The sequence below is a fragment of the Variovorax soli genome, assembly GCF_031454625.1.
In the GTDB taxonomy this organism is placed as follows: domain Bacteria; phylum Pseudomonadota; class Gammaproteobacteria; order Burkholderiales; family Burkholderiaceae_C; genus Variovorax; species Variovorax soli_A.
Genome location: NZ_JAVDRF010000013.1, coordinates 112060 through 167544, shown reverse-complemented (window position 1 = coordinate 167544; position 55485 = coordinate 112060). Strand labels below are relative to the sequence as shown.

General features: G+C 66.8%; 57 protein-coding genes (2 of these 57 cut by a window edge). 24 read left to right on the top strand and 33 right to left on the bottom strand.

Annotated features, from left to right (window positions below; translation table 11 throughout):
* From J2739_RS24205 to J2739_RS24165, 9 genes are all read right to left on the bottom strand, one after another.
* On the bottom strand, positions 1-127 hold the beginning of the coding sequence (locus J2739_RS24205; RefSeq protein ID WP_309906448.1) for a TadE/TadG family type IV pilus assembly protein. The gene continues 1136 nt to the left of window position 1, outside the view; 127 of the gene's 1263 nt are visible here — the first part of the coding sequence; the start codon lies at positions 125-127; its stop codon lies beyond the left edge, outside the window.
* 33 nt (positions 128-160) lie between these two features.
* On the bottom strand, positions 161-334 hold the full coding sequence (locus tag J2739_RS24200) for a Flp family type IVb pilin (protein ID WP_309906447.1): 174 nt from the start codon (positions 332-334) through the stop codon (positions 161-163).
* 107 nt (positions 335-441) lie between these two features.
* Positions 442-645 carry a Flp family type IVb pilin gene (locus J2739_RS24195; RefSeq protein ID WP_309906445.1) on the bottom strand — a complete coding sequence of 68 codons (204 nt, stop codon included), beginning with the start codon at positions 643-645 and terminating at the stop codon, positions 442-444.
* A gap of 86 nt (positions 646-731) precedes the next feature.
* A complete protein-coding gene (locus J2739_RS24190; RefSeq protein ID WP_309906443.1) occupies positions 732-935 on the bottom strand; it encodes a Flp family type IVb pilin in 204 nt (67 codons plus the stop codon).
* A 134-nt stretch (positions 936-1069) separates the two neighbouring features.
* A complete protein-coding gene (locus J2739_RS24185) occupies positions 1070-1351 on the bottom strand; it encodes a hypothetical protein (protein WP_309906441.1) in 282 nt (93 codons plus the stop codon).
* A gap of 15 nt (positions 1352-1366) precedes the next feature.
* Positions 1367-2824: a type II and III secretion system protein family protein gene (locus J2739_RS24180; RefSeq protein ID WP_309906481.1), complete on the bottom strand. Its 1458-nt coding sequence runs from the start codon at positions 2822-2824 to the stop codon at positions 1367-1369.
* A gap of 84 nt (positions 2825-2908) precedes the next feature.
* The gene (gene cpaB / locus J2739_RS24175) at positions 2909-3757 is read right to left on the bottom strand and encodes a Flp pilus assembly protein CpaB (protein WP_309906439.1); all 849 of its coding nucleotides are present in this window, start codon (positions 3755-3757) and stop codon (positions 2909-2911) included.
* 42 nt (positions 3758-3799) lie between these two features.
* Positions 3800-4384, bottom strand: coding sequence for an A24 family peptidase (locus tag J2739_RS24170; RefSeq protein WP_309906437.1), 585 nt, complete (start codon positions 4382-4384; stop codon positions 3800-3802).
* Between the two features lie 49 nt (positions 4385-4433).
* The gene (locus J2739_RS24165) at positions 4434-4580 is read right to left on the bottom strand and encodes a hypothetical protein (RefSeq protein WP_309906435.1); all 147 of its coding nucleotides are present in this window, start codon (positions 4578-4580) and stop codon (positions 4434-4436) included.
* 369 nt (positions 4581-4949) lie between these two features.
* Between J2739_RS24165 and J2739_RS24160 the strand changes: the two genes are divergently transcribed.
* The 5 genes from J2739_RS24160 to J2739_RS24140 all read left to right on the top strand — a co-directional run bounded on the left by J2739_RS24160 (position 4950) and on the right by J2739_RS24140 (position 10272).
* Positions 4950-5747, top strand: coding sequence for an IclR family transcriptional regulator (locus tag J2739_RS24160; protein ID WP_309906433.1), 798 nt, complete (start codon positions 4950-4952; stop codon positions 5745-5747).
* Entirely contained in the window at positions 5744-6736 is a 993-nt protein-coding gene (locus tag J2739_RS24155) for a tripartite tricarboxylate transporter substrate binding protein (RefSeq protein WP_309906430.1), read from the top strand. The genes J2739_RS24160 and J2739_RS24155 overlap by 4 nt, the downstream gene beginning before the upstream one ends.
* A gap of 28 nt (positions 6737-6764) precedes the next feature.
* Entirely contained in the window at positions 6765-8210 is a 1446-nt protein-coding gene (gene sauS, locus J2739_RS24150) for an acylating sulfoacetaldehyde dehydrogenase (RefSeq protein ID WP_309906429.1), read from the top strand.
* Complete coding sequence (locus J2739_RS24145; protein WP_309906427.1) at positions 8207-9721, top strand: AMP-binding protein; 1515 nt, start codon at positions 8207-8209, stop codon at positions 9719-9721. The genes sauS and J2739_RS24145 overlap by 4 nt, the downstream gene beginning before the upstream one ends.
* Before the next feature lie 173 nt (positions 9722-9894).
* Positions 9895-10272 carry a helicase SNF2 gene (locus J2739_RS24140; RefSeq protein WP_309906424.1) on the top strand — a complete coding sequence of 126 codons (378 nt, stop codon included), beginning with the start codon at positions 9895-9897 and terminating at the stop codon, positions 10270-10272.
* Positions 10273-10350: 78 nt separating this feature from the next.
* Here J2739_RS24140 and J2739_RS24135 read toward each other — a convergent pair whose 3' ends face one another.
* Entirely contained in the window at positions 10351-11853 is a 1503-nt protein-coding gene (locus tag J2739_RS24135; RefSeq protein ID WP_309906422.1) for an FAD-binding oxidoreductase, read from the bottom strand.
* 195 nt (positions 11854-12048) lie between these two features.
* Positions 12049-12837 (bottom strand): IclR family transcriptional regulator, encoded by a 789-nt coding sequence (locus J2739_RS24130; protein ID WP_309906420.1) that lies wholly within the window; start codon positions 12835-12837, stop codon positions 12049-12051.
* A 138-nt stretch (positions 12838-12975) separates the two neighbouring features.
* Between J2739_RS24130 and J2739_RS24125 the strand changes: the two genes are divergently transcribed.
* From J2739_RS24125 to J2739_RS24115, 3 genes are all read left to right on the top strand, one after another.
* On the top strand, positions 12976-14625 hold the full coding sequence (locus tag J2739_RS24125; RefSeq protein WP_309906418.1) for a GMC family oxidoreductase: 1650 nt from the start codon (positions 12976-12978) through the stop codon (positions 14623-14625).
* 31 nt (positions 14626-14656) lie between these two features.
* Positions 14657-15985, top strand: coding sequence for an MFS transporter (locus J2739_RS24120; protein ID WP_309906416.1), 1329 nt, complete (start codon positions 14657-14659; stop codon positions 15983-15985).
* Positions 15986-16885: 900 nt separating this feature from the next.
* Positions 16886-17599, top strand: a complete 714-nt coding sequence (locus J2739_RS24115) for a glutathione binding-like protein (protein WP_309906414.1) — start codon at positions 16886-16888, stop codon at positions 17597-17599.
* 43 nt (positions 17600-17642) lie between these two features.
* On the opposite strand, the gene J2739_RS24110 is transcribed toward J2739_RS24115, so the two are convergent.
* Both J2739_RS24110 and J2739_RS24105 read right to left on the bottom strand, forming a co-directional pair.
* Positions 17643-18053, bottom strand: a complete 411-nt coding sequence (locus tag J2739_RS24110) for a hypothetical protein (RefSeq protein ID WP_309906413.1) — start codon at positions 18051-18053, stop codon at positions 17643-17645.
* Between the two features lie 14 nt (positions 18054-18067).
* Complete coding sequence (locus J2739_RS24105; RefSeq protein WP_309906411.1) at positions 18068-18901, bottom strand: alpha/beta fold hydrolase; 834 nt, start codon at positions 18899-18901, stop codon at positions 18068-18070.
* A 227-nt stretch (positions 18902-19128) separates the two neighbouring features.
* Here J2739_RS24105 and J2739_RS24100 point away from each other — a divergent pair, with 227 nt between their 5' ends.
* Positions 19129-20163, top strand: a complete 1035-nt coding sequence (locus J2739_RS24100; protein WP_309906408.1) for a LysR family transcriptional regulator — start codon at positions 19129-19131, stop codon at positions 20161-20163.
* Here the strand turns inward: J2739_RS24100 and J2739_RS24095 are convergent.
* From J2739_RS24095 to pdxR, 4 genes are all read right to left on the bottom strand, one after another.
* Positions 20066-20962 (bottom strand): ABC transporter permease subunit, encoded by an 897-nt coding sequence (locus J2739_RS24095; RefSeq protein WP_309906406.1) that lies wholly within the window; start codon positions 20960-20962, stop codon positions 20066-20068. The genes J2739_RS24100 and J2739_RS24095 overlap by 98 nt on opposite strands.
* Complete coding sequence (locus J2739_RS24090; RefSeq protein WP_309906405.1) at positions 20955-21743, bottom strand: taurine ABC transporter ATP-binding protein; 789 nt, start codon at positions 21741-21743, stop codon at positions 20955-20957. The genes J2739_RS24095 and J2739_RS24090 overlap by 8 nt, the downstream gene beginning before the upstream one ends.
* 15 nt (positions 21744-21758) lie before the next feature.
* Positions 21759-22775: a taurine ABC transporter substrate-binding protein gene (gene tauA, locus J2739_RS24085; protein WP_309906403.1), complete on the bottom strand. Its 1017-nt coding sequence runs from the start codon at positions 22773-22775 to the stop codon at positions 21759-21761.
* A 617-nt stretch (positions 22776-23392) separates the two neighbouring features.
* A complete protein-coding gene (gene pdxR / locus J2739_RS24080) occupies positions 23393-24928 on the bottom strand; it encodes a MocR-like pyridoxine biosynthesis transcription factor PdxR (protein WP_309906401.1) in 1536 nt (511 codons plus the stop codon).
* A gap of 120 nt (positions 24929-25048) precedes the next feature.
* On the opposite strand from pdxR, the gene J2739_RS24075 reads away from it, so the two are divergent.
* The 3 genes from J2739_RS24075 to J2739_RS24065 all read left to right on the top strand — a co-directional run bounded on the left by J2739_RS24075 (position 25049) and on the right by J2739_RS24065 (position 27599).
* Positions 25049-25456 (top strand): nuclear transport factor 2 family protein, encoded by a 408-nt coding sequence (locus J2739_RS24075; RefSeq protein WP_309906399.1) that lies wholly within the window; start codon positions 25049-25051, stop codon positions 25454-25456.
* Positions 25457-25475: 19 nt separating this feature from the next.
* On the top strand, positions 25476-26924 hold the full coding sequence (locus J2739_RS24070) for an NAD(P)/FAD-dependent oxidoreductase (protein WP_309906396.1): 1449 nt from the start codon (positions 25476-25478) through the stop codon (positions 26922-26924).
* A 312-nt stretch (positions 26925-27236) separates the two neighbouring features.
* The gene (locus J2739_RS24065; RefSeq protein ID WP_309906394.1) at positions 27237-27599 is read left to right on the top strand and encodes a hypothetical protein; all 363 of its coding nucleotides are present in this window, start codon (positions 27237-27239) and stop codon (positions 27597-27599) included.
* A 20-nt stretch (positions 27600-27619) separates the two neighbouring features.
* On the opposite strand, the gene J2739_RS24060 is transcribed toward J2739_RS24065, so the two are convergent.
* The gene (locus tag J2739_RS24060; RefSeq protein ID WP_309906392.1) at positions 27620-28441 is read right to left on the bottom strand and encodes a septal ring lytic transglycosylase RlpA family protein; all 822 of its coding nucleotides are present in this window, start codon (positions 28439-28441) and stop codon (positions 27620-27622) included.
* Positions 28442-28597: 156 nt separating this feature from the next.
* Between J2739_RS24060 and J2739_RS24055 the strand changes: the two genes are divergently transcribed.
* The gene (locus J2739_RS24055) at positions 28598-29230 is read left to right on the top strand and encodes a class I SAM-dependent methyltransferase (protein WP_309906390.1); all 633 of its coding nucleotides are present in this window, start codon (positions 28598-28600) and stop codon (positions 29228-29230) included.
* 100 nt (positions 29231-29330) lie between these two features.
* Here the strand turns inward: J2739_RS24055 and J2739_RS24050 are convergent, their stop codons facing one another.
* The 8 genes from J2739_RS24050 to J2739_RS24015 form a co-directional block, all read right to left on the bottom strand.
* On the bottom strand, positions 29331-29558 hold the full coding sequence (locus tag J2739_RS24050; RefSeq protein ID WP_309906388.1) for a helix-turn-helix domain-containing protein: 228 nt from the start codon (positions 29556-29558) through the stop codon (positions 29331-29333).
* Between the two features lie 37 nt (positions 29559-29595).
* The gene (locus J2739_RS24045) at positions 29596-29835 is read right to left on the bottom strand and encodes a hypothetical protein (protein ID WP_309906387.1); all 240 of its coding nucleotides are present in this window, start codon (positions 29833-29835) and stop codon (positions 29596-29598) included.
* A 358-nt stretch (positions 29836-30193) separates the two neighbouring features.
* On the bottom strand, positions 30194-31348 hold the full coding sequence (locus J2739_RS24040) for an SAVED domain-containing protein (protein ID WP_309906385.1): 1155 nt from the start codon (positions 31346-31348) through the stop codon (positions 30194-30196).
* Positions 31320-31823: a Mov34/MPN/PAD-1 family protein gene (locus J2739_RS24035; protein WP_309906383.1), complete on the bottom strand. Its 504-nt coding sequence runs from the start codon at positions 31821-31823 to the stop codon at positions 31320-31322. Before J2739_RS24035 ends, J2739_RS24040 begins: the two co-directional genes overlap by 29 nt.
* Complete coding sequence (locus J2739_RS24030) at positions 31820-33556, bottom strand: ThiF family adenylyltransferase (RefSeq protein WP_309906381.1); 1737 nt, start codon at positions 33554-33556, stop codon at positions 31820-31822. Before J2739_RS24030 ends, J2739_RS24035 begins: the two co-directional genes overlap by 4 nt.
* Positions 33553-34566 (bottom strand): nucleotidyltransferase domain-containing protein, encoded by a 1014-nt coding sequence (locus J2739_RS24025; protein WP_309906379.1) that lies wholly within the window; start codon positions 34564-34566, stop codon positions 33553-33555. Before J2739_RS24025 ends, J2739_RS24030 begins: the two co-directional genes overlap by 4 nt.
* Positions 34567-34880: 314 nt before the next feature.
* On the bottom strand, positions 34881-34985 hold the full coding sequence (locus tag J2739_RS24020) for an excalibur calcium-binding domain-containing protein (protein WP_309906480.1): 105 nt from the start codon (positions 34983-34985) through the stop codon (positions 34881-34883).
* A 204-nt stretch (positions 34986-35189) separates the two neighbouring features.
* Complete coding sequence (locus J2739_RS24015) at positions 35190-36044, bottom strand: restriction endonuclease (protein ID WP_309906376.1); 855 nt, start codon at positions 36042-36044, stop codon at positions 35190-35192.
* Between the two features lie 231 nt (positions 36045-36275).
* Between J2739_RS24015 and J2739_RS24010 the strand changes: the two genes are divergently transcribed.
* Positions 36276-37121: a class I SAM-dependent methyltransferase gene (locus tag J2739_RS24010; RefSeq protein WP_309906374.1), complete on the top strand. Its 846-nt coding sequence runs from the start codon at positions 36276-36278 to the stop codon at positions 37119-37121.
* Positions 37122-37283: 162 nt separating this feature from the next.
* Here J2739_RS24010 and J2739_RS24005 read toward each other — a convergent pair whose 3' ends face one another.
* From J2739_RS24005 to J2739_RS23990, 4 genes are read right to left on the bottom strand one after another with little or no spacing between them, the layout of a single operon-like run.
* Positions 37284-37937, bottom strand: coding sequence for a Crp/Fnr family transcriptional regulator (locus J2739_RS24005; protein ID WP_309906372.1), 654 nt, complete (start codon positions 37935-37937; stop codon positions 37284-37286).
* 48 nt (positions 37938-37985) lie between these two features.
* On the bottom strand, positions 37986-38591 hold the full coding sequence (locus J2739_RS24000; protein WP_309906370.1) for a hypothetical protein: 606 nt from the start codon (positions 38589-38591) through the stop codon (positions 37986-37988).
* 11 nt (positions 38592-38602) lie between these two features.
* The gene (locus tag J2739_RS23995) at positions 38603-39070 is read right to left on the bottom strand and encodes a hemerythrin domain-containing protein (RefSeq protein ID WP_309906368.1); all 468 of its coding nucleotides are present in this window, start codon (positions 39068-39070) and stop codon (positions 38603-38605) included.
* A gap of 17 nt (positions 39071-39087) precedes the next feature.
* Positions 39088-39552 (bottom strand): hypothetical protein, encoded by a 465-nt coding sequence (locus tag J2739_RS23990; protein ID WP_309906366.1) that lies wholly within the window; start codon positions 39550-39552, stop codon positions 39088-39090.
* 582 nt (positions 39553-40134) lie between these two features.
* On the opposite strand from J2739_RS23990, the gene J2739_RS23985 reads away from it, so the two are divergent.
* The 6 genes from J2739_RS23985 to J2739_RS23960 all read left to right on the top strand — a co-directional run bounded on the left by J2739_RS23985 (position 40135) and on the right by J2739_RS23960 (position 46775).
* Positions 40135-40473 (top strand): PepSY domain-containing protein, encoded by a 339-nt coding sequence (locus J2739_RS23985; RefSeq protein WP_405053940.1) that lies wholly within the window; start codon positions 40135-40137, stop codon positions 40471-40473.
* Between the two features lie 41 nt (positions 40474-40514).
* The gene (locus J2739_RS23980) at positions 40515-40982 is read left to right on the top strand and encodes a DUF2271 domain-containing protein (protein ID WP_309906361.1); all 468 of its coding nucleotides are present in this window, start codon (positions 40515-40517) and stop codon (positions 40980-40982) included.
* A 15-nt stretch (positions 40983-40997) separates the two neighbouring features.
* On the top strand, positions 40998-43211 hold the full coding sequence (locus J2739_RS23975) for a PepSY domain-containing protein (protein WP_309906360.1): 2214 nt from the start codon (positions 40998-41000) through the stop codon (positions 43209-43211).
* Complete coding sequence (locus J2739_RS23970; protein WP_309906358.1) at positions 43192-44160, top strand: FAD:protein FMN transferase; 969 nt, start codon at positions 43192-43194, stop codon at positions 44158-44160. The genes J2739_RS23975 and J2739_RS23970 overlap by 20 nt, the downstream gene beginning before the upstream one ends.
* 156 nt (positions 44161-44316) lie before the next feature.
* Positions 44317-46335 carry an arsenical pump-driving ATPase gene (gene arsA, locus J2739_RS23965; RefSeq protein WP_309906355.1) on the top strand — a complete coding sequence of 673 codons (2019 nt, stop codon included), beginning with the start codon at positions 44317-44319 and terminating at the stop codon, positions 46333-46335.
* A gap of 29 nt (positions 46336-46364) precedes the next feature.
* Positions 46365-46775, top strand: coding sequence for a DUF302 domain-containing protein (locus tag J2739_RS23960; RefSeq protein WP_309906353.1), 411 nt, complete (start codon positions 46365-46367; stop codon positions 46773-46775).
* Between the two features lie 186 nt (positions 46776-46961).
* Here J2739_RS23960 and J2739_RS23955 read toward each other — a convergent pair whose 3' ends face one another.
* Both J2739_RS23955 and J2739_RS23950 read right to left on the bottom strand, forming a co-directional pair.
* Positions 46962-47174 carry a hypothetical protein gene (locus J2739_RS23955; protein WP_309906351.1) on the bottom strand — a complete coding sequence of 71 codons (213 nt, stop codon included), beginning with the start codon at positions 47172-47174 and terminating at the stop codon, positions 46962-46964.
* A gap of 212 nt (positions 47175-47386) precedes the next feature.
* Positions 47387-50182 (bottom strand): ATP-binding protein, encoded by a 2796-nt coding sequence (locus J2739_RS23950; protein WP_309906349.1) that lies wholly within the window; start codon positions 50180-50182, stop codon positions 47387-47389.
* 58 nt (positions 50183-50240) lie between these two features.
* On the opposite strand from J2739_RS23950, the gene J2739_RS23945 reads away from it, so the two are divergent.
* Complete coding sequence (locus J2739_RS23945; protein ID WP_309906347.1) at positions 50241-50453, top strand: hypothetical protein; 213 nt, start codon at positions 50241-50243, stop codon at positions 50451-50453.
* Here J2739_RS23945 and J2739_RS23940 read toward each other — a convergent pair.
* The gene (locus J2739_RS23940; protein ID WP_309906345.1) at positions 50411-51133 is read right to left on the bottom strand and encodes a hypothetical protein; all 723 of its coding nucleotides are present in this window, start codon (positions 51131-51133) and stop codon (positions 50411-50413) included. The genes J2739_RS23945 and J2739_RS23940 overlap by 43 nt on opposite strands.
* Positions 51134-51231: 98 nt before the next feature.
* On the opposite strand from J2739_RS23940, the gene J2739_RS23935 reads away from it, so the two are divergent.
* From J2739_RS23935 to J2739_RS23925, 3 genes are all read left to right on the top strand, one after another.
* Positions 51232-53532 carry an NADP-dependent malic enzyme gene (locus tag J2739_RS23935; RefSeq protein WP_309906343.1) on the top strand — a complete coding sequence of 767 codons (2301 nt, stop codon included), beginning with the start codon at positions 51232-51234 and terminating at the stop codon, positions 53530-53532.
* Between the two features lie 165 nt (positions 53533-53697).
* Positions 53698-54729 carry an ABC transporter substrate-binding protein gene (locus J2739_RS23930; RefSeq protein ID WP_309906341.1) on the top strand — a complete coding sequence of 344 codons (1032 nt, stop codon included), beginning with the start codon at positions 53698-53700 and terminating at the stop codon, positions 54727-54729.
* Positions 54729-55485 carry the 5' portion of an ABC transporter ATP-binding protein gene (locus tag J2739_RS23925; protein WP_309906339.1) on the top strand. 68 nt of this gene lie beyond the right edge of the window, so 757 of the gene's 825 nt are visible here — the first part of the coding sequence; it begins with the start codon at positions 54729-54731; the stop codon falls past the right edge of the window. The genes J2739_RS23930 and J2739_RS23925 overlap by 1 nt, the downstream gene beginning before the upstream one ends.

Sequence of the window (55485 nt, the reverse complement as noted above, 5' to 3'; positions counted from 1 at the left end):
TCTTGACGACGAACAGGTGCCCGAAATCCAGCGCGATGCCCATGAAGCCGAGGAGGAACAGCAGGACCAGCGCCGTCGTGACGAGCACGGCGCCTTTCTGTCGGCGATGACTGGTGAGCTTGCGCATGAGCGAACCTCCGGGCCGGTCGTGGGGATGAAGTCAGACGCAGGTGCCCGTCAGGCAGCCCGCGAATCGCGTGATGAAGTTGGAGAAGCCGGTTCTGATCAGCTGCGGCTGGAGCGCGAGCACCAGCGCGATGGCGACGAGGGCGAGGATCAGCGCGTATTCGATGATCAGGGCGCCTTTCCGGTCGCGCAGCAAGTCGGTGGGCATGGGCTTCTCCTTCGGAAGGACCTGGGCGTATTCGCGCTCACAGAGAGGGGGCGTCCGGGAGACGGGGTCGGAGCTCATGGGCATGACGTCCGTCTCCTGGCGCTTTCTCAAACGCAGTTGGCCGTGGTCAGGCAGGTATTGACGCGTGCGATGAAGGTGTTGAAGGCACCGCCGCCGAGCGCCTGCAGGGCGATCACCAGGGCGATCGACACCACCGCGATGATCAGCGCGTACTCGACGACCTGAGCGCCGTCCTCTTCCTTCGCGAAGGGGCGCAGGAAGTTGTTGATGAGAAGAAGAAGGTAGTCCATGAATGCACCTCGAGAATGAGTGAAGGGGTTCCTCCGGCAACAGCGGGTTCGCGCTCTTCGTCACGATGCCCGCCGCTGGAGCTCTTTCAAACGCAATTGGCCGTGGTCAGGCAGGTATTGACGCGTGCGATGAAGGTGTTGAAGGCCCCGCCGCCGAGCGCCTTCAAGGCAATCACCAGCGCGATCGAAACGACCGCGATGATCAGCGCGTACTCGACGACCTGGGCGCCGTCCTCTTCCTTGGCGAAGGAACGCAGGAAGTTGTTGATCAGAAGAAGAAAGTAGTTCATGAATGCACCTCAAAAAAGATTGAATGAAAAATGGAAGTGATCTGGGGCGAGAGGCCCATCAGGTTGAGCATGGGTCGTCGTTGTTGAGCTCCTTTCCGCGCGAGGTTTGAAACAGGGTTGTGAAGTAGCCAGTGCTAGCGTCCGCCGCCGCTTCCGATGGCACCGCCGATGTTGATGACGTTCACCACCGGAGGCGGCTCCTTGAAGCTCTCGTGGTAGCGGATGAGCGAGTCATGCGCCGCCCGGCCGTCCAGGCCCAGTCCCGTGTCCGTGGTCTTGCCGGCGTCCGGATGGATGGTCATCTTTCGCTTCGCATCGCGCACTGCGTCACCGAAGCGCGCGTCGTAGTTCGGCGTAGGGGTCTGGCATCCCGCGGTCAGCAGGGCGAGAAGGATGGCCAGGGTCTGTGTTTTCATGGTCTGCACTCCTTGTCACTTGAATTCCGGCGGCGGCGCATCGGCCGGCGGCGTCGCGCTCTCCAGCGCTCCGTTGAGATAAACCTCGGCCCGACTCGGCACCACGTGGTTGTCCGTGGGCAGTCGCGGCGACTCGGGGAGCGGCTTCACGAGCCGCGGCGTGATCACGAACAGCAGTTCGGTCTGGTCGCTCTGGAATTCGGTGCTGCGCGCGAGCGCCCCCACCACCGGCACCTCGCCGAGTCCCGGGAAGCGCTTGACCGACTCGTTCACGTTGTTCTTGATCAGCCCGGCGATCACGAAGCTTTGTCCGTCGTTGAGCTGCACCGTCGTGTCGGCCCGGCGCACGATCATCGAAGGAAGAACCGAGGTGACGCCGCCGACGGTGGTGAATGGCGAACCTGTCTGGGACAGGTCCGACACCTCGGAAATCATCTTCAGATGGATCCGGTCGCCGCTCAGGACCGTGGGTGTGAACTTCACGCCGATGCCGAATTCCTTTTCCTCCAGCGTGATGGTCGACCCCGTGCCCGTGTTGTTCTGCGCCACCGGGATGAAGATCTTGCCGCCCGAGAGAAAGCTCGCCTGCTGGCCGCTGATGGCCATCACGTTCGGTTCGGCCAGGACGCGCACGATGCCGTCGTCTTTTTGCCCGTCGAGGGTCAACCGGGCACGTCCCACCCGCAATGCGTCGATCAGCCCATTGCCGCCGCTCAGGAAGTTCGATAGCAGCGTGTAGGTGGTATTGCCGCCGCTGTAGCTCTTCGCGTAGCGCAGGCTCCCGCCCAGCTTGTCGAGCAGCGTCTTGCTCACCTCGGCGATCTTGACCTCGAGCATCACCTGCTGCGCCGCGGTCGTGCGCATCAGGTTCACGACCTTCTTGCCATCGCCATACGAGGCCGCGATGGTCATGATCTCGTCGAGGCGGACCGGATCGCTGACCTCGCCGCTGAGCACCAGCGTGTTCTCGGCGCCGCGCACCTTGACGCGCGTTTCGCCGGGCATCAGCTCGTCGAGCTTGGCCTGCAGCGCGCCCGGGTCGACGGTGACGACGATGTCCTTGATGAAGCAGACGCCCTCCGCGTTCTGCATGATCACGTTCATCGAGCCCGCGCGCTTGCCGCGGAAGAACAGGTCGGTGGGACTCAGCAGCATGACTTCCATGTCGGCGATGCCGTCGCTGGTCTGTGCGCCCGGGGCCATGGCAGGCGCCGGGGCCGCCATCGTCATGCCGGGCATGCCGGGCATGGCGGCCGCGGGCCGCGGCGATGGCGGCTGGCCGCTCACGAGGATGCGGGTCACGCGGGACTTGAGGGGAATCACGGTCGACTTGCCGAGCGTGACGGTCGCCGGCGTGTCGACCTCCACGCGGGAGCAGCGCTTGTGATCCGTGAACTGGGCCGATGCCATCGCCGGAGCGGTGGCCGATGCGGCCACGGGCGGTGTCTGGGCCCATGTACCGGCTGTCGTCATCGACAGCGCCAGCGTGCACAGGGTCGGAAGGATCGCGCGGGGGCGGCGTGGTTTGGACACGGTGTATTCCTTGAGTAGATGCGCTCAGAAGCAGCTGAGCACGCGGTTGGCGTTCTGCACGACCTCGACGCACTGCGAGGGCTGAGCCGGCATGGCCATCGGCCTGGCGCGGGGGATGGAGGGCTTGCTCTCGGCCGCGACCTTCATGACCACGGGTGTCGGGATGTCCTTCGTGCCGAACAGCTGGTTCTTGGTGATGCCGGCGGTCGCGACCGTCTGGTTGTCGACCTGGTTGCGCAGCACCAGCGAGAGGGTGCCGACGCTGCGGGCGAGATCGAGCTTCTCGGAATCCTCGAGGCTGAGTTCGAGCGTGACTGCACTCACCACCTTGGGCTTGGTGTCGTCGCGTCCCGCCTCCTGCGCAACCGCCAGCACCAGCACGCGCTCGAGCACGGTCTTGCTGATCTGCCGGCTTTCTTCGCCCTTTTCCTTGTCCTGCTGGGCGTTGACCATCACGTCCACGTAGTTGCCGGGCAGCGCAAAGCCCGCGACGCCGACGACGTCGTTGACGCGCACCGTCATGGCGCGCTTCCCCGACGTGATGACCGCCGAAAGTCCGCCCTGCGTGCCCTTGGGGGCAAGCTTGCCTTCGAGCACCGCTTCGCCCCGCAGCAGGCCGACCTTGGCGACCCGGTCCTGCAGGTCCTGGACCGTCGCGAAGGTTCCTGGGGGCAGCGAGCCGCTCGGCCAGTCGACCACGGACAGCATCTGCGCATTGAGGCGGCTGCCGAGCTCGATGTCGACGTTCGCGACCACCACCTTGTTGGACGCGATGCTCCCCTGGCGCGCCACCCAGCCGGCCGCATACACCGCGGCGGCCAGGCCGGTCAGCAGTGCCAGAACCAGAAGACCCATTGCCTTGATATTTCTCATTTCATGCCCCAATGAATTGACGAACGCAGTTGACCCATCGACCTAGGCGTAACCCAATTGCCGTCCCAGCACATAAGCGACCGTTCCGACGCTGATGCAGACGCCATAGGGGAGTTTTCCGACCGACTGGGCAGCCCCGACTTCAGCGTCCGGCCGCGCACCGACCATGGCCGAAAGCACCATGCCGTGCACCGCGTCCTTCGTGTTTCGCAGCATGCGTCGCACCTTTCCCCTGAGAAGTGCAAATCCGAATGCCGCAATCCCGCCGACGATGAAAGTGAAGAGGACCGCCTGGAGTGTTTCGTCGACGCCCAGGAACGCACCGACCATCGCCATCAGCTTCACGTCGCCGGCACCCATCACGCCCAGGACATAGGGCGGCAACATGATCAGGAAGCCGAGCAACAGCCCTCCCGAAGCCGCCAGGCAAGCGGAGCCCGGAGACACGGCCACGAGGGTCTTGTAGATCACCGCGAATGCTGCGCCGCCGAAGGTCAGCCAGTTGGGAATCCGGTAGGTGCGGTAGTCGGTGACCGCCGCAATGAGGAGCAGTGCGAACAGCACCGCCGTGCGCGGGTCGAGCACCAGCATGGCGATGAGCTCGAGAAATGCCTGAAATTCCTGCATGACAGCCTTGTTGATGTGTTGTCGAATCAGAGGAGCCGGAGGCCCGGCCTCATGCGTTCTTGTCCCAGGCCAGGAGCAGCAACATGCAGACGGTGAGGATCAGCAACCCGACCAGCGCGTACTCCATGAAAGAGCCACCTGCTTCGCTTCTGAGCAGCTGGATCCACGGCGGCGACAGGGATTCGAAGATCTGCATGTACTTCTCCAAGCAATGCCTCGGCAGGGAATCGGTCCGGCCCGCCTTGCCGGTCGGACTGCTTCTGCCTTGGGATCGAATGTAGATATGCAAACAAAGGTCTACATGAGCGCTCTGTCCTCATTTGCGCGGGACAGAGCACCCCCGGAAGGCATGACAAACCAACTACTTAAGTACTCATTTCGAAGCGAGGACCCGGAAGTGGCGTGGTTTTGCCTCCGGGGCTGGGCTTCGGAAGGGTGAGATCGGGATCGAGACTGGCCGAGCGCCTCATGGCGAGCCCGGTTGACACGCTCATCCCCGGCGCCTAGAGTTGTTCCATATGCATGAACGTTGTTCTGTTATTTAGAACATCACCCAAGACACCTCATGGACTCCACGCTCGCCAAGGGCCTCGCTGCCATCGAATGGATGGTTCGCCAGCAGCGCGACTGCCGCGTGACCGACCTGGCCCACGCCTTCGGCATGGCGCGCAGCAATGCGCATCGCACGCTGCAGACGCTGGTGGACTGCGGCTGGGCGGTGCAGGACCCGGCGACCAGCGCCTACCGCCCGAGCCTGCGCCTGTTCGAGCTCGGCGCGCTGGTGGCCGAGGTGGCGGACATCGGCGCGCTGCTGCGCCCGCACCTGGCAGCGCTGGCACAAGCCACGGGCGAAACCATCCACCTGGCGGCGCTCGACGGCGCCGAGATCGTCTACCTCGACAAGTTCGACAGCCCGCTGCCGGTGGCCGCCTACTCGCGCGTCGGCGGCCGGGCGGCAGCCTATTGCGTGGCCTCGGGCAAGGCGCTGCTGGCCGCGGCGCAGCCCGACACGGCCGCCCTGCGGGCGCGGCTCGGCACGCTCGTCGCGTACACGCCCAACAGCATCACCGACTTCGATGCGCTCCACGCCGAACTCGAGCGCACCCGCGCGCGCGGCTACGCCGAGAACCGCGAGGAATGGCGACTCGGCGTCTGCGGGCTGGGCGTGCCGGTCTTCAATGCGCGGGGCGAAGCGGTCGCCGCACTGGGCATGAGCGTGCCCTCGATCCGCTTCGCGCGCACCCAGGCACGCGGGCTCGCGGAGCAGGTCATGACCTGCGCGCGCGATGCCAGCGCCACGTTGGGCTACCGGACAGAGCCGGGGCCGATGACCACCACCCCGAGAAAAAGGAGACTGGAATGATTCGCTTCGCCCCCTGGCTGCGCACCGCCGTCCTCACGGCGGCCGCGCTCGCCGCGCCTTTCGCCACGCAGGCGCAGGGCAGCAACGGCTCCGATTACCCGAACAAGCCGATCAAGCTGATCGTCCCCTACCCGCCCGGCGGCGGCACCGACGTGATCGCGCGCATCGTGCAGGAGCGCTTCCAGGCCCAGCTGGGCCAGCCGGTGGTGATCGACAACCGCGGCGGCGCGGCCGGCTCGATCGGGACCGAGCTCGCGGCCAAGTCGGCACCGGACGGCTACACGGTGCTGTTCACGCTCTCCTCGCACACCATCAACCCGGCGATCTACGCCAAGCTGGGCTTCGACACGCAGAAGGACTTCGAGCCGGTCGCGATGGTGGCCTCGCTGCCGCAGATCCTGGTGGCCAACACCAGCTTCCCGGCCAACAATGTGGCCGAGCTGGTGGCGCTGGCCAAGGCCAAGCCGGGCTCGCTCTCCTTCGCCACCGTGGGCAACGGCTCGCCCGGCCACCTGGCCGGCGAGCTGTTCAAGCTGCGCACCGGCACCCAGATGACGCACGTGCCCTACCGCGGCGGCGGCCCTGCCGTGACCGACGTGATGGGCGGCCAGGTGCCGCTGCTGTGGGTGTCCATTCCCGCGGCGGCGCAGTTCGTCAAGTCCGGCAGGCTGAAGGCGCTGGCGGTCTCCACCACCAAGCGCAGCGCCGCCTTCCCCGACGTGCCGACCATGCAGGAGGCGGGCATCCCTGACTTCGAGGTCGACTCCTGGTACGCGATGTTCGTGCCGACGAAGACGCCGAAGGCCGCCATCGAGAAGCTCAACCGCGTGGTCAATGCCGTCGTGCGCGAGCCGGAGATCCGCGACAAGCTGCTCGCCCAGGGCAGCGAAGGCGTGGGCGGCACGCCGGAAGCGCTCGGCAAGGTGGTGTCGACCGAGCTCGTCCGCTGGAGCAAGCTCGCCAAGGAAGCCAACATTCGCGTGGACTGAAGCCCGCGCACACAGAGACCTCACGCACATGGCAAACAACGCATCTCCCGAAGCCACCGGACCCATCGCCGAACTCGTGGCCCGTGCGCGGGCGGCCCAGCGCATCTACGACAGCTGGTCGCAGGAACAGGTGGACATGGCGGTGGCCGCGGCGGGCTGGGCCATCATCGAACCGAAGCGCAACCGCGAGCTGGCCGAGCTGGCGGTGGCCGACACGGGCATCGGCAACGTCGAGGACAAGGTCGCCAAGAACCACCGCAAGACCTTCGGCCTGCTGCGCGACCTGCGCGGCGCGCGCTCGGTGGGCGTGATCTCCGACGACCCCGCGCGCGGCATCGTCGAGATTGCCCGGCCGGTGGGCGTGGTGTGCGCGATCACGCCCTCGACCAACCCGGGCGCGACGCCGGCCAACAAGATCATCAACGCGCTCAAGGGGCGCAACGCGGTGATCGTCGCGCCCTCGCCCAAGGGCTGGTCGACGGCGGCGCGGCTGATCGCGTTCATCCATGCGCAGTTCGACCGCATTGGCGCGCCGCGCGACCTGGTGCAGCTGCTGCCCTCCCCCGTCACCAAGCTGGCCACCGCCGAGCTGATGCGGCTGTCCGACCTGGTGGTGGCGACCGGCTCGCAGGCCAACGTGTGCGCGGCCTATGCGAGCGGCACACCGGCCTTCGGCGTGGGCGCGGGCAACGTGGCCGGCATCGTCGACGAAACGGCCGACGCCGGCGCCGCGGCCGAACGCATCGTGCTGTCGAAGACCTTCGACAACGCGACGAGCTGCTCGTCGGAGAACAGCCTGGTCGTCGTCGATGCGATGCGCGCACCCTTGATCGCCGCCCTCGAGGCACGCGGCGCCGTGATGCTCGATGCGGCGCAGAAGAAGGCCTTGCAATCCCTGATGTGGCCGGAGGGCAAGCTCTCCGCCGCGGTGATCGGCAAGTCCGCGCGCGAGATCGCCGAGCGCGCGGCGGCGCAGGACGCTGCAGGCCGCGCCGGCTGGCTGGCGATCGCCGAGCGCAACCCGCGCATCCTGATGGTGGCGGAGGACGGCGTGGGCCGCGAGCATCCCTACTCGGGCGAGAAGCTGAGCCCCGTGCTCGCGATCTATGCCGCGCGCGATTTCGCCGAGGCCGCTTCCATCGTCGAGCGCATCTATGCCTACGAGGGCGCGGGGCATTCGGTGGGGCTGCACAGCGCCGTGCCGGAGCGCGCGATGCGGCTGGGGCTGTCGCTGCCGGTGTCGCGCGTGATCGTCGACCAGGCGCATTGCATCGCCACCGGTGGCAGCTTCAACAACGGGTTGCCCTTCTCGCTGTCGATGGGCTGCGGCACCTGGGGCAGGAACAACTTCTCCGACAACATGAACTACCGGCACTACCTCAACATCACGCGCGTGTCGCGGCCGATCCCGGAGCGCGTGCCGAGCCAGGAGGAGATCTTCGGCGAGTTCTTCGCCAGGCACGGTGCCGAGTGACGGCGCTGACCGTTCATTCGCTGATCGAGTCGCAGGCCGCGCAGCGGCCGCAGGCGATCTATGCGCTGTCCACCGAGGGCGGTTCGCCCCTGCGCTATGCCGAACTGGCGCGCGGATGCCGCAGCGTCGCGGCCGTGCTGCGCCAGCACGGCGCGAGGCGCGGCGACACCGTCTCGCTGGTCATGCCCAATGGCCTGCAGACCTTGCGCGTGCTGCTGGGCGCCATGCACGCCGGCCTGTGCGTGAACCCGGTCAACCTGTTGTCGCAGCCCGAGCAGATGCGCTACGTGCTCGCGCATTCCGACTGCCGGCTGGTCTGCGTCGCGCCTGAGTGGGAAGCGCGCGTGCGTGCGATGCTGGCCGATCTCGACCGCGCCGTCGCGCTGCTGGTGGTGGCGCCCGATGCGTCGGCTTTGCCCGGCGAGAGCGAGGCGCCCGCGATCGCCGAGGCGCCGCCCCCCTCGCCCGAAGACCCGGCCCTGCTGATGTACACCTCCGGCACCACCGGCATGCCCAAGGGCGTGATGCTGAGCCAGCGCAGCCTCGCGGCCAATGCGAATGCGATCAGCGCCGAGCACGGCCTGGGCCCGGACGACCGCGTGCTCGCGGTGCTGCCGCTCTATCACATCAACGCCTTCGCCGTGACCATGCTGGCGCCGCTGGCGCATGGCGGCAGCCTGGCGATGCCGCCGAAGTTCTCGGCCGGGCGCTTCTGGGAACAAGCCGCGCAGGCGCAGTGCAGCTGGATCAACGTGGTCCCGACCATGATCTCCTACCTGCTCGAAGGCGGGAAGCCGCCGGCGGCGCAAACCGCCGGCATCCGCTTCTGCCGCTCCGCTTCGGCCGCGCTGCCGCCCGAGCACCATCGCGCCTTCGAGCAGATGTTCGGCATCGGCATTGTCGAGACCATGGGGCTCACCGAGACCGCGGCGCCCTCCTTCTCCAATCCCATGGATCCCGCGAAGCGCAAGCTGGGCTCGGTCGGCCGCGCCTCGGGTTGCGAGGCGCGGGTGATCGATGCCCAGCTGTCCGAGGTGCCCGACGGCACCACCGGCCAGCTCGCGATCCGCGGACCGAACGTGATGCTCGGCTACTACAAGAACGAGGAAGCAACGCGCGCCAGCTTCACGCCGGACGGATGGCTGCGCACCGGCGATCTCGGGCATCGCGATGCCGACGGTTTCTTCTTCGTCACCGGCCGCATCAAGGAGCTGATCATCAAGGGCGGCGAGAACATCGCGCCGCGCGAGATCGACGAGGCGCTGCTCGCGCACCCCGACGTGCGCGACGCCGCCGCGGTGGGCGTGCCCGACCGCCACTACGGCCAGGAGATCGGGGTCTGCGTGATCCTGCGCGAGGGCAGCACCTGCACCGAGGAAGCGCTGCGCGCGTACTGCGCGGGCGCGCTCGGGCGCTACAAGGCGCCGGGCCACTACCGCTTCGTGGAGGAACTGCCGCGCGGGCCCTCGGGGAAGGTCCAGCGGCTCAAGCTGCTGCCGCTGTTCGAATAGAAAGAGATCTGGGTGTGGCGAGCGGGCTCGCGAATACATGTGAGTTCAAAAGTCAGCGCCGGTCGAAACATCGCCGATACACGCACGCGCTGCAATAGCGACACCCGCTTCGAAAGGCGGGGCCGACGATCCACTGACCGACTCGACATCCACGCTATTCGAAAGGACCCGACATGAAGACCTCGAACATCATTGCCGCCGCCGCTCTCTCGCTGCTCGCCGCTGCCGGCGCACAGGCCGAAACCTACGATGGCGTGCACGCGCCGGTCTCGGCCAACAGCCGCGCCGACGTGCACGCGCAAGCCATGGTCGCGGCGCGCAGCGAGAACCCCTACGCGGAAGCCGTCTCGTCGCGCGTCACGCCCACGATGACCGCCTCGACCGGGCGCACCGCCGTGCGCAAAGGCGCGGTCGCGGCCGCGCACAGCGCCAATCCCTATGCCGAAGGCTATGGGCAAGGCGTGGCGCACATGACGACCGGAACCGTTGATCGCGCCTCGGTCCGCACGCAGGCCCGCGCCGCTGCCCGGGGCGATCAGCTGCCGCTGTGAGCAAAGCCGGCCCGTCGCGTCTCAGGAGTCGGACGCCCTTCGCGCAGGGACGTCCGACTCCCCCGCACCGGCCTGCGATCACGCAACCCGGACGGACAGCGCATGCCGGAACACGTTGCGCGGGTCCCAGCGCGCCTTCACCCGCTGCAGGCGTGGGTAGCCCGCCTGGTAGTACAGCGTGTGCCACGGCACGCCCGAGTTGTTGGAGGCCGGGTCCGCGAGGTCCGTGTCGGGGTGGTTGATGAAGGCGCCGTCGCAGGCCTCGCCCGGGATCGGCACGCCGCCGCTGCCGGCGAACAGATCGGCATAGAAGGCGCGAACCCACGCCAGGTTCGCCGCCTCTTCGCCCGGCTCGAGCCAGCCCGTGCTGCAGGCCATGTCGAGGATCGACTCGCGCTGAGCCGCGGCGGTCGCGTCGGCCGCGACAGTGTTGATCCGCCCGCCATAGCTCGCGAACCCCAGCATGCCGCCCATCACGTCGAGATCGCTGCGGGTGAGGTGCGCGTAGGCTATGCCGATCTGGCGATCGTCGAGACGCTTCTTGAGCAGCGCATCCTTCACCTTCACGCTCACGCCGCCCGGCGGCATGCCGAAGAGATCGGGAAAGGGATCGAGCGCGAACGCCAGCCAGGACATGCGCGCCAACTCGCGCTCGCCGGGCGCGAGCAGCCCTTCGCTGAGCGCGGCCACGAGCTCGTCCACCTGCCGGCCGGCGTCGCCATCGGCCGTGCTGACGCCGCGCAGGACGATCTTGCCGAACTGCCGGCGATGGACCTCCAGCAGCGTCCAGAGCGAGGCGTAGGCCGAATCGGCGTTGCTGTTGCGCTCGCACCAGGTGCCATGGTTGCGCAGCAGCCGCAGGAACGAGGAGGCATCGATGTCGCGCCAGTCCCACTCGGCCTTGAAGGTGGTGATCGACTCCGGCGCGCGCGGCAGCAGCCTCGCGGGCTCGTCGCCGAAGGCGCCGGGCGCGCGGAACCAGTAGCGGGTGACCACGCCGAAGTTGCCGGCGCCGCCGCCGGTGTGCGCCCACCAGAGCTCACGGTGAGGGTCGGAGAGCTCGCGCGTCGCGATCACCGGGACCGCCTTGCCGCCCGCGTCCACCGTGACCACTTCGACCGCGTAGAGGTAGTCCACGGCGAGTCCGAGCTGGCGGCACAGAAAGCCGAAGGCGCCGCCGGGCACGTGGCCGCCCATGCCGATGCCCGGGTACTCGCCGAGGGGCAGCACCACGCCCCAGTTGTCGAAGAGCGCCTTGAAGGTCTCACCCACCGTGGCCCCGGCCTCCACGGCCACGGCGCTTCGTTCGGGATCGTGGTAGATGCGCTTCATCGGGGAGACGTCGATGATGACGCGCACCTCGGGATCGCAGACGAAGCCCTCGAGGCAGTGGCCGCCGCTGGTGACGGCGAGGCGCAGGCCTTCTCCGACCGCGTCTTCGACCGCGGAGATCACCTGCTCGGTGGAGTGGACGAGGCGGACATGGTCAGGGGCGGCGGCGAAGCGCTTGTTGAAGCGCTTGTCGAGCACGGCGAGGTAGCGCGGGTCGCCGGGGGTGATCTTGAGGGACTCCATCGACATCGTTTGCTCCGAAGATCGGCATGCCCCGGCACCGAATGGCGCCCGAGTCATTGAAAGCTGAGATGAATCCTGGAAGCGACCTCCACATGCGGTCGCCGAAGGCCGAGGCCAACACAGCGTACACCATGGAGCGAGCGACGAGGCCGTGCCTCGGGCGTCGTCACTGCGGGCAAGCGATGCGCGAGAGTGTCATCGTCAGAGCAGCTTGCCCATTCTCTTGGCCGCCTCCCTCAACGCCCCGATCCGCTTCACCGCGTCCTCCATCGTCATCCGCGCCGTCGGCGCATGCACCGCCATCGCCGCACGCGGCCGCCCCGCCGCATCGAACACCGGCACCGCCACCGCCACCAGCCCGGCGATGAATTCCTCTCGATCGGTCGAGTAGCCGCGCTTCGCGATCGCCTCGCACTCGGCGCGCAGCTTGTCCGCATCGGTGATGGTGTTGGGCGTCATGCGCGTCAGCGTGATCTGCGCGATCACGGCGTCGCGGTCCTTCTTCTCCATCTGTGCCAGGAACAGCTTGCCGCTCGCCGTGCAATGCAGCGGCACGTGCGCGCCGACGTCCAGCGTCAGCCGCAGCGGCCATTGCGCCTCGACGCGATCGAGGTACAGCACCTGCACGCCGTCCAGGGTCGTGAAGTTGCAGGTCTCGCCCACCTGGCGCACCAGCTCCGACAGCACCTCGTGCCGCAGCCCGCGCACCACGCCGTGGTTGAGCGTGTCGAAGGCGAGCTGCCGCAGCGCCGGCCCGACGCTGAACACGCGCTCGTCCACGTCGCGCGCCAGGAAGCCGGTCGCCAGCAGCTGCGTGCAGATGCGGTGCGCCGTGCCCTTGGGCAGCGACAGCTGCGCCGCGAGCTCGGCCAGCGACAGCGCGCGGCCCTCGCTCGCCAGCAGCGCGAGGAGGCGCAGGCTGCGCTCCGCCGACGAACCGGTGGCAGGCTCATCGGCCTCGGGCGCGGGCGCCGCGGGGCGCTTCTTCAAGACAACAGCAGGGGCAGCAGCAGATGTGCGCACAGGACGCGTCATACGGGTAAACCTCTAAAGTGGAACGTTGCGTTCCGAAAAACTATCGCCTAGCATCGAACGACCGAAGCGATTGTTCCATCCCCCGGAGCCTGCATGCCCGTTGAAGAAGAGTTCGATTACATCGTCGTGGGCGCAGGCTCGGCCGGCTGCGTGCTGGCCGGACGGCTCAGCGAAGACCCTGCGACGCGGGTGCTGCTGCTGGAGGCCGGGCCGGCCGACAACTCGCTGTGGATCCACCTGCCCATCGGCTACGGCAAGACGATGTGGAGCCCCACCTACAACTGGCGCTTCGAGACCGATCCCGATCCAAACATGAACGGCCGCCGCATCTACTGGCCGCGCGGCAAGACGCTGGGCGGTTCCAGCGCCATCAACGGCCTGATCTACATCCGCGGCCAACGCGAGGACTACGACCACTGGGCGGCGCTGGGCAACGCGGGCTGGGGCTACGACGACGTGCTGCCCTACTTCATCCGGTCCGAAGGCAATCAGCGCGGCGCCGATGCCTTCCACGGCGCGGACGGTCCGCTCAAGGTGTCGGACATCGGCGCGAAGCACGAGCTGATCGAGGCCTTCATCGAAGGCGCACAGCAGATCGGCCCGTTGAGCGTGAAGCGCACCGAAGACTTCAACGGCGCGGAGCAAGCGGGCGCCGGCTACTACCAGCTCACGACGCACCAGGGCTGGCGCTGCAGCACGGCCAAGGCCTACCTCGATCCGGCGAAGGGCCGAAGCAACCTGCGCATCGCGACGCAGGCGTTGGCCACGGGCCTGGTGTTCGAAGGCCGCCGCGCGGCCGGCGTGCGCTACACGCAGGGCGGCGCGGCGAAGACCGCGCGCTGCCGCGCCGAGGTGCTGCTCTGCGCGGGCGCGATCCAGTCGCCGCAGCTCCTCCAGCTCTCGGGCATCGGCCCGCGCGCCGTGCTGGAGCAGCGCGGCGTTCCGATGGTCCACGAGCTGCCCGGCGTCGGCGAGAACCTGCAGGACCACCTGCAGATCCGCCTCGGCTACGAATGCGCCAAGCCCATCACCACCAACGACCAGCTCAACTCCTGGTTCGGCCAGGCAAAGATGGGCCTCGAATGGCTGCTGCACCGCACCGGCCCGCTGGCGGTGGGCATCAACCAGGGCGGCTGCTTCATGCGCGCGCTGGCTGATGCGAACGGGCAGCCCGTGGCGGCCACGCCCGACATCCAGTTCCACGTCGCCACGCTGTCGGCCGACATGGCCGGCGGCAAGGTGCACCCGTGGTCGGGCTTCACGCTGTCGATCTGCCAGCTGCGCCCCGAGTCGCGCGGGCATATCCGCATCCGCTCGCGCGACCCGGCCGAGCCGCCGGAGATGCAGCCCAACTACCTCGCGACCGAGCTCGACCGCGCGACCGCGGTGGCCGGCGTGAAGGCGGCGCGCGCCATTGCCGCCGCGCCGGCGATGCGGCCCTACGTCAAGCGCGAGATCAAGCCGGGGCCGGACGCGACGAGCGATGCCGACCTGCTGGAGTTCTGCCGCAACAACGGCGCCACCATCTTCCACCCCACGGGCACCTGCCGCATGGGCAGCGATCCGCTCGCGGTGGTCGATGCGCGCCTGCGCGTGCATGGCATCGGCGGGCTGCGCGTGGTCGACTGCTCGGCCATGCCGACGCTGGTCTCGGGCAACACCAATGCGCCGGCCGTGATGATGGCCGAAAAGGCCGTCGACCTGATTCGCGAGGACGCCACCGCCGGCGCCCTCGCACGCTGAGTTCCACAACGAAGTTCATCGGAGACATCACATGAGTGCAACGGACGAGAAAGCGATTCGACGGGTCGTGGCCTCCGCGCTGGTGGGCGCCAGCATCGAGTGGTACGACTTCTTCCTCTACGGCGTGGTGGCCGGCATCGTGTTCAACAAGCTCTACTTTCCGGGCAGCGACCCGGTGGTGTCGACGCTGCTGGCCTACACCACCTTCGCCGTCGGCTTCGTCACGCGCCCGCTGGGCGGCGTGATCTTCGGCCACTTCGGCGACAAGATCGGCCGCAAGAGCATGCTGATCCTCACGCTGATGATCATGGGCCTGGCCACCTTCCTGATCGGGCTGGTGCCGACCTATGCCCAGATCGGCGTCGCCGCGCCCGTGCTGCTCCTGCTGCTGCGCGTGGCGCAGGGCATCGGCCTCGGCGGCGAATGGGGCGGCGCGGTGCTGATGGCCTACGAGTACGCGCCGAAGGAGAAGCGCGGCTTCTACGCCTCGCTGCCGCAGATCGGCCTGGCGATCGGGCTGTGCCTGGCCTCGGGCGTGGTGGCGCTGCTGTCCTTCCTGCTGACCGATGCGCAGTTCCTGGCCTGGGGCTGGCGCGTGGCCTTTCTGCTGTCGGGCGTGATGGTGGCGGTGGGCATGTACATCCGCCTGCATGTGCAGGAGACGCCGGAGTTCGCGGCGGTGAAGGCACGCAACGCCGAGCTGCGCATCCCCTTCACCGACATGCTCAGGCGCTACCCGGGCAATGTGCTCAAGGGCATGGGCGCGCGCTATATCGACGGGGTGTTCTTCAACATCTTCGGCGTGTTCTCGATCAACTACCTGACCAGCACGCTCAAGATAAACCGCACCGAGGCGCTGCTGGGCGTGATGGCGGCGGCGGTGGTGATGATCTTCACCATCCCCTTCTTCGGGCGCTTGTCGGACCGGCTGGGGCGGCCCCGGGTCTACATGTGGGGCTCGCTGATCACCGCCGTCGCCGCTTTCCCCGGCTTCTGGCTGATGACGCACAGCGGCGGCAACGTGCTGCTGGTCTGGCTCGCGATCATCGTGCCCTTCGGCATCCTCTACGCCGCGGTGTACGGGCCGGAGGCCGCGCTCTTCTGCGACCTCTTCGACGCCAAGGTGCGCTACACCGGCATCTCCTTCGTCTACCAGTTCTCGGGCATCTTCGCCTCGGGCATCACGCCCATCGTCGCGACCGCGCTGCTCAGATCGGGCGGGGGCGAGCCGTGGCAGATCTGCCTGTACGTGCTGTTCGCGGGGGTGGTGTCGGCGCTTTGTGCTTGGCTGATCGGGCGCTCGGGGGCGGTGGGACATGTGGAGGGGCGGTCGTTCAGTGTGGGAGGGGCGGGGCGGTGAGTCTTGTTCTTGCCCTTGCGCATGGTTTGAGGCCGGAGCCGGGATGTCGCCCCGGCGGGCGAGTCACTTTCTTTTGCTTCGCCAAAAGAAAGTAACCAAAGAAAAGGCGACCCCACTGGCCGCGACCCTGCGCTTCGCTGCGGGAAGCCTGCGGTGCTCGCTTTTCGCGGGGTCCGCGCAAACTCGCTTCGCTCAAACACGCGCGGCCCTGATCCGCGAAAAGCTGCGCTCCTCGGCTACGGCCAGAGGGGACTTTGACACCAACGCGCCATGGCGCGTCCTTGTGTAGACGTGCGCTGCAGGTCTTGGCTCACGCTGCGCGAACGCAAACGCAAACGCAAACACATGCCATGCACGTCCTCCACATGCCCATGCCCATGCCCATGCCCATGCCCATGCCCATGCCCATGCCCATGCCTATGCCCAAGCCCATGCTCATGCTCATACGTATGCGTAGGTCCGTGCACATGCGCATGCGCCCGTCCAGGCCTCGCGCAGCGAGGCCGTTGGCGGCCGAGCGAAGCAACGGCCCGACCCACTCCCCTCTGCGCGTGCCGAGGAGCGCAGCTTCAGGCGGATCAAGGGCCGCGCGTGTTTGAGCGAAGCGAGTTTGCGCGGACCCCGCCTGAAGCGAGCACCGCAGGTTGCCCGTAGCGAAGCGAAGGGACGCGCGCAGCGGGGTCGCCTTTTCTTTGGTTACTTTCTTTTGGCGAAGCAAAAGAAAGTGACTCGGCTGCCGGGACGACGCCCCGGCTCCAGCCTCAAACAAAGCGCAATGCCAGCCCAAGCGAACAAAGGCTCCACCGCCGCCCCCGGCCGCAAGCGGGATCCAGAGCGGGAGCAAGAAACGAGTCCGAGGGAAAATCCCCCCTCGCGCCATCCGAAAAAACAAGGAGCCCCATGACCGACCTCTCCGCCTTCCCCATCACCAAGAAGTGGCCCGCCTCCCATCCGGACCGGCTGCAGCTCTATTCCCTGCCGACGCCCAACGGGGTCAAGGTCTCGATCATGCTGGAGGAGACCGGCCTGTCCTACGAGCCGCACCTGGTCAACTTCGAGACGCACGACCAGATGTCCCCGGAGTTCCTCTCGCTGAGCCCCAACAACAAGATCCCGGCGATCCTCGATCCCGACGGCCCCGGCGGCAAGCCGCTGCCGCTCTTCGAATCGGGCGCGATCCTCATCTACCTCGCGGACAAGACGGGCCAGCTGCTCCCCGCCGATCCGGCTCGGCGCTACGAGACACTCCAGTGGCTGATGTTCCAGATGGGGGGCATCGGCCCGATGTTCGGCCAGGTCGGCTTCTTCCACAAATTCGCGGGCAGGTTCTACGACGACAAGCGCCCGCGCGACCGTTACGTGGCGGAGGCCCGGCGCCTGCTCCAAGTGCTGGAGGCGCGGCTGGCGGGGCGCGACTGGATCATGGGCGACGAGTACACGATCGCCGACATCGCCACCTTCCCCTGGGTGCGCAACCTGGTGGGCTTCTACGAGGCGGGCGAACTGGTGGAGTTCAACGCCTTCCCGCATGTGAAGCGCGCGCTCGAGACTTTCGTGGCCCGCCCCGCGGTCACGCGGGGCCTGGGGATTCCGAGCCGGACGGCGGCCGGCTGAGGCTGAACACGCTGGCGGGGCAGGTCCTCGCTCTCCTCGCTCCTCACTCCTCTTTCCACTCCTGCCCCGCCAGCGTCAGCGCTGCGCGGTAGGCGGCCCGGCCGGCCACCTTGGTTTCGTGAATCAGCGCCTTCACCCGCTGCGCCCGCTCCTTCGGCGGCAGCAGGTGGGGCGGCTCTTCCGCAAGCTGGCGGGCGGCGCCGAGCAGGGCATTGGCCGCCTCGATGCAGAACTGGATGGCCGCACGGTCGCTGGCGCTTCCGTGCTCGTGCGCCAGCACGAGTCCGGGCGGCAGGTGCGGCAACTGCGGCAGACACGGCGCATCGCCGCCGGGCTGCTCGGGCCACGGGCCGACCATCGCAAGCCGGTCGTGCAGGCAATCCTGCGAGGCGGTGTACGAGCAGAAGCCGTCCAGCGCGCGCTGGGGGGCGGTGTCGGACAGGGACGGTTCCATCGAAGTCTTTTTCCTCATCGTGCGCGCGCCGCCGATGCAGGCGACGACGCCGGTGGCCAGGCCGAGCTCGGCGGGCCGGCTTCCTCCAGCCAATCCCGCAGCGTCAGCAGCAATGCCTCCGGCTGGTCGGCATGCACCCAGTGGCCGGCGTGGGGAATGGTGTGCACGCGCGCCTGCGGAAACATGCGCGCGATGCCAACGTGCGACTCGGGCCGGACGTAGTCCGAATAAGCGCCTGCCATGAACAGGGCCGGCCCCACGTAGCGCCGGCGCGAGGGCTGCTGGAACTCGCACAGGTCCTGCATGCACATGGCCACTGCCAGCAGGTTGAGCCGCCAGTCGAAGCGCTCGTCGTGGCGCCAGGCCTTGGGCAGCAGGAAATCCATCGGCGCATCGCCGTCCAGACCGCGGGCCAGCGCCGCGCTGGCCTCCTGCCGTCCCAGGGCGGCCGCCAGGTCCAGGCCGCGCATGGCCGTCATGTAGGGCGAGAACTGGTCGCCGTAGCGTTCGGGCGCGATGTCGATCACCGCCACGCCGGCGACCGCGTCCGGCGCCTCCAGCGCCAGGGTCATGGCGGTCTTGCCGCCCATGCTGTGGCCGACCACGAAGGGCCGGTCGAGCCGCTCGCGCTCGATCAGCGCCAGCACGTCGCGCGCCATCTCCGCATACGACATGCCCTGGCCGCGCGGCGAGGCCCCGTGGTTGCGGGCGTCGGGCAGGTAGACACGGTGGGTCTTGCCGAGCGCCTGCGCGATCCGCTTCCAGTTGCGTCCCGCCCCGAACAAGCCATGCAGGATGATCACCGGCGGGCCGTCGCCGACGGCCTCGCACGCCAATTCGATGGGCATGGCCCGCCGCTAGGCCTGTTTCGCGGACTGCCGGCCGAGCGGCGGCGACTTCTGCGATCTCTCCCTCTGGCGCACCGTCATTGCTCGTGTCTCCTGGTATGGGTATTGGAAGTGGGGCGGAGCTTATGGGCGCCGGACCGACCCGTAAAATGATTTCGGTCGATGCGTCGCATTGATATGACGAATACCTGGCACCTGCGACCGGGCTGCCGGGGGCGGAGACCGCCATGCACTTCAACAAGCTGGACCTGAACCTGCTGGTGGCGCTGGACGCGCTGCTGATCGAAGCCAACATCAGCCGGGCGGCGGCGCGCGTGCGCCTCAGCCAGTCCGCCATGAGCAATGCGCTGGCCCGGCTGCGCGCCTTTTTTGACGACGAGCTGCTGGTGCCGGTGGGCCGCACGCTGGAGCTCACGCCGCGGGCGAAGGCGCTCAAGGAAGCCGTGCGCGACGTGCTGATGCGCGTGGAGAGCGCCGTGGCTGCCGAGCCGCAGTTCGACCCCTCGCGCTCCGACCGCACCTTCCAGCTGCTGGTGTCCGACTACACCACCGTTACGCTGATGCCGCACCTGCTCGCCCTGGCGCGCCGGCAGTCGAGCACCGTGCACTTCCTGCTGTGCCCGCTGCCGCACATGGACCAGCCGCAGCGCGCGCTCGGCCGGGGCGAGGCGGACATGATGGTGGTCCCGCGCAACTACTGTTCGCCCGACCATCCGGTCGAAGCCTTGTTCGACGAGGAATACGTGTGCGCGGTCTGGAACGAAAGCCGCTTCGCCCGCGCCGGCGCGCTGAGCCGGGACGACTACGCGGCGGCCGACCACGTCGAGGTGCAGCCATCCGGCATCGGCCAACCCACGCTCGACACCTGGTTCCTCGAGCGCAGCGGCATGGAACGACGCATCGAGGTCCGGACCTTCAGCTTCATTGCCGCGCCCTTCCTGGTGCTGGGCACCGACCGCATCGCCACCATCCAGAGTCGCCTGGGCCGCATGGCGCGGCAGTTCCTGCCGCTGACGATTTTCGAGGCGCCGCTGCCGCTGCCCGCGATGGCGCAGTCGATGCAGTGGCACAAGTACCGCAGCCGCGACCCGGGCCTGGTCTGGCTGCGCGGCCTGATGCACCAGGCCGTCGAGGAGATGGATGGCCAGGCGAAGTCGGCGTGCCCTACATTCGCCCCTTCCACGGCACCAGCCGCCGTTCCAGCCAGCGCATCAGCAGGTCGAACAGGTAAGCCACCACGCCGATCACCACGATCCCCATGATCACGATGTCGGTGCGCAGGAAGTTGGAGGCGTTGAGCACCATCTGCCCCAGCCCCATGTTGGCTGCCACCATCTCCGCGGCCACCAGCGTGGTCCAGCCGAAGCCGATCGCGATGCGCATGCCCACCAGGATGTCGGGCAGGGCCGAGGGCAGGATCACGTGGCGGATCACCTGCATGTAGCTGGCCCCCATCGAGTAGGCGGCGTTGATCTGCTCCTGCGAGGCGCTGCGCATGCCCGAGCGCGCGGCCAGGGCCAGCGGCGCGAAGCAGGACAGGAAGATCAGCAGCACCTTGGGCAGTTCGTCGATGCCGAACCAGATGATGATCAGCGGCAGGTAGGCCAGCGGCGGCAGCGGCCGGTAGAACTCCAGCGGCGGGTCGAAGATGCCGCGGGCCACCCGGCTCATGCCCATGGCGATGCCGATCGGGATCGCCGTGACGCTGGCCAGCGCGAAGGCCGAGAACACCCGGAACATGCTGGCCAGGAAGTGCTGCCATAGCGGCTTGTCGTTGGCCTGGCCCGTGAGGTACTCGTAGAACTGCTGCAGCACGGCCTGCGGCGAGGGCAGGAACAGCGGCTTGACCCAGCCCATGTTGGTGACCAGGAACCACAGCGCCACCAGCACGACCACGGTGACCACGCTGATGGTGGCGCTCGAGCCCGCGCCCGGCACCTTGAAGGCGCTGGTCTTGAGCTTGGTGCCGCCCTTCGACCCGGAGGCGGCGACGGCCGGCTGCACGGGGGGGTCGGCCGGTGGCGTCATGGCGACAGGCGAGGCGATGATGGCGTCAGGCATGGGCAGCCTCCCGATGGTGGATGATGGCCAGGACCTCTTCGCGCATGCGGATGAACTCGGGCTCCGACTTCACCTTGCGCGAGTCGCCGTGCGAGAGGTACTGGCGCGAGAACGGCACCCGGTCGTACACGTGCGAGATGCGCCCCGGGCTCGGGCTCATGACGATCAGCCGGGTGGCGAGGAACAGCGCCTCCTCCACCGAGTGGGTGATGAAGAACACCATCTTGTTCGACTTCGACCAGGCCTTCAGCAGGATCTCCTGCACCTGCTCGCGCGTGAAGGCATCGAGCGCGCCCATGGGCTCGTCCATCAGCAGCACGGCCGGATCGCTGGCCAGCGCGCGGGCGATGCCCACGCGCTGCTGCATGCCGCCGGAGAGCTCGTAGACGGCGCGCCCGGCGTAGGGCTGCAGGCCGACCAGGGCCAGCTTGTCCTCGGCGATGCGGTCGCGCTCCGCCTTGGCCACGCCGGCCAGGCGCAGCCCCAGCGCGACGTTGTCGCGCACGTTGAGCCAGGGCATCAGCGCATGCTTCTGGAACACCACGCCGCGGTCGGCGCCGGGACCGGCGACCGGCTTGCCGTCCAGCAGGATCTCGCCGGTGGAGGGCGGCAGGAAGCCTGCGATGCAGTTGAGCAGCGTGGTCTTGCCGCAGCCCGAGGCGCCGAGCGCGACCACGAAGTCGCCGTCGTGCATCTGCAGGTTGACGGGCGCCAGGGCCTGCAGCGTGCCGCCCTTGACGGCGTAGTTGACCGTGAGGTCGCGGATGTCGAGTGTGGGCATGGGGGCGCCTCGGTGCTACTTCGCGGCCGCAGCCATCGCCTTTTCGACGTAGGCCGTGGTCACGAAGCCGCTGTAGTCGGGCTTGACCTCCTGCACCCGCCCCTGCTCCTTGAGGAACACGGCCGTGTTCGCCATCGCCTTGGCCGCGCCGCCGCCCAGCCAGGTGGGCGAGAGCTGCTCGGCCAGGCTCGGGAAGCTGTAGAGCGCCATGGCCGGGCCCACGTCTTTGGGGTCGGCCTTGGTCCACTTGGCCATCGCCTTGGTCTGGGGCGAGTCGGGCGTCCAGCTCTTGCCGGAGGCCTTGTACTCCTCGTTGGCGCGGTTGAGCGCCTTCACGAAAGCGACCATGAAGGGCTCGTTGGCGGCGGCCCACTTGGCGTTCACCACGATGCCTTCGAAGGTGGGCGCGCCGCGCTTGCCGATGCTGCCGGAGGTGGCGATGGTCTTGCCGCCGGGCCGGATCCTGGAGAGCACCGGGTCCCAGATGAAGGTCGCGTCGATGTCCCCGCGCTCCCAGGCCGCGGCGATCTCGGGCGGGCGCATGTTCATCACGTTGACGGTCTTCGGGTCCACGCCGTCCATCTTCATGCCGGCCATCAGCTGGTAGTGCGCGGTGGAGACGAAGGGCGTGGCGACCTTCTTGCCCTTCAGGTCCTTGATGCTCGAGATGCCGGAGGCGTTGCGCGCGACCAGTGCCTCGGCGTCGGCGATGTCGGCCGAGATCCAGAACAGCTTGATGTCCTGCCCCTGGCTGGCCGCCGCGGTGAGCGGGCTGGAGCCCGTCTCGCCCATCTGCACGTCGCCCGAAGCCATCGCGCGGATCACGTCGCCGCCGCCCGAGAACATGCGCCAGTTGATCTTGTAGCCGGTGGCCTTCTCGACCTCGCCGGACTCCATCACGAGGCGAAGGGGCACCAGCATGTCCTGGTGGGCGAAGGTCAGCTCCTTGGTCTGCGCCTGGGCGGCGGCGCCGAGGGCCATCGCGGCGGAAAGGGCCGCGCATGAAAGGATGAAGCGCCGAGGCATGGTCATTCGTTTCTCCTGGTGGTGAATCGGAATGGACTTTGCACCCAACGCGTAGGAGCCGGAAGTGCCAGCCACGAAGCGGGCATGGAGCCAGGGGATGGGGACTTACCCTTGTTCTGGTGCGGGCCGCACGCGGGCGGTGCGTCCCCTTCCCCTCCTCGGCACGCAGAGCGAGGTGGAAGGGCCCATCGTTTGCGCTCGCCAACGTGTGTGTGGGCATGTGTGTGCGTGCAAGGTGCGCGTAGACCCGCAGCGCGCGCGCCCGCGCGCCCGCGCGCCCGCGCGCCCGCGCGCCCCACACAAGGACGCGCCATGGCGCGTCAATGTCAAGGTCCCCTCTGGCCGTAGCCGAGGAGCGCAGCTTTTCGCGGATCAGGGCCGCGCGTGTTTGAGCGAAGCGAGTTTGCGCGGACCCCGCGAAAAGCGAGCACCGCAGGCTTCCCGGAGCGAAGCGCAGGGGATGCGGCCAGTGGGGTCGCCTTTTCTTTGGTTACTTTCTTTTGGCGAAGCAAAAGAAAGTGACTCGCCCGCCGGGGCGACATCCCGGCTCCGGCCTTTCATCAACAGCAGCGCACAAATCAAAGCCAAAGCGCCCGATCCCCAAGAGGAAAAGGGCGCAAATGTCAATGCGTGCGAGGAGTAGCGCTCAACCTCTCCCCGCGCGCCTGCGCCAACTCCTGCACCGCCATCCCCAACGCCCGAATCCCCGCCGGAATCTGCCCCGCCGCGATCGACGACAAGCGCAGCCGGAAGAAGGGACACGGATACGGCGGCTTCGCGAAGAACACATCCCCCGCCTCGATCAGCACCCCATGGCTGCGCGCCATCAGCGCCAGTTCCGCCGCATCCACCCAGGCCGGCGCCTGCACCCAGATCGAGGCGCCGCCCGAAGGCAGCCTGAACTCGAAATCCGGCAGGTGGTCGCGCAGCGCCTGTGCCGCCAGCGCGAGGCGCTCCTGCATCGCATGGTTGACGCGCCGCGCATGCGACTCGTGGTGCCCCAGCGAGAGGAACAGCGCATAGGCATGCTGCAGGAAGGCGCTGGGATGGCGCACCATCGCATGCCGGATCACCCGCAGCTCCTTGATCAGCGCGCGCGGCGCCACGATGAAGCCCAGGCGCAGCGCCGGCGACAGGCTCTTCGACACCGAGCCCACGTAGATGACGCGCCCTGTCTTGTCCAGGCTCTTGAGTGCCGGCATCGGCGTGCCCTCGTACAGGTTCTCGGCCTCGTAGTCGTCTTCGATGATCACGAAGTCCTGCAGCTCGGCCTTGCGCAGCAGCCACTGGCGCCGCTCCAGGCTCAGGGTGGCGGTGGTGGGGCTCTGGTGCGAAGGCGTGCAGAACAGATAGTCGGCGGCCGGCAGTGCATCGACCACCAGGCCGTCGTCGTCGACGTCGATCTCCACCCACTTCGGGTTCCGCATCGCGAAGCTGTTGCGCGCATGCGGATGGCCCGGCTCCTCCAGGCCGACGCGCGTGTGCTCATCGAACAGCGCCTCGGCCAGCAGGTAGCAGGCATGCTGGGCGCCGAGGGTGACCAGGATCTCCTCCTTCAGCGCGAACACGCCGCGCCGGGGCAGCAGGCGCGTGCGGATCTGCTCGATCAGGTCGGGCACGTCGTCGGTTTCGAAGTCCGGCGTCCAGTGCGGCAGCTGCGAGCGCGCCAGGCTGCGCGCGCAGCATTCGCGGAAGTCCTCGGTGGGAAACAGCTGCGGGTCGTAGGTGCCGTAGACGAAGGGGTACGGATAGTCGCGCCAGCGGTCGGGCTTGGAGAGCGTCGGCCGATCGAGCTGCGAGCGCAGCACGCGCGCCGACCACTCGGGTGGCTGGCCCGACTGGCCGCTGCGGCCCACCAGCGGCTCGGCCGGCTGGGCGGTGAGCGGCCGCGCGTCGTGCGCCACGAAGACGCCGCTGCGCGGCCGCGCTTCCAGAAAGCCCTCGTCCATCAACTGCAGATAGGCCGAGGTCACGGTGTTGCGGCTCAGTCCCAGCAACGCCGCCAGCTCGCGCGACGAAGGCAGCGGCGCGCCGGGACTCAGCCGGTCTTCGAGGATGGCCTGCACCACGGCCGCGCGCAGGCGGCCCTGCAAGGGCAGGCCGGGCTGGTCGGGCAGCGCGAAGAGCTGCGCCCACTGGATGGCTCTGGGATTGGGCATGGTGCCTTCAGTTTAGGACCAGTCCGCCGCCACTGGCTCGATCGAATCCCTGCAACTGGCCCTATCGCGGCGCGCGCCGGCTCCCTACGCTTGCGCTCATCGACAAGACAGGAGTTTCGCGTGACCGCAGCAGCATCGCCCGCCCCCGTGACCATCGCCACCCTGGAGGCTTTCAGCGAGGCCTGGAACCGCCACGACATCGAGGCCCTGATGGGCTTCATGCACGAGGACTGCGTGTTCCAGACCGCCGCCGGCCCCGACGCCTGCGGCACCCGCCACAGCGGTGCGGCAGCGGTGCGCAAGGCCTTTGCCGCGGCCTGGGAGACGGTGCCGGATGCGCAGTGGCGCAACGGCCGGCACTTCGTCGCGGGTGATTTCGGCACCTCGCAATGGACCTTCACCGGCACCGCGGCCGACGGCAGCCGCATCGAGACCGACGGCATCGACGTGTTCAGCTTCAAGGACGGCAAGATCGCGCTCAAGAACGTGTTCCGCAAGGCACGGCCGAACCTGCCTGCGGCGAAGTAGCGCCTTTCGAGGAAACGCCATGACGATCACCGCAGGCACCGCGCAGTTCTCGACCGCCGGCCGGGCCGCGCCCGCGCCCAAGCCCTACGACCCGCGCTACGACCCGTTGCTGGCGCCCGATCCCGGGGCGGGGCGCGCCTACGCGCCCACCTGGTGGGTGGCCAGCGCGGGCACGCCGCCCGAGGACGACGGGCCGGTGGTGCGCGACCTCGACGTGGACGTGGCGATCATCGGCTCCGGCGCGACCGGCATGTCGACCGCGCTGTACCTCGCGCAGGAGCACGGCATCCAGGCCACGGTGCTGGAGGCCAACCAGGCATCCTGGGGCTGCTCCAGCCGCAGCGGCGGCCAGGGCCAGAACGCGAGCGGCCGGCTCAAGCGCTCGCAATGGATCCAGCGCTGGGGCCTGGACACGGCCCGGCGCCTCGATGCCGAGATCCGCAGCGGCTTCGAGAACTTCCGGCACCTCACGACGCAGATCGACTGCGATGCCCACGACGGCGGCCATCTCTACCTGGCACACCGGCCCGAGAAGCTCGCCGGCCTGGAAGCCGAGTCACGCGTGATGCGCGAGCAGTTCGGCTACCGCACGCGCATGCTCACGGCCGAGGAAGTGCGGCGCGACTACTGCGACGAGCGCGAAGCCGCGGGCGCGCTCTTCGAGCCGGAGGGCGTGGGCATTCATCCGCTCAAGTTCACTTTCGGCCTGATGCGCAAGGCGCGCGCGCTGGGCGTGAAGGTCCACACCTCGAGCCCGGTGCAGGGCTGGCACACGATCGATGGCGTGCACCACCTGCGCACCCCCGGCGGGGTCGTGCGCGCGCGCCGCGTGGCGGTGTGCACGGGCGGCTACACCGGACAGGCGCTCTCGCCGCTGCTCAAGAACAAGATCATGCCGATCCTGTCGAACTCGGTCGTCACGCGGCCGCTGACGGAGGCCGAGTTGCGCGCCACCAACTTCAGGTCGCTCACCTTCCTGACCGACACGCGCACGCTGCGCTTCTACTACCGGCTGCTCAAGGGCAACCGGCTGCAGCTGGGCAGCCGCAGCTCGGTCAGCGGCGCCGATGCCGAGGACCCGGTGCACCTGAGGCTGCTCACCGACGCGATCGCGCGCAAGTTCCCGCCGCTGGCCGGCATCCAGATCGACTACTCGTGGTGGGGCTGGGTCGACGTGAGCCACGACATGATGCCGCGCATCACGCAGCCCGAGCCCGACAAGAAGATCTGGTACGCAGTGGGCTACGGCGGCAACGGCGTCTCTTTCTCGACCTGGGCCGGCAAGCGGCTGGCCGAGCGCCTCACGGGACAGGATGCCGGGCGCGAGGTCTTCGAGCTGCCGATCTACCGCTCGCCCCTGCCCTTCCCGAACGTGCTGGGCTTGGTCGAGTCGCCGGCCTTCGCGCCGTTCCGGCGAATGGGGCAGCGGGTGCTCTACAAGTGGTACTGGTGGCGGGACGAGAAGTAGCGTCGCAACGATTCGGTCCGGGCCCGGCACAACTTCACGAGATCACGCGATGGGGCTGGATGGCGCTTCGGCGCAAGGACGCCACTGCCACACGGAAGACCGAGATGGAACGAGGGCTGCGGCTGGGCAGTCCGCTTGCTCGGGCAACGTGCCGAACCCGGTCCTGACCCAATTGCCCTCCCTCGGGCGTCCAGCCAGAATATGACGCACCGGTCCGGCGCGGCGCCCGGCCGGAAGCACCTGGCGGCCGAACCCCGCACACCCTCCATCGAGGTGCTTTTCATACCCGCCGCGCTGACTGGAAGGGACATCATGACGACCACGATTGCGCAACAGGTCTGCCTCCAACTCGACAGTCGATTGACCGCGGCCGAAGCCGCACTCGCGGCTGGCGGCATGGCGTCCCCGGTTCTCGCCGCGGTCGTTGCGGAGTTTCGGCGGAAGTTTGCGAAAACGCGGACTGCGGTCGAGGGCGCGCCTGCACCGGGTCAACGCGAGGCCGTGTTCGAGCTCGAGCAGGCGGCCGATAGCGCGAAGTGGGCGGCCTTGGCCGACCCGGCCGCATCCGAGCAGATCAAGCTGGCGGTCGTCGCCGCGCACGACTCCATCTGCTGGTTCAAGGCGACCGGCGCCCTGCTCGACCGGGAGTACGCCGAAGCCGACCCGCTCGCCTGACGCGCTGAAGCAGTGGGTCGTCAGTGTCCCAAGTCTCGAACGGGCTTGTTCACAAGATCTTCATGCGAGTCCAAGTGTCTTCCTGAGGCCTTGTAGCCCTTGTCATCGGATCGCGGCCCGCCCGGCTTTGCGCCATCGTTCTCAGGGATGGCCAATGGAGTGACTTCGACCTCTGCCAGCCCGTCTTGCCGCGAAATGCCGATCTTGCGCGCCGTAGAGGGCGAGAGGTCGATGATGCGGTCCTTCACGTACGGACCCCGGTCCTGGATGGTGACCACCGCACTGTCCCCCGTCTCCAGGTTGGTCACCTTGGCCGTGGTCCCCAGGGGGAGTGTCTTGCTGGCAGCGTTGTCGTCATGCGGGTCCATGCGGGTGCCATCCGCCATTTTCCGGCCCGCGAATTTGTCGGCGTAGAACGACGCCTTTCCAACCTGCTTGCCGCTGCTGCGGTCGAGGCCGGGCTTTGCTGCCGAAGATGGTTTGGACACCGATGCTGGCGCGGTCGACTGCGGCGACTTCGGCGCGGGCTCCGGCGACGAAAGCACGTCCCTCACGGCGCCTGGTTCGACCGTGTCGCGCGGCGCGGGGGTGATCGCGCAGCCGGAGACCGCGCATGCGATGCAGGCCTTGAGCGCAGCGATGCGCCAGTAACGCGGAAGCGTCGACATGGCAGTGAGCCTCGCGGCGATCAGCCATGCCGCTTGAAGTACTGCACCTCGCGCTCGTGCTGCTCGGCCTGCGCGCGCGTGTCGAAAGGTGCCGAGATTGCGGCGTCGGCCTGTCTTCGAATCGATCTTGCGCGAATACAGGCGGTATTGGCCTGATGCCAGTTTTCGGATCATGGTGGACTCCCATGCGAGGATGATGCGAATACCGGTAGCTTCTGCCGCGCGCCGCGCGCGAGGTGTCGGACATCTCCGATTTGCCTGGCGGACGTCGCCCGCCAAGCAGGCCGTCCGGCTCATTCTCATTCCTCATCCCATCGGAGGCCATGGCCCATGCAGGACTACTACGCGGCGCGGGCGAACGAGTACGACAAGGTCTACCTCAAGCCCGAGCGGCAGGCCGATCTGCGGCAGATCGAAAGCTGGCTGCCCACCGTCTTCGCGGGCCGCTCGGTGCTGGAGCTCGCCTGCGGCACCGGGTACTGGACCCAGTTCTACGCGCCGGCCGCGGAACGCGTCGTCGCCATCGATGCGGCACCGCAGAGCCTGCGCATCGCCCGCACCCGGGTGCCGGCGGAGAAGGTGCAGCTCGTGGAGGGCGATGCCTATCGCCTGCCGCCGCTGGCGACCCGGTGCAACGCGGGCTTCGCGTGCTTCTGGTGGTCGCACATCCCGCGCTCACGCATCGATGCCTTCCTGCGGGGCTTTCATGCGGCGCTGGCGCCGGGGGCGAAGGTGGTGTTTCTGGACAACCGGTTCGTGGCCGGGAGCAGTACGGAAATTTCGGAGAGGGATGAGGAAGGGAATACGTACCAGGTGCGCAGACTGGCGGATGGGTCCACGCATCGGGTGTTGAAGAATTTTCCGGGGCGGGAGGAAGTGGTGTGGGCAGTGGCCCGGCATGGGGGCGGGGTTCAGTATTGGGAGTGGGAGTACTTTTGGGCGGTGGAGTACTGCTGCTCTTAGGGGCGCGCTACGGGCCTTTGCGATCGTTACGGCCGCTTCTCAATGAGATCTTGGAAGGGCCGGACGGGATCGTGCTATCCAGCACAGGCCCCAAGCCGGCTCAAGCGAGCCGATTGATCAGATCGGGCGCGGATATGCCGATGACCTTGCAGACGGCGATGAACTCGACAACATCCAACTGACGCTCGCCGTTCTCGTACTTCGAGACAAATGATTGAGGCCGCTTCAGCCGCTGCGCAACCTGCGCCTGCGTGAGGCCAGCGGCGGCACGAGCCTCGGCAAGCTGGCTGGAGAGCTTCTTATAGGTTGGATGGAGGCCTCGCGACACGAGCGCGAACGTACATCCTGTTTTAGAATATCCCAATTCAGGATTTTCTCGACCCGACAATGCTGCACGGCAATGAGACATGAGGAGCGCGACGTCCCTTGCGCTGTTGCGCCGTATCGCCCTCCAGCCCCTGCCCTTGATCCTGACGGACGATCGTCTTTTCGAGGACATCAGCATTCTGGTAAGGGCCGGGCTGTTGATAGCAACCATGCAGGTTGTCGTGGAGCCGCTGGGCGGTCTTCCTTTGCCTGGCCTTGTCGTTGAGGAGGTCACCCAATTGGGCTGGTTGGTCATTCGAAGCAAGACGAAGATGTAGGGCGGACGGAGGAACAGGACAAAGGAGGCAGATTGGACTTCCGCTACAGACTGGCTGCAGTCAGTTGCTTCGGCGAAAGAACTGTCTGCTGTGTGATGGAGTCTTGCCGTTCGCCAGCATGCCGATGCACTTAACCGTTGCAGCGCAGCGGATCTGCGCTGTCGCCGGCGTGCTCATCAAGATGCAACCCTGAGACGGACTGTCGCGCCGGGCTCCATTGGTCTATTCGCGCACCCAGCCGCACTCGGCCCGTGATTGAGACCCGCGCTTGTTCTACATAGCGGGGGCCGGTTCGCTATTTCAATCGCAAAGCTTGCTTTCACCCAGGAGCCTGCCACTCCCAGACGTGGACCTCTTCGAAGGTCTTAGGCAGGAGCAGGCGGCCAATTTCGATACTTGCCGCCAACGGCGTCGCCGGGTGGATATGCAAGATGCGACCTCCTGCAGCGAAAAGGAGTTGCAAGAATGCGTTGAAGCTAGTGCGGAACTGCTGCAGGTGCACTTCTTTGCGGATGATGCCGCGGTCGGGCGCTACAGCCTGGAACTCAACGACATCGCGGCCGACGGGATGCTTAGCCCTACCGGAGATGCTTACCACCACCGACACCTCCCGCGAGAGCGTTGCCGGCACCGTGTAGGTGTACTCGGGCTCGGGACAGGCTTCGCGGGTGTCCCAGAGCCACTTCTCGCCTGGCAGGTCCAAGATGGTCGCAGGCGTCTTGTCCCCCACGAGAGCGCCGAGCTTCATCAGCATCGGGATGGGAGCGAAACCGGCGATGGTCAGATGCGCAGCCCCACCCCGGGAAGTCAGCTCTGGAAGTACGCGTTGCTCGTACTGCTGGGTGAGCGCGCGCTGTGCATTCGCCCAGAAATCGGGGTCGTTGTCCTGCAGGTGGAAGTTGCTCTTGTCGATGTGGATGTAGGCCGCTGTCGGAAAGCGGTTGAAGTTGCTGTTGGTCAACATCGCGTAGTGGATGTTGCGCACGTCGATGACGGGCACATGGGCACCAATCGGAAACGACATGATGATTGGAGTGCTCTCTACCACACCTGTAGCCGAGTAGACGCGCTCGATGCGCGCCTCGTGTTCGCGCTTCATGGCCCGCAACTGTTCGGCCGTGAACTCGTTGCTCTTGCCGTCCCGGTCGATGCGCGCGTGGCAGTCGAAGCATGCGAGCATGAGGTTGTTCGGGTCAGCGGCGAGCCTCTCGGATTCCCCCAAGATGCCTCGAGCACCACCAGGGCTGTCGGCAATGATGTGGGCGTACTCACCGACCTTGCACCGAGCCTTAGTCAGGAAGTCGCGGTTCACCGGCTTGCAGCAGCCACGAAATTCGCAGCGGCCGGCAGCTGCCACCCACAAGTCGCGTCGAACATCGACAGGGATGTGCGCGCGTTCTTGGGTCCGAGTGACCTTAACCGTGGTCGTCGATTTCGAGGTCACCTTAGCTGGCGCCGGTTTCTTGGTTGCCATTCTTCTTCTCCAAGTTCAGTTCCCGAAACGTGCCTCGGCGACTCAACGTCCAAATGCGCATGCAGTGCGTACCGACGATAGGGAAAAACAGGCGCTCACCCTCGTAGGTATCGCCGGCTACGGCTTGCTGCCAATCTCGCCGATCGACGCCAGACGGCGTGGGGTCGGGCTCGGGGTGCGTGTGCCAAAGCCCGAGGTATGCCGACGTGCTGTTCTCCTGCGACCATCTCTGGCGAGCGACTTGCTCGTGCTTCGACGACCGGAAGAAGCCGAACCTACTGCGGCGGTCGCTGTGCTGCGGTGTCGATACCTCGTCAACGACTACATCATGCGAGTCCAGGAGGTGCCTTCCGAGCAGGACACCACCGGCTTCGCAATGCCACCAGCGATGCTGTGCGAACGCCTGCATCTGCTGCAAGGCGTGCTCCAGGACGATGAGGCGCTGGCGCGGTGTAACGCGGTAGACGAGCCTCACGTCGCGGGTTCCTCAGACGAGCGGCATTGCCGGCACGCACGGCCAAACACCTGGCGCGTCGCGTCGTCGGGGAGGGTCGTTCGTGCTGCTTGGAACCAGGGCGTAGTGCGCAGGCCGTGCTCGACGGCCGCTTTGCCTTCGCCAACCCAAAAACGGTAGGACGGTTCCCGTGCCTCTCCCGCAGCGACTGCGGTTATCGCCGATAGCATGTGCTCGGCCGCCAACAGGCCAGTTCGCCGCGCCTGGATGGCACCGTACGGGACGAATGCACCGCTACATCCCGTGAGGTTGCGCGTGACCGGTTGGTTCGGCTCGAGGAATGACGTTCGCGACGCCTGGGACGGCAGCCCCTCGTCGTCGCGATAGGCGCAATCGAGGCAGCCCTCGCCCTTGGTCCACACCAGCACCGAGTGACCGCCCAGGTCCAGTGCTTCGAGCCAGGTGAAGACCACCGGAAGGTCATGGCGCGAGCCTTTCAGTGCACGCGAGAACGAGCGCTCGACGGAGGGGGTGCCAAATGCCAGCACGATGCCGTCATACCGGCTGAGGTCGGCGGCTTTCAGCCACTCCTGCGCACTCGTTGTGACTGGCGTGATGCTCAGGCCTGGGTAGCGTCGCTCTAGCGCCAATTTCAGCCCCAGCGGCTTGTCCATGTCGATGTATAGCGGCTCAAGGACATGGCGAAAGACGTTGTCCTCCGAGTACTCGTCATGGTCAACCACGGTGAGCTTGCCAACGCCTGCCGCCGCCAGCGTATCCACCACCACGCACCCGACCGCACCAGCTCCTAGCACGACAACATGCTTGGCGAACAAATTAAGTGACGCGCCGCCGCGCTCGCGCATGTAGTTGATCGTGTGACGTCGCAAAGTCAACGGCGTAACCTCCGACTTCTTGTCGACGACGCCGCGATTCGCGGAAAAGCTAATGGCAACTAGCGAACTTCCACCCGCTTGACGCGGTACAGACACCAGCAAAGCCAGCCTCTTCGGGAAGTTCTTCGAGGGGCCCACCAACTGATCCCAAAGAGCCTGCTGCTCAGGTGACATTTGCTGTAGCACATCCTCGATGAACGCAAACGTCACCTTGCCAGGATCGACTGGTGGCATCGCGATGGTGTCGAGGTGGACGTAGAGCGCACGATGCGCGCCTAGCTTATCGTGCTTGACCTCCCACGGTACCTCGGCGTTTCGCTCAAGGAAGTACCACGACGGCTTCTTCAAGCTGAGGTTAGAGAATCCCTTGAGCAGTCGCGCCTTGCCGTCGACTTCGAAGTAGGCCCGGGCTCGCAGCGACCCAGGCATGCTGTGCCAGTAGCCCTCGAGCTCGTTAAAAAATTCGACGTACCCCGTCGCGGCGTCCTCGGCAGACTTTTCGAGCAGGTCGTACGCCTTGAGGACGGTGTGCGCGACGATGTCGTCGGGCCTCGTCGCGTCGAGTGAAAGGCCTTGGCCGTCGTCGATGCAGATAACGCCCTGGTAACTGACGTGGGCCAGCAGCGTCGTCGGCGGGTACGTGAATACCTTGGGCAAACGAAGGCGCTCTTCGGCGCAATCGACGTAGATCGGCCACTTTCGCGTCGTGCCAGTGAGTTCGACGCCCAAGGTATTTGCCGTCGAGCTCTCTAGCCGAGCGACGGCGATGCCGCGCAACGCGCACGCTGCACTGACAGCCTCGAAGCCGGCTTCGACCCTCGTGGGGTCGACTACCGGCGTAGCGGCGGCATCCGTCAAGCGGAGTTTCCGGTACTGATGACCGCCGGCGCGACTGCCTTGGCCGTCTCGGCCCTCTCGGGAACCTTGAAGTCGTCGCCGAACTGCTTTTTCAGAATCTTGCAGGCGTCTTCGGGCAGTTCCTCGTTGTACGCGTCGCGCAGGTGGTCGCGCAGCGACTTGAGCTTCTCCTTGAAGATCTTCATCTGGGCGGCGGTGCGCTTGGCCATTAGGTCGGTGAACGGCTCCACCGGCAGCATGACCTTCAGGCGCTCGTGCATGCCGTCGTCCTGGCGGTACTCGTAGGTGAACTGGCCAAGCATCGTCTCGACCCAGTCAAGCATCGCTAGCAGGTCAACGGGTTTGCCCGATGTGCCGAAGTTCGGCTTAAACCAATGCAACGCCGCAACGGTTAGTGCGATGCTGAGCGGGGCGCCCGCGCTCCCGAACTGCCAATGGCGCCAGCGCTTCAGGTAGCGGATGCAGCGGCGGTACTGCGCCTGTTGGTCCGAGTCCTGGAAGGTGCCGCAGATGCGCTGGGTCAGCCCCTTTGGGTCGGAGGCCTCCCAGATGCGGTGCTCCGGTGCCGAGTTCTCCTTGCCCTTAGCCAAGCAGAGCTTGCCGTTGGCGTCCCGAGTGTAGATGGCCAAGTCAACGTGATAGAGAGTCTCGCCGCCGCTCACGTAGTTCACGGTCACGCAGGGGCGACGGACAAGGACGGTGCGGAAATTCGTGTCAGCGGCATCGCGCACCTTCTTCTTCAGCACCACCGGGTCGGGGTATTTGTCTTGATCGCATTCGAAGATGAGACCGACGTCGATGTCGAAGTTTCCATCCAACGGGACCACGCCGGTATGCATGGAATAGCTACCTTGGTTGAAGTTGGTGAACGAAGGCACGTCGTCGCCGAGGTTGGCTCTCAGCGCCTTGACGATGGTGTCGCGCTTCTCGCGCAGGGTGGCCTTCTCGTCCTCCTCGTCGAAACAGATGGCACTGTGGAATTCTTCGAATTGCTTTTGCACTGCCGGCACGGCTTCTCCTACGGTTGTTCTTGCCTTCTCATGCCGCCCTTGCGGCATCCCGCTGCCACCTTGGGGCGAAACCAAGCGTTTCAAGAGTTGCGGGAAAAAATCGCGTCGACCGCAAGGGTAGGGCAGATGGCACCACTAGGGGGATCGTCTCCTCCCGCGCTCGGCGCAGGCTGGTAGCCGCATCCGTCAGCGACGTGATTGCAATGAATTTATGGCAACGCAGCCGCCGCGTGCCTGGCGAAGGACCGGAAGGCGATGGAAAGTAGCCGGTGAGACTCTGTCGATGAGAGGCGGCATACGCTGCATACCCGACATCACCGACACCACTGCTGCTCACAAGGCACCCCATCATTGTTCCCATCCATCTTCACGCCAGGACAGTTTTTCAAAAAGTAGGTCGCCTCCGCACACGAGGTCATCTGCGAGCAACGCGTCCGCCATCGCACTTGAACAACGCGCTCACTGCGGCAGGCTTGCTCTCCGCTGACGGACTCCACGCCTGCTCGGGCGCGGAACGGCTAAGGACCTGACGCTTATCCTCGAAGTGCGTGTATGCCTTCCAACCGATCAGGCACACGATCGCCAGAACAATCAGCCTCGTCATGTGCCGTACTTCTCCGTCTTCATGCAGTACCCCTGCATTTCGGAAACGCTGCGCACCCCCAGAAGGACTCGCCCGCATTCGCCCCCTTGCGCGCAGTCCTCCGCACCATCTGCCCCGCGCATCGCGGACATGCAGGCGCCATCGCTGCAGCACGGGCCTCCTCCGGCACATCTTGAGTCCCGCCTTCAGCACTGCGCGCCGGCACATCGCGCCCCGCCCCACGCACCGCCCGAATCAGCCCAAACAGCGCATCCCCATCCATCAACTGGACATTCCGCCCCTTCGCAAACTCGCGCGCATCCGCCGTGAACCGCCCCGAGGTCATCACGAATCCGCCCGCAGCGCCGCTGGCAGCCATCACCCCATAGAGTTCCCGCACCACCTGCACGGAGACCTTGTACGCGCGCCATTGCTTGCACTGCACCAAGTACTTCTCGCTGCCCTTCCGCAGCACGAGGTCGACTCCGCCATCGGCGCCCGCGCCGCCCAGCTCCTCGACCTGGAAGCCCTTGCGCCTGAAGCCTTCACCCACGAGCAGCTCGAACTCGCGCCAGCTCATGCCTTCGAGCACGTCCGCGGATTTCGCGGTGCTCACGTTGTCGGCAAGGGTCTTTCTCTGGTGGCGCCGCCACGCGGACACGGCCGCGCCGGCGAGGCAAGCGAAGGGCAGCAGGTACTGGCCGACAGAGGCCAGCGCATAGAAAAGGCCGGAGCCGAGCTGCGGCCTGGTGGTCATCTCGGCGGCGGCGCGCAGCGCCCAGCCATGCATGAGGACGTAGAAGATGGGCGCCATCGCGACACCCGCCCACCAGGGCAGCATCGACACCAGCTCGATCATGTCGTCGAGCGGGCTCGACTTCTTGCGTCTCGGCATGCGCTTCTCTTCTCCTCGTTCTTCTTTCTGGGGTAGCGCCAGACGTGGCTCGCCGGACTCTAGTCGCAAGCGCTCCGATGGGGAATCATCCTTCGGAAGGAGGCGCGTGATTTCGTGACATCTGCCGCAAGCGCGGGCCAAAGGTGTCTCATGCGCATGCCCTTGACTTGAAGTCCGCTTGAACTTACACAGTCCAGCTTTCACCCCCTGGGCCAGCAAAGAAAGATGACGATGGACACCACAGCACCCCCGCCCGGCAACGACCAGACGGCCTTCTGGAACGGACGCGCAGGCCGCGCCTGGATCGAGGAACAGCAGGTGCTCGATGGCGTGCTGAAGCCCTTCGAAGACCAGCTCGTCGAAGCGGTCGACGCCGCGTCTGCGCAGCGCGTGCTGGACGTCGGCTGCGGCACCGGCGGCACGACCTTGGCCATCGCGCGGCGGCTCGGCGCTACGGGCCGCTGCATCGGCGTCGACGTCTCGGAGCCGATGATCGCCCTCGCACGGGCGCGCGCCGAGCGCGAAGGCTTGCCGGCCAGCTTCGTCTGTGCCGACGCGCAGCGCCACGCCTTCGAGCCCGCGAGCTTCGACATGATCGTTTCGCGCTTCGGCGTCATGTTCTTCGACGATCCGGTCCTGGCCTTCGCGAACTTGCGGCGGGCGGCAAGCAAGGATGCGAGGCTCCACGCCATCGCCTGGCGCAGCGCCGCGGAAAACCCGTTCATGACGACGGCCGAACGCGCCGCGGCACCCCTGCTGACCCTCCCCCCTCGGCAGCCGGGCGCGCCGGGGCAGTTCGCCTTCGCGGATCGGCAGCGAGTGGCTTCGATCCTCGAATCGAGCGGCTGGAGAGGCATCGATTTCCAATCGATCGATGTCACCTGCACCTTGCCCGAGGAGGAGCTGGTCGGCTACTTCAGCCGCCTGGGTCCGGTCGGGCTGGTGCTTCAGGACGCGGACGAGCCGACGCGAGCGCGCGTCATCGCAGCCGTCCGCGCGGCCTTCGAGCCGTTTGTGCAGGCAAGCGAAGTTCGCTTCTCTGCCGCCTGCTGGCGCATTGGCGCCGCGGCCACCTAACCCACCACGAAGAAGCGAAGGAGAGTTGAACGTCCGCATTCGCGAAACTGCTACTTCCGCTTTGGACCCGCTCCTGTCATTCGACACGTCGAATTGCGCGCCGCAAAGCAGTCACAGGGTCGTATCGCGTCCGTGTACGTCATCAGCCCTTCACATCCGCATCTAGGTCGGGCGCCGTCCGCGATGCCTGGCCAGCGCCTGCGCATCCGGCACTGTGACTCTGCGGCCTTCAAGTGTCAGCAGCCCGGCATCAGCCAGTTCGCGCAGGATGCGAGAGAAGTGCTCGGGTGTGAGGTTCAGCTGCGAGGCGATCTCCGCCTTGGCGGCCGGCAGGGTGATCATGATCGGCCCCGGCTCGCCGCGGCGATGGCGCAGCAGGTAGGCGACGAAGCGGTGGGTGCCGCTGCCGATGGCCTGACGCTCGAGTTCGCGCACCAGACTTTCGATGCGCTTGCTGAGACCAGCGATCATCCGGCGCGCGAACTTCGGGCTGCGCTCGATTTCGGCGAACACCGCCTCCTTGGGCAGGTGCAGTAGGAGCGTTTCGCTGGCGGCCTGCGCTTCGACGAGCGCAGGTCGCTCGAGGAACATCACCGGTTCGCCGAAGCTCTGACCGGGCCCGACAATGCCTGACAGCCGTGCGCCGCGCATCGGTGTGCTTGAAACCAGCTTGATCTCGCCGTACACGACAAGGTACATCCCCGTCGCCGGGTCACCCTTGCGAAACAGCGTCTCACCGCGCTTCAGCGTTCGTCGCGTGGTGCCCGCCGCCAAGCGGGCCAGCGTCGCCGGGTCGAGCTCCTTGAACAGCGGCATGCCAGCCAGGAAGACTTTGGGGGCGATCTCCCTGCGAGCCATGGCGATTCAGGCGACCAGCTCGATCAGCACTGGATCGTCAGCATGCTCGATCAGCATCGCGTGAACCCAGTCTTGCCAGCCCTCGGCGAAGGCCCGCCGCGTCGCGGCGTCCGCCGCCGGCGCCATCGCTTCCTGGAACAGGCTCTTCAGCGCCGACGGGCGCCGTACGGCCTGCGGGTGATGGGTCAGCTCGACGGACTGCCCGGTGTCCACACGGGTGAAACGGATCTCACCGGCCATTGGCACGCCGAAGCGCAGCTGCCCCTGCCGGGTGAAGCGATCGGCGAGCCCCTTGAAGCCACCCTCGTTCGCCGCACCCGTGATCAGGCCAGCCACGCTGCCGATCACGCCGGCCACGCCCTCGTCGAGCTGCCGTCGCAATTCCACTCGCACATCGCCGCGGCGAGGGGGCCCGTCGGCGTAGAGGCGAGCCAGTGCAGTGCGAGTCATCAGATAGGCCCCGGCCACCGTCGGGCAGGAATGCCCGGTGAGTTTGACCGCGTCGCTGTACCGGTACTCGATGACGCCGTCCGCCGCCGCACCCAGGGCTTGCGCTAGAGCGTCATGGACCACGATGGCTGGCACGGCGTCGAAGAATGCGGGAGTACGCATGACCGGGACTCTCACGCCTTCGCCGGCGCGGGCTGGCCAAGGCGCTGCCGCACCACCTGGCCGACCAGAATCGCTGCCGGGTACATCACCTCTTCCTCGGTACGCGCATGCTGCATCAGCTGCTGCGCGAACTCGACGATCTCGCTACGACCGGCACGCTGCGCCGCTTCGCGCAGCCGTTGCAGCGCCTCGACGATGGTGCGGTGTTCGGCCAGCATGCCCGGCAGTTCGGCTTCGAGCTGGTCGGTCAGCTCGAGCACGCCGGCCATCTCCGGCGTTACGTCGCCGCGGGTTAGCGCAACCAGCAGGCCCAGTGGCGGCAGGGCTATCCGGTCTTCCTTGACGAAGTGCGGATGCATCAGTCCTGCCAGGGTTTTGGCCAGTTCGCCGACCTCGCCACCGGCCCGCGTCGCCTGCCTCAACTGCTCGTGCAGTTGCTCGTGCTCCTGCTGCAGCGGTGTGGGGATGTCGTACTTCATGATTCAACTCCTGTGCTTCAGTGAACGTTGCGGATCGGCTTGAAGCCGGGGTGGTCGAAATGGCCGCTGTATTCGTTGATGGCGACGACCACCATGGCCAAACCTTGCGCCGGACTTAGCTTCGCGTTCTTGCCGGACATTGCGTCGGTGCCTTCGAGCAGATCGGCAATTACCAAGTGCAGCATTGCGTCGGCCCTGGGCTCGAGCTTGCAGTTGGCCACGATCGTGCCCACCTTGGTCTCGACCTGTGAAGCCAGGTCGCGATACTGTGCCGCGTCGAGCTTACCGCCATGGGCGTCGCTCAAGCGCGGTTCGACCAGCCCGCGAATCAGGACCATGCCGTTGCGCAGGGCCTCGTCGGTGGCCCATTTGCGGCCCTGGTCGAGGGTCAGTTTGTGCGGCGCGGCCGCGTCGTGGCTGTGGGCGGTGGTTTGCGCCAGCGTCGTGCCGGCGAGCGCTGCCGCGAAGGCTGCTGCCGCCACTGCTGCGGTGAGCTTGTGCCAACTGAACGTAGTCATCTCGAATCCTTCACGTTGATGGAGGCGCCTGTCGCCTTCCTACTGCGTCTGATGTGACAGGCGAACCTGCGTTCAATGAACGCCGCGTTTTCTTAGGATTCATCAAGAACTGCGCCCGCTGCCCGTACTACGTTGCTGAGCGGTGATCCGCTTGATCGACAGCCCCAACTTGCAGGCCCGGCGGCTCTGACGCACTTGATCACCTCAACCCGCGATCTGGTGATGGGCGGCCGTCCATGCCTGGGGCTCCCGATCCTGCTCTGGGACCGCATTGTTTGGCACAGCACCCGGAGCGGGGGAGCGCGCCATTAGCGCAAGCTGAGAAAGCGGGCGATCTGCGCCACCGTGCAACTCCCCGAGTGGGCCTACGGATCTGTGCGAATCGTCTTTCTCCTAGAGATCGCTGCGTCTCATGAAATAAAACGCCTCGCTTTGCGTTATCGCAAGCCTTCCTTAATGCTTCAAGCGCATCCTGTGCCCTGACTATCAAACTTCAGGTTGCGATCTATGCAATGTCCATCCGTGCCCTGCAGCATTGCGCTCGCGATGCTCGTGGTCGCCGGCCAACCCGCGTGGGCGGGCAAGGAATGCGACGCCCCGCCCGAAACATGGCAGTCGGGCAGTGCCGTTCGCGCCCTGGCCGAACGCAACGGTTGGCGCGTCGAAAGACTCAAGATCGACGACGGCTGCTACGAGATCAAAGGTTATGACGCCGAGGGCCGCCGCGTCAAAGCCAAGGTCGACCCGGCCTCGCTGAAGGTCATCAGCATCAAACGCGAGCACGGGGACCGCGGTCGTCAAACTCAACGCGAAGCACCCCCGCCGACGCCTGATAGTGCACCCACCGGCCTGCTCACGCCGGGCTCGACGCTCGGACTTGGCTGACCCCTTCTTCCCTTTCTGCGAACTTCCTCAGGAGTGCACGAATGAAGCTTGTATTGCCCCTTGCCGCGATCGCGGGTGCGCTCGCGGTCCCATCGATCGCCTCGGCGCGTCAGGTGACGCTCGAGACGCAGATGAAGGACTACGGCGGCGACGGCGCCTATCTCGCCATCTACCTCAGCGATCGCACCGGCCGCTACCAGCGCACGCTGTGGGTCGCAGCGCCAAAGGCCAAGTATTGGCGCCACCTGCCCGACTGGTACCGCGCAACTGGCGGCACGGCAAAAGTCGATGGCATCAGTGGCGCAAGCGTTGGGGCTGGCAAGGCCTTGCGGGTGACGGTCGAGCTGGCGGACACGCTGCTGGACGCGGGCTATGAGATCCACATCGACACCGCGGTCGAGAAGATGAAGGAGAACCCGTCGGAAGTGGTGGTTCCGCTCACGTCTGCGGGCGCTGCAAAACCGGTGACTGGACGCGGCTACGTCAAGTCGTTCCGCTACATCCTTTGAGAGGCGAGGAGCGCGATGCTGCGCAAGCTCCATTCGACCCCCGGCCTGATCGCTGCGCTGCTGCTCGTCGTGATCGCACTGACCGGGTCGGTGCTTTCGGTGTTTCCGACGCTGGAGCAGGCGGGCGCAAGGGATACAGCGGGCATCGACGTCGCAACTCTCGTCGGCCGTGTCAGCGCCCGCGTGCCCGGTGTCGAGACGCTGGTGCGCCAGCCCTCGGGCACGATCGTCGCGTACCACCTGGTGGGCCAAGAGCAGCAGGCATCCATCATCGACCCCGGCAGCGGCGATGCAGTTGCGCCGTACCGGCCCTCGGCCGTCCAGCGTTGGGTGAAGAACCTGCACCGCAAGCTCCTGCTCGACGACGCCGGCCGCGTGGCCACCGGCGTTGCGGCCGCCTGCATGCTGTTCATCGTGCTCTGCGGCCTCACACTGCTCGCCCGGCGAATGGGGGGATGGAAGCACCTTTCCGGCCCGGTGCGCGGCAACACGCTGCAGCGGCTGCACAACGAGACCTCGCGCGTTGCGCTCGCTGGCCTCGTGCTGTCAGCCGCCACCGGACTGGTCATGTCGCTGGCGACCTTCGGCCTGATGCCCGAGGGAGGCGGGACTGATCCTTTCTTCGACGTGCGCCCGAGCGCCGCAACGACGGTGGCGCTTGCTCGGATGCCGGCGCTGCGAGCCGTCGACGTGTCGCGGCTGCAGCAACTGAAGCTCGCGAGCCCGGGCGATCCCAGCGATGTCATCGAACTGGAGACCACCGATGGCGCCGGCGCGATCGATCCTGCAACCGGCACTTGGCTCGCTTACCGCACGCTTGACGGCTGGCAGCGTCTGCACGCGACGGTGCGCATGCTGCACACCGGCGATGGGCTCTGGTGGCTCGGGTTGCTGCTGGGCGCGTCATCAGTGACGGTGCCTTTGCTTGCCGTGACCGGCTTCCTGCTCTGGCTGCGCCGCCGCCAGGGACTGCCGCGGCTGGCCAACAACGCCCCGGCCCAGGGCGCCGATACCGAGCTGCTGGTCGGCAGCGAAACCAATACGACCTGGGGATTCGCCGTGGCCCTGCATACGGCGCTGACACAAGCCGGGCTGCGGGTGCACACGGCACCGATGAACGACTTCGCGGCCGGCTATCGCAATGCGCGTCGCCTGCTCGTCCTAACAGCGACCTATGGCGACGGCGAGGCGCCCGAGAGCGCACGCCAGTTCCTGGCGAGGCTTGCCCGGACGCCGGCATCAACCGGCGTGGCGTTCGCCGTGCTTGGCTTCGGTGATCGGCAGTTCCCGCAGTTCTGCGGTTATGCGCAACAGGCGCACGCGGCCCTCGCCGCCAAGGGGTTGGAGGCGCTGCGCGAGCCGGGCACGGTGGACCGGCAATCCGAACCCGAATTCCTCCAATGGTGCGAGCGGCTCGGCGATGCGCTCGGCGTGGCGCTCGACATCCACTACACACCGCTGCTGCCGCACACCACCGCGCTGAAGCTCGTCTCGCGCACCGACTACGGCGCCGATCCTCAGTCCCTGACCGCCGTTCTCCGCTTCGTGCCAGCGGCGGCTGCGCAAGGATGGCGATCCAGGCTCGGCTTGTCGAGGTTGCCCACGTTCGAGACCGGCGACCTGCTGGGCGTCGTCCCCCCGGGTGGTGCCTCCCCGCGCTACTACTCACTGGTGAGCGCCGCCTCCGACGGAGTAGTCGAGATCTGCGTGCGCCGCCTCTTCGGCGGCGTTTGCTCAGGCTATCTCACCGATCTTCAGCCTGGAGCGACGATCGAGGCGTTCGTACGGCCGCACGAAAGCTTCCGCCCCCCGGCAGGCGCCGCGCCGGTGATCTTGATCGGTGCAGGCACCGGCATCGGCCCGTTGATAGGTTTCATTCGGCACAACGCGCCACAGCGAGCGATGCACTTGTATTTCGGCGCGCGCAGCCCCGAGGACGGATTCCTCTACGGGGAAGAACTCGACGGCCTCGTTGGCGACCGCCGGCTGCGCTCCTTGACGACGGCATTCTCACGATCCTCCACCAACCGGTCCTATGTCCAGGATCGGCTGGTTGCCGACGCGCAGCGGCTGCGCGAATTGATCGGGCATGGCGCGCAGGTCATGGTGTGCGGCGGTCGCATGATGGCAGAAGGTGTGGCGATTGCCTGGGAGGGCATCCTCGCAGGCACCGGCCTCTCGGTTGCGCAGTTGAGGACGCAAGGACGCTATGTCGAAGACGTCTATTGAGTGGTTGCCCGGCTTGCGTCTGAACGACTGCAGCACGAGCGGCGACACGATGGGCACACGCTACAGCGCGCGCTTCCACGCGCCGGCGGGAGCGAATCTGCGCTTGATCGTTGCAGAGCTGGCGAGTGGCGTCACCGCGGTCGACAACCAGATGTCCAACTGGAAAGCCGATTCGGACCTGTCCCGATTGAACCGGACAGCGCCCGACAATTGGGTCTCCATATCGGCAAACCTGGCGGCCCTGCTCGTTCGCGCGATCGAAATCGGACGCGAGACCGGCAACGCATTCAACATCGGCGTCGGCGATCTGGTGGACGCATGGGGCTTCGGACCGAGTGGCTCGCAGCGTCCGCCGGACGTGCCTGCAGGGCCACGCCCCTGTCCTCCGGTGGACGAACTGCTGGAGATCGATGTGGTGGGGAGTCGGGCGCGCAAACATGGGCCCGTCGCCCTGGACCTGTGTGGCATTGCCAAGGGCTTCGGCGTCGACGAACTCGCTCGGGTGTTGGACCGCCACGGCATTGATTCCTGGCTGGTCGGCATTGACGGCGAGGTGCGGTCGCGAGGCGGCAAGCCGGACGGTTCGGCGTGGGCGATCGCCCTCGAGGCCCCCGAGGACGAGCGGCGCGCGGCGATGGGTGTGGTCGAACTGCGCGACGCGGCAATCGCCACCTCGGGCGACTACCGGCACTGGATCAAGGTTGACGGTAAACGGGTTTCGCACACGATGGACCCGCGCACCAGCCATCCTCTGCAGGGAACCCTCGCTTCGGTCACAGTCATCTCGCCGGTCTGCGCCGACGCGGACGCCTACGCGACGGCGCTCATGGTCCTCGGGGAAGAGGCTGGGCACGAACACGCACGGCGCCTTGGCCTCGACGCGTTCTTCGTTGCACGAGCCGGCGACGGGCTTCGCGCAACCGGTACCGGCTTCTTTGGCGGCGCTTAGGTACTCCGCTTACCTAAGCGGCCCCCGCCTGTCGAGCATGCGGAACGATTCTGTGGGCGTACGGAGTCGATCTCCATGGCCTAGCAACGTTGAGGTCGAGGACGCCCGAGGCCGTGAAGCGTTTCAATGATCTCGCTCATATCGTAAGGAGAGATGATGAAGATCGAAGTTCTGGGATCCGGTTGCAGCAAATGCCGCAGCACCATCGGCATGATCGAACGGGCCGCGGAAGCCGTGGGGGTTGAGGTCGAGATCGTGAAGGTCGAGAACCCGGAGGAGATCAAGCTCCACGGTATCCGCGCGACGCCGGCCGTGGTCATCGACGGCAAGATCGTGCACAGCGGCGGCATTCCCTCGCACGAGGAAGTGCGAGCTTGGCTGAAGCCCGGCCCCATCGGATTTCTGAACCACCCGACCCGACACCTGTTCTTCACCGGCAAAGGCGGAGTCGGCAAGACTTCGCTGTCGACCGCTGCCGCGTTGACGCTCGCAGATTCCGGCAAGAAGGTTCTTCTGGTCAGCACCGAGGCCGCGTCGAACCTCGACGAGATGCTGGGCATCGAGCTTCGCAACTCGCCCGTGTCCGTGGCCGGTGCGCCCGGCCTGTCGGTGCTGAACATCGACCCCGACACCGCAGCCGAGTCGTATCGCCAGCGCGTGCTGGCGCAGATGGGAGCGGGCACCAGCGCAGAAGAACTCTCGACCGTGCGCGAGCAACTGTCCGGTGCCTGCACGACAGAGATCGCCTCGTTCGACGAGTTCTCTTCTCTCCTGTCCGACGCCTCCGAACACTACGACCACATCGTCTTCGACACAGCGCCGACAGGGCACACCTTGCGGTTGCTGAGTCTTCCCAAGGCATGGACCGGATTCCTGGATGGCAACGATCGTGGCGCCTCCTGCCTGGGGCCGCATTCGGGCTTGAAGATGCAGGAGGTGCGCTTCAAGGCCGCGCTCGACGCTTTGAGCGATCCTGCGAAGACCACCGTGATCCTGGTGACGAGGCCCGACAAGGGCGCCATCGCCGAAGCGGCGCACACCTCGGGCGAGTTGCATGAACTCGGCTTGAACAACCAGCGGCTCGCGATCAACGGCGAGTTCCGCGCCGGTGATCGCACCGACGCAGTGGCCTGCGCGATCGAGGACCTGGGGCGGCAGGCGCTGAACACGATGCCACCGTCACTTCGCGCACTACCGCAGGACCGCGTGCCGCTGCGGGCCTTCGACATGGTCGGCCTGCCTGCGTTGCGCGCGTTGCTGACCGCTGGTGCCGGCCCGACCCCGCCGGATACCACTCCGGTTGTCGAGACCAGTGAACAGCTTCAGGGCCTGGACGCGCTGGCCGACGAGCTGGCCGCCGCCGGGCATGGGCTGATCATGGTGATGGGCAAGGGGGGCGTCGGCAAGACGACGGTCGCCGCGGCCCTTGCGCTGGGGCTGATCCAGCGCAGCAAGACCGTGCACTTGAGCACCACCGATCCGGCCGCCCACCTTGCGGGAACGCTGAACGGCGACGTGCCTGGACTGACTGTGAGCCGCATCGACCCGAAGGTCGAGACGCAGCGCTACATCGACAAGATCATGGCAGCCAAGTCGCCCAGGCTCGACGCGGCGGAGCAGGCGCTGCTGCTGGAAGACCTGCAATCGCCCTGCACCGAAGAGGTCGCGGTCTTCCACGCGTTCTCGCGCATGGTCAGCGAAGGTCGCAGCGCCTTTGTCGTGCTGGACACCGCACCCACCGGCCATTCCATGTTGTTGATGGACGCGACCGGCGCTTACCACCGACAGATGACGCGCGAGTTCGAAGGGCATGGCGCTGCCCGGATCGTTACGCCCTTGATGAGGCTGCAGGACGCTTCGTACACCAGGATCATTCTGGTGACGCTGCCGGAGGTTACGCCCGTGTCTCAGGCCGCAGCGCTGCAGGAAGATCTTCGCCGCGCCAGCATCGAGCCCTATGCCTGGGTGCTCAACAAGAGCGTGCTGGCGGCTGGCACGCGCGACCCGCTGCTGGCTGCGCGGTTGGCGGGCGAACGCAAGCAGATGGAGCGCATCGCCGCTGGCCTGGCCAAGCACGTGTTCACGCTGCCGTGGCTGACCGTGCCGCCGATCGGATTCACCGAGTTGTCCAAGCTGGTCGTCAAGCCCGCGCGCGCTGAAACAACCCACGCCTGAGCCCTGCCCATCACACCAAGGAGGTCCCCATGTACGGATTCACCACCACGCTCACCGACACCACATTCGACCAGGCTCTCGCCAAGACCATCGCGGCCCTGAAAGCCGAGGGCTTCGGCGTGCTGAGCGACATCGACGTGCAGCGCGCGATGAAGGAGAAGCTCGGGGTCGACGTGCCGCCGTATCGCATCCTCGGAGCCTGCAACCCCCCGCTTGCGCATCAGGCACTACAGGCCGTGCCCGATATCGGCCTGCTGCTGCCCTGCAACGTGATTGTTCGCCAGGAAGCCTCAGACCGGGTCGTGGTCGGGTTCCTCGACCCGCAGATCATGGTCAACCTGGTCGGCAAGCCAGAGGTCAAGACCGTGGCCGATGCGGCAGAACAGCGCCTACGCCGTGCCTGCGAGTCCCTCGGTGGAAGGACGACACAGGCGACCTAACGCCGATGCGTGAGTTGTTGGCGGCGTCGAGCTCGCGCCCGACGTGCCCGGCGTCCTGATTGCAAACCCCTACCGCGCCAGGTCGCGCGTCGTGCAGCTCACACGCCGGCCGTTCTACGGGGAGAGCGCCTAACCTGGCATCGCCTCGCGTACTGCGGTCGCTCGCGAACGGCTGGTTGTGGCCCGCTAGCCGCCGATACGATACTTCGCGCCGTACCACGCCTGCATGCTCTGGATGCGCGCCTGCTCATCAGTCAAGCTCAACAGGAACAGCTCGGATTGCCCCCGCACTCGTCCGTCTAAGTAGTCGACCAGCAGCCCGGCAATCGGATGATTCGCCTCGTTGAGCTGACGAGCACCTTCGAAATGCTCGTCATGACAAAGAACCCGCTGACCCACGGTAAGTCCGTGCGTAACGCCAAGAAACGTGACCGCTCGCTAGGGGGAGGCGCGTTGAACCATTGCGCCTCAGTGTGACGGGATGGGTTCATAGGAGGGTGCGAGCTTCAGGCCGCATTCTGCTTCCGCTTCACACTCATCCCGGCGGAGATCGCGGTGCACGCGAAGATGGCGACCGGCGAGAAGTACCTGCTCAACCCGAGTCGCCAGGGCTAGCCCGTGTCACGGGGGTTCCCGGCCGGGGCCGGCCGCGCGAATCTCGCCAGCACTTCGCGAATCTCGCGCAGCTTCGGCGGCTTGGACATCACGAGGTCGACGTTCTCGGGGCGCTTGCCATCGGGCCCGCTCTGCCCCCAACCTGTGAGCAGGACGACCGGCGTCGATGGCGACACCTGCTTGATCCGTGCCGCGACGGTGTGGCCGTCGACGTGCGGCATGCCGAGGTCCGTGAAGACGATGTCGAACGGGGCACCGCCGGCCTGCGCCGCGACGAATGCGTCGATGCCCGCCTTGCCGCCATCGGCGGCCACCACGTCGTCGCCGCCGGACTGCAACATCGCCATCAAGGTCTGCAGCACCAGCGGGTCGTCATCGAGCACGAGCACGCGGGCCTTCGGCTGCCCGGTCGCTGCGGTCCGGTACGCAACTTGGCTCGGCGCCGCAGCGGCGGCCACGGGCCGCGGGCAACCCGCGAAACGCAGGCCGATCGTCGTGCCGCGGCCGACTTCGCTTTCGATGTCGATGGTCGCATGGTGGCGCTGCGCGATGCCGTAGATCATCGCCAGGCCGAGACCGGTGCCACGCTCTCCCTTGGTCGTGAAGAAGGGTTCGAGGCAGCGTTTGCGCGTTTCCTCGTCCATGCCGACGCCGGTGTCGGCGACTTCGATGCAGACCGAGTCGGTCCCTTCGCCCTCCCGCGGTGGCAACCTGCGAGTGCGAATGACCAGGTCGCCGCCGCTCGGCATGGCGTCGACGGCGTTGAAGACGAGGTTGATCAGGGCCTCGCGGATCTCGTTCTCGACACCACTCACGTCGGGCAGGTCGGCCTCGAGTTCGGTACGCAGGTTCACGACGAGGCCGCGCTGCTGCGGCATGTCGCTCCAGCGTGCGCGGGTCAGCTCGCCCACCTGCTGCGCAAGCCGGTTCAACGACAACGGGGCGAACGGCATCTGCCGGCCGTGCTGACGGTAGAACTCGCCCATGCGGGCGACCGTTGCCGCAACGTCGTCGATCGCTCTCAGCACGACCTCGAGTTGTTGACGACCGGACGTGCTCAGGCCCTTCTCGCTTTCGAGCAATCCCTCGGTGTAGAGCATCGCGGGGAGGATGGCGTTGTTGATGTCGTGCGCGATGCCGCTGGCCATCTGCCCTAGCGAGCGCAGGCGCTCCTGCTGCAGCACGGCCTGCTGTGTCTGCCGCAGCTCGTCGTAGGCCTGCGCCAGGGAGTGGTTGAGCCTGGACTGCCGTACCGCGAGCGCGGTGTGTGCGCTGAGCTGGCGAAGGAACTCGCATTCGCCTGCACCGAAGGCGTTCGGCATCGCACGGGCGGCGACGAGAACGCTCAACACCTGGCCATCGACCACCAGCGGCGACAGCACCAGCGAACGCAAGCCCCCCTCGGCCAGCCGGCGCGCGAAGGGGTGCGGCAGTGCCGCGGTGTCCGGCTCCTCTACGAACTCTCCGTGGATGCAGCGCGACATGCCGTTGTCGTCGACGGCGATGCAGCCTTCTTCCGTCATCGCGAGCGCCGTCGCGAGCGGTTCGCTGCGCACGCCGACATGCATGACCGTCAACGTCCCCTGCCGGGGGTCGTGGCGACACACGCACGCGAAGTCCAACGGCAGCCGCTCCTCGACGCTGCGCACGACGACCTGGTAGATGCTGCGCAGGTCCTGGTGCTCGGCGATCGCCGACGTGATCTGGTCCAGCAACTCGAGCCGCGCGACCTGCCTCTCGATCACCGCCTGCCGTTCGCGGGCGGCCGCGAAGCCGTCGAGCATGGCCGCCTGCAGTTGCACGATCTCATCGACATGTCCCGAGGGCCGAAGCGCGACGTCCTCGCCGCGGCGCAGCGACTGGCCCGCCGCCGCCAGCAACGCGATCGGCCGTGCCATGTGCCTTGCCAGCAACCAGGCGAGCGCGAGCGCGACGGCCAGCGCCAGCAGCACACCGGCGGCGATCGTCCCCGCCAGCCGGGTGGCGCCGGCGTAAACCGCGGAGGATGGCATCGCGATGCCGAGCACCCATTCGCTGACCGGGGACGTGACGTACGGCGTGTAGACCGACTGTCCCTCCACGGTGGTGCCCGGGAAGAATCCTTCGGGCGCGCTCGCGAGCGCGGCCTGGAAGCTTGGCGAGATCGGATCGCCCGGCGGACGCGGCGGCAGCCGCGCGACGAACCGGCGGTTCCGGTCGGCGAGCGCGATGACCCAGTCGTCGGGAAGCCGCTGCGCGCGGAGCACGTCGGAGAAGAGATGCGGCTCGACATAAGCCGTGAGGACGAAGACGGTCTTGTCGCCGCGAACGACCGGATAGCTGACGCGTACCGACGGCGGGCCCGGCTCGAGCCCGTTGGCGAGGTAGACGAGATTGCCGACCGCCGCGCGTGCGCCGCGGAGCGCGCGCTCGACCGACTCGCCGGCGGGCTCGCCCTCGTGCACAACACCGTAGGGCGATCTCGCGTCGAAGATGCGCCGCCCTTCGCCGTCGGCGAGGCTGACGTCGAGCCAACGCGACTGTCGGTGCATGAGCCGCCGGCATTCGTCGTGAAAGGCCTTGATGTCGCCTTCACCGAGGTTCTGTGACGCGGCCAGCGCGGTCAACGCCGAGATCACGCCCCGCAGTTCGGCGTCCACCGCGGTCATCGCCGCGCGTGTCATGCCGACGACGCCGCGCTCGAGCGTCTCGCGCTCGTGGCGGACCAGCGATGCACCGCCGATGGCGGCGACGATGAGCAGCGGCGCGAGCGCGCCGCACACCAGGATCATCATCTGCGAGCGCAGCTTCAAAGGGGGCTCCTGCAGGCGGTCGTGCGATCGATGCCGGCGATTGTGCCGCCTGCATACCTTGAATGCCAGCCTGCTCATCAGCCAACCCGAACAAGAAGAACTGAAGCTCGTCTCGCTGCCTGCCGTAGAGAGGGTCCACTGGAAATCCCGCAACCTGATGAGTTGCTTCGTTCAGCTGCCGAACACCCTCAGCATTGCCGGCAGAGCAGAGCACCCTCTGGCCGCGAGCTATTCGGCGCTGCCGCTCAAGGCGGCGTCGCCATTGCGCTGAGAAGGCCGCATTCCCGCCGCGCTCTGCGCCTTCTCGAGCAGCGCTATCAACAGCGCCCCGGGCACGACAAAGCCGAGCGTGGTGAGCAAGCCTTGCAGCAGGTGCGCCCAGGGTTCGTTCAGCCCCGCGGCAAGCTTCATCGGCGACAGCCAGGGTGACAGCGCGATGAACAAGACCACGAGCACGATCGAAGGCCACAGCAGGCCGACCCCGCGGCGCGCGCTGGCGACCCACGCATACGCGACCAAGGCGGCCGAGAAGACGCCTTCGAGCACCCAGGAGGCCGTGCCCAGCTTGCCCCACAAGCCATAGCCCCAGTGCGTCTCGGCGTGCGGATACAGCGCGAGGTCGTTGTTGTGCACGGGCCAGTCCGCGAGGAAATGCGAAAAGGACGCGGCGAATGCCAAGGCCGCCACCCGCCTGTCGCGCAGAAAAAATGCGCCCCAGATCGCCGACCAGAACAAGGCGGCCAGCAGGGAGTGGTCCCAGTCGATGAAGCGGAGGTCGAAGAAGAGGTACGGGCCGGCGAGCAGGTTCGGCGTGACGCGATCCCAGCCCAGCATGATGAAGAGGCCATCGAGGATGTCCAGGAATCCCGCACCGAACACGATCGGCAAGGCGGGTACGTCCGGGTGGCGTGCTTTCAGCGCCATGGCGATGGCGAAATGACCGATGTACATGCGCGGATGTTAGAGACTCCCCTTCGTGCTTCCACTACACGAGCCCCTCGCGCTTTTGGAGTAGCCTCTTCGCTCGTCAGAACCCAAGGAGATTTTTCATGGCCGCCCCCCTGTCCCCAGCAGAAGAAGCATTGCGCGATGCCGCACGCGAATACCACCGCAGTCCCGTCCGCGGCAAGATTTCCATCACGCCGACGAAGCCGCTGCTGAACCAGCGCGATCTCTCCCTGGCCTACTCGCCCGGCGTGGCCTACCCCTGCCTCGACATCGAGGCCGATCCCTCCAAGGCCGCCGAGTTCACCTCGCGCGGCAACCTGGTCGGCGTGGTCACCAACGGCACCGCGGTGCTGGGACTGGGCAACATCGGCCCGCTGGCCGCCAAGCCGGTGATGGAAGGCAAGGGCTGCCTCTTCAAGAAATTCGCCGGCATCGACGTGTTCGATATCGAGCTGGCCGAATCGGACCCCGACAAGCTCGTCGAGATCATCGCCGCGCTCGAGCCCACGCTGGGCGGCATCAACCTCGAGGACATCAAGGCGCCCGAGTGCTTCTACATCGAGCGCAAGCTGCGCGAGCGCATGAACATCCCCGTGTTCCATGACGACCAGCACGGCACCGCCATCATCTCGGCCGCTGCGCTGATCAACGGGCTGGAGCTGGTCGGCAAGAAGATCCAGGAAGTGAAGATCGCCGTCTCCGGCGCCGGCGCCGCCGCCATCGCCTGCCTGGATGTGATGGTGGGCATGGGAGCCAAGCCCGCCAACATCTTCGCGGTCGATTCCAAGGGCCTCATCTACATCGGCCGCCCGGGCGGCTTCGACGATTCCAAGTCGCGCTACGCGCAGTCGGACACCGGCGCCCGCACGCTCGCCGACGTGATGAAGAACGCCGATGTCTTCCTCGGCTGCTCGGCGCCCGGCGTGGTCTCGCAGGACATGGTCAAGACCATGGCCGCCCAGCCCATCATCCTGGCACTGGCCAATCCGGAGCCCGAGATCCGGCCCGAGCTGGCCAAAGCCGTGCGGCCCGACTGCATCATCGCCACCGGCCGCTCGGACTACCCGAACCAGGTCAACAACGTGCTGTGCTTCCCCTACATCTTCCGCGGCGCGCTGGACTGCGGCGCGACCAAGATCACGGAAGAAATGAAGCTGGCCTGCGTGCGCGAAATCGCCGAGCTGACCAAGGCCGACATCAGCGAGGAGGTGGCCACCGCCTACCAGGGCCAGGAGCTGGCCTTCGGTCCCGAGTACCTCATCCCCAAGCCCTTCGACTCACGGCTCATCCTGCGCATCGCGCCCGCGGTGGCCAAGGCAGCCCAGGCCTCGGGCGTGGCCACGCGGGCCATCGAAGACCTGGACAGCTACCGCCAGAACCTGGCGCGCTTCGTCTACCAGACCGGCATGTTCATGCGGCCGGTGTTCAGCGCCGCCAAGCTGGCGAGCGCCAAGCGCGTGGCCTATTGCGAGGGCGAGGACGACCGCGTGCTGCGCGCCGCGCAACTGGCGGTGGACGAAGGCCTGGCCAAGCCGATCCTGATCGGCCGCCCGGCCGTCATCGAGACGCGCATCAAGAAGGCCGGCCTGCGCATCCGCCCCGGCGCGGACGTCGACGTGGTGGACCCCGAGGACGATCCTCGCTTCCGCACCTATTGGGAGGCCTATCACAAGATCATGGGCCGCCGCGGCATCACGCCCGAGGCCTCCAAGGCCATGGTGCGGCGCTCCAACACCACCATCGGCTCGCTGATGGTCCACCTCGGCGATGCCGACGCCATGCTCTGCGGCCTGGTGGGCCGCTTCGACAGCCACCTGCGCATCCTGCACAACGTGCTGGGCCTGAAGCGCGGCGCACCGGGCTTTGCCACCCTCAATGCGCTGACGCTCGAGAAGTACACCCTCTTCATTGCCGACACCAATGTGCACGAGGACCCCGACGCCCAGACGCTGGCCGAGATCGCCATCATGGCGGCCGACGAGGTGCGCCGCTTCGGCCTGCCGCCCAAGGTGGCCTTCCTCTCGCACTCCAACTTCGGCTCTTCCGAGCGAGGCTCGGCGCGCAAGATGAGGATGGCACGCGACCTGTTCGCGAAGATGGCCCCGGACATCGAATGCGACGGCGAGATGCACGGGGATGCCGCGCTTTCCCACACCGTGCGCCACAACGCACTGCCGGAGACCACGCTCAACGGCGAGGCCAACCTCCTCATCTGCCCCAACCTCGATGCCGCCAACATCCTCTTCAACGTGCTGAAGATGACCGGCGGCAACGGCGTGACGGTGGGCCCGATCCTCATGGGCTCTGCGGGCTCGGCCCACATCCTCACGACCTCGGCCACGGTGCGCCGCGTGCTCAATATGACGGCGCTGGCCGTGGCGAACGCGAGCTCGGCGAAGTAGCCAGGCGGCGGAAAGAACGCCCTGCCCCGGTGCGCGCGGCAGGCGTTCTTCATGGGGGCCGTCGTGTCTCATGCACTCGCGTGGCTCAGCCGGAAGGGTTCGCACCAAGTGCGCGCCGGCACCGAATTTGCTTGAATGCCGGGCACTCATCCACACGAACTTCGCATGAACAAGCGCCAACTGCTCCAATCCTTTCTTGCCGCCTCCGCGCTCAGCTTCGGCCTCGCCAACGCTCAAGCCCAGGCGCCCACGCCGATCAAGTTCCAGCTCGACTGGCGCTTCGAGGGACCGGCCGCGCTGTTTCTGCATCCGGCCGCCAAGGGCTATTTCAAGGATGCGGGCCTCGATGTCACCATCGACGCCGGCAATGGCTCCGGCGGCACCGTCACGCGCGTGGCCTCGGGCGCCTACGACATGGGCTTCGCCGACCTGGCGGCGCTGATGGAATTCCACGCCAACAACCCCGACAGCCCCAACAAGCCGGTCGCGGTGATGATGGTCTACAACAACACGCCGGCCTCGGTGATGACGCTGAAGAAGAGCGGCATCACCAAGCCCGCGGACCTGGCGGGCAAGAAGATGGGCGCGCCGGTCTTCGATGCCGGCCGCCGCGCCTTCCCGATCTTTGCCAAGGCCAACAACATCGGCGCGGTCAACTGGACCGCCATGGACCCGACGCTGCGCGAGACCATGCTGATCCGCGGCGACATCGACGCCATCACCGGCTTCACCTTCACCTCGCTGCTCAACCTGGAGGCGCGCGGCGCGAAGGCGGCCGACATCGTGGTGCTGCCCTATCCCGATTACGGCGTGAAGCTCTACGGCAATGTGATCATCGCCTCGCCCAAGCTGATCAAGGAGAACCCGGCCGCGGTCAAGGCCTTCCTCTCGGCCTTCACCAAGGGCACCAGGGAGGTCCTCGCCAATCCCGCGGTGGCCATCGAGTCGGTCAAGAAGCGCGATGGCATCATCGACAGCGCGCTGGAGACGCGCCGGCTCAAGCTCGCGATCGACACCGTGATCAACAGCCCCGACGCGCGCGCCGAGGGCTTCGGCGTGGTGAATGCAGGCCGCTTGTCTCTGATGGCCTCGCAGGTTTCCGATGCCTTCAACACCAAGACGCGCGTGAGCCCCGATGCGGTGTGGACCGCAGCGCTGCTCCCGCCGGCCGCGGAGCTCAACATCCTGAAGAAGTGATGCCGGTCGCCGAGACCACGCCCTTCGTCGATTTCCAGGACGTCTGGCTCGCCTACAACGAGGCGCTGCTGCGCGAGAACCACTTCGCGGTCGAGGCCATCGACCTGCAGGCCGAGCGCGGCGCCTTCATCGCGATCGTCGGGCCCTCGGGCTGCGGCAAGTCCACGTTCATGAAACTCGCGACGGGCCTGAAGATGCCGTCGACGGGCCGGATCCGCATCGACGGCGCGCCGGTGACCGGCCCGCTCAAGATCTCGGGCATGGCCTTCCAGGCGCCCTCGCTGCTGCCCTGGCGCACGACGGTCGACAACGTGCTGCTGCCGCTGGAGATCGTCGAGCCGTACCGCTCCAGCTTCAAGGCCAAACGCAAGGATTACGAGCAGCGTGCCCGGCGCCTCCTGCAGAAGGTGGGCCTGGGCGGCTACGAAGACAAGTTCCCCTGGCAGCTCTCCGGCGGCATGCAGCAGCGCGCCAGCATCTGCCGCGCCCTCATCCACGAGCCCAAGATGCTGCTGCTGGACGAGCCCTTCGGCGCGCTCGACGCCTTCACCCGCGAGGAGCTCTGGTGCATCCTGCGCGACCTCTGGGCCGAGCAGCGCTTCAACGTGATCCTGGTCACGCACGACCTGCGCGAGTCGGTGTTCCTGGCCGACACGGTGTACGTGATGAGCAAGAGCCCGGGTCGCTTCGTGGTCAAGCGCGACATCGAGCTGCCGCGCCCGCGCGAGCTGGAGCTCACCTATACCAAGGAATTCA

What these genes read in the sequence shown, in the direction of transcription:
- J2739_RS23960 (WP_309906353.1), top strand. Translation starts at nt 46,365, where the DNA reads ATGTACGGATTCACCACCACGCTCACCGACACCACATTCGACCAGGCT.
- J2739_RS23980 (WP_309906361.1), top strand. Translation starts at nt 40,515, where the DNA reads ATGAAGCTTGTATTGCCCCTTGCCGCGATCGCGGGTGCGCTCGCGGTC.
- J2739_RS24100 (WP_309906408.1), top strand. Translation starts at nt 19,129, where the DNA reads ATGCACTTCAACAAGCTGGACCTGAACCTGCTGGTGGCGCTGGACGCG.
- J2739_RS24200 (WP_309906447.1), bottom strand. Translation starts at nt 334, where the DNA reads ATGCCCACCGACTTGCTGCGCGACCGGAAAGGCGCCCTGATCATCGAA.
- J2739_RS24065 (WP_309906394.1), top strand. Translation starts at nt 27,237, where the DNA reads ATGACGACCACGATTGCGCAACAGGTCTGCCTCCAACTCGACAGTCGA.
- J2739_RS24135 (WP_309906422.1), bottom strand. Translation starts at nt 11,853, where the DNA reads ATGTCGATGGAGTCCCTCAAGATCACCCCCGGCGACCCGCGCTACCTC.
- J2739_RS24010 (WP_309906374.1), top strand. Translation starts at nt 36,276, where the DNA reads ATGGACACCACAGCACCCCCGCCCGGCAACGACCAGACGGCCTTCTGG.
- J2739_RS24140 (WP_309906424.1), top strand. Translation starts at nt 9,895, where the DNA reads ATGAAGACCTCGAACATCATTGCCGCCGCCGCTCTCTCGCTGCTCGCC.
- pdxR (WP_309906401.1), bottom strand. Translation starts at nt 24,928, where the DNA reads ATGCCCAATCCCAGAGCCATCCAGTGGGCGCAGCTCTTCGCGCTGCCC.
- J2739_RS24105 (WP_309906411.1), bottom strand. Translation starts at nt 18,901, where the DNA reads ATGCCCATCGAATTGGCGTGCGAGGCCGTCGGCGACGGCCCGCCGGTG.
- J2739_RS24060 (WP_309906392.1), bottom strand. Translation starts at nt 28,441, where the DNA reads ATGATCCGAAAACTGGCATCAGGCCAATACCGCCTGTATTCGCGCAAG.
- J2739_RS24055 (WP_309906390.1), top strand. Translation starts at nt 28,598, where the DNA reads ATGCAGGACTACTACGCGGCGCGGGCGAACGAGTACGACAAGGTCTAC.
- J2739_RS24160 (WP_309906433.1), top strand. Translation starts at nt 4,950, where the DNA reads ATGGACTCCACGCTCGCCAAGGGCCTCGCTGCCATCGAATGGATGGTT.
- J2739_RS23970 (WP_309906358.1), top strand. Translation starts at nt 43,192, where the DNA reads ATGTCGAAGACGTCTATTGAGTGGTTGCCCGGCTTGCGTCTGAACGAC.
- J2739_RS23985 (WP_405053940.1), top strand. Translation starts at nt 40,135, where the DNA reads ATGCTCGTGGTCGCCGGCCAACCCGCGTGGGCGGGCAAGGAATGCGAC.
- J2739_RS24015 (WP_309906376.1), bottom strand. Translation starts at nt 36,044, where the DNA reads ATGCCGAGACGCAAGAAGTCGAGCCCGCTCGACGACATGATCGAGCTG.
- J2739_RS24110 (WP_309906413.1), bottom strand. Translation starts at nt 18,053, where the DNA reads ATGGAACCGTCCCTGTCCGACACCGCCCCCCAGCGCGCGCTGGACGGC.
- J2739_RS24190 (WP_309906443.1), bottom strand. Translation starts at nt 935, where the DNA reads ATGAACTACTTTCTTCTTCTGATCAACAACTTCCTGCGTTCCTTCGCC.
- J2739_RS24070 (WP_309906396.1), top strand. Translation starts at nt 25,476, where the DNA reads ATGACGATCACCGCAGGCACCGCGCAGTTCTCGACCGCCGGCCGGGCC.
- J2739_RS24165 (WP_309906435.1), bottom strand. Translation starts at nt 4,580, where the DNA reads ATGCAGATCTTCGAATCCCTGTCGCCGCCGTGGATCCAGCTGCTCAGA.
- J2739_RS24120 (WP_309906416.1), top strand. Translation starts at nt 14,657, where the DNA reads ATGAGTGCAACGGACGAGAAAGCGATTCGACGGGTCGTGGCCTCCGCG.
- J2739_RS24115 (WP_309906414.1), top strand. Translation starts at nt 16,886, where the DNA reads ATGACCGACCTCTCCGCCTTCCCCATCACCAAGAAGTGGCCCGCCTCC.
- arsA (WP_309906355.1), top strand. Translation starts at nt 44,317, where the DNA reads ATGAAGATCGAAGTTCTGGGATCCGGTTGCAGCAAATGCCGCAGCACC.
- J2739_RS23975 (WP_309906360.1), top strand. Translation starts at nt 40,998, where the DNA reads ATGCTGCGCAAGCTCCATTCGACCCCCGGCCTGATCGCTGCGCTGCTG.
- J2739_RS23940 (WP_309906345.1), bottom strand. Translation starts at nt 51,133, where the DNA reads ATGTACATCGGTCATTTCGCCATCGCCATGGCGCTGAAAGCACGCCAC.
- J2739_RS24090 (WP_309906405.1), bottom strand. Translation starts at nt 21,743, where the DNA reads ATGCCCACACTCGACATCCGCGACCTCACGGTCAACTACGCCGTCAAG.
- J2739_RS24005 (WP_309906372.1), bottom strand. Translation starts at nt 37,937, where the DNA reads ATGCCGCTGTTCAAGGAGCTCGACCCGGCGACGCTGGCCCGCTTGGCG.
- J2739_RS24020 (WP_309906480.1), bottom strand. Translation starts at nt 34,985, where the DNA reads ATGACCTCGTGTGCGGAGGCGACCTACTTTTTGAAAAACTGTCCTGGC.
- J2739_RS24180 (WP_309906481.1), bottom strand. Translation starts at nt 2,824, where the DNA reads ATGACGACAGCCGGTACATGGGCCCAGACACCGCCCGTGGCCGCATCG.
- J2739_RS24155 (WP_309906430.1), top strand. Translation starts at nt 5,744, where the DNA reads ATGATTCGCTTCGCCCCCTGGCTGCGCACCGCCGTCCTCACGGCGGCC.
- J2739_RS24185 (WP_309906441.1), bottom strand. Translation starts at nt 1,351, where the DNA reads ATGAAAACACAGACCCTGGCCATCCTTCTCGCCCTGCTGACCGCGGGA.
- J2739_RS24170 (WP_309906437.1), bottom strand. Translation starts at nt 4,384, where the DNA reads ATGCAGGAATTTCAGGCATTTCTCGAGCTCATCGCCATGCTGGTGCTC.
- J2739_RS24195 (WP_309906445.1), bottom strand. Translation starts at nt 645, where the DNA reads ATGGACTACCTTCTTCTTCTCATCAACAACTTCCTGCGCCCCTTCGCG.
- J2739_RS24095 (WP_309906406.1), bottom strand. Translation starts at nt 20,962, where the DNA reads ATGCCTGACGCCATCATCGCCTCGCCTGTCGCCATGACGCCACCGGCC.
- J2739_RS24040 (WP_309906385.1), bottom strand. Translation starts at nt 31,348, where the DNA reads ATGGCAACCAAGAAACCGGCGCCAGCTAAGGTGACCTCGAAATCGACG.
- tauA (WP_309906403.1), bottom strand. Translation starts at nt 22,775, where the DNA reads ATGACCATGCCTCGGCGCTTCATCCTTTCATGCGCGGCCCTTTCCGCC.
- J2739_RS23995 (WP_309906368.1), bottom strand. Translation starts at nt 39,070, where the DNA reads ATGAAGTACGACATCCCCACACCGCTGCAGCAGGAGCACGAGCAACTG.
- cpaB (WP_309906439.1), bottom strand. Translation starts at nt 3,757, where the DNA reads ATGAGAAATATCAAGGCAATGGGTCTTCTGGTTCTGGCACTGCTGACC.
- J2739_RS23930 (WP_309906341.1), top strand. Translation starts at nt 53,698, where the DNA reads ATGAACAAGCGCCAACTGCTCCAATCCTTTCTTGCCGCCTCCGCGCTC.
- J2739_RS24000 (WP_309906370.1), bottom strand. Translation starts at nt 38,591, where the DNA reads ATGCGTACTCCCGCATTCTTCGACGCCGTGCCAGCCATCGTGGTCCAT.
- sauS (WP_309906429.1), top strand. Translation starts at nt 6,765, where the DNA reads ATGGCAAACAACGCATCTCCCGAAGCCACCGGACCCATCGCCGAACTC.
- J2739_RS23935 (WP_309906343.1), top strand. Translation starts at nt 51,232, where the DNA reads ATGGCCGCCCCCCTGTCCCCAGCAGAAGAAGCATTGCGCGATGCCGCA.
- J2739_RS24125 (WP_309906418.1), top strand. Translation starts at nt 12,976, where the DNA reads ATGCCCGTTGAAGAAGAGTTCGATTACATCGTCGTGGGCGCAGGCTCG.